We start from the raw sequence: 57,671 nt of genomic DNA, 5'->3' as shown, positions 1-57,671 counted from the left end.
CGAATGCATTGAGCGATCAGGACGAAAGCGAAAACATGTACGCTCGCTTGTTCAACAACTACAAGAACGGCCACTTCTACCGTAACGGTTATTCTGGCGTCACGGCCAAGAAGATGGAACTCGACCCCTTGATGATTATCGATCCGTCTGTGGGTCTTGCCTTGCCGCTCGGCCTTGCTACTCCGGACCGCAAGGGTATTACCGCTAAGGCCGATGTGAACTGGGCTGACAAGGTGTTCTTCAATGCTCGCTTTAACATGGTGACTGAAACCAATTCCATCGATTACACCACCATGGCTGTGTCTGAAAATAAGTATACGGAATTCGGAGCGGGCATCGGTGTTGATGCAGGTCGCTTCTTGAGTGACTACCAGCAGATTCTCATTCAGGGTTCTGTGGCCATGGGTTCTGAAAGCGCATTCCTCAAGCGTAAGACCTCTCGCTTTGTGGGTGGTATTACTGCTGATGTCTGGGGCCCGTTTGCTTTGCTCGGTGGCTTCCAGATGTACACGAAGGAATTTGGAAATGGTTTCGGTGTTGCCGCTGCTTCTGTTAGCAAGGCAACAGAAATGCTCGCTCTCGGTGGTGCCCGTGTGAAGCTTGCTCCGCTTTCTTACGTCTCCCTCCAGGGCGGTATGCTTAAGAACGAACTCGAATATACCATTCCGGGTCTTCCTACTAACAAAATTTCCATCAGCAAGCTCGTTCTCCTTGCCGATGTAACGGTGAATTTCTAAGAGGTGCTGAAAATGAAAAAACTTCACCAGTACATGATGATTCTCGTGGCAGGCGTTTTGAGCGCTTGCGGATCGATGAGTGTTAGTGACCCTTATGCAGAAGCTCTTCCGGCAGATTTCAATGCTCAAGAGTATATGGCTCTTCATCCGGAGTTGCGTGTTCGTCAAATTAAGGACTTTGTGGCTGATTCTAATAGCAAGATTAAGGTTAATCTTGGTAAAGATTACGATGCCACAAAGAAAGCTGATGACGAAGCCTTCCTCGCCAATATGGATGTGGTTATGGCTATTTACACGCATCCGCAAATTGGAGGCCATAATGCAGAACAGTGGGCAGATGTTATTAAGGATTTGTCTTTGCCCGATACGTCGCTTCTCTACAGGGAAACACGTAGTGGCTTGACTGAATTCAACTTTATCGGTGTTGCCGATGATGCTTCATTGTTGTTGACTGTTCCTGTGGACTATCAGGCTATTGCTCAGCAATTCAACATTTATGGTAGGGACCATGGTTGGGCATACCGTGCATGTCGCCCGGAAGAAGCTGCTAATCCGCCGCGTAACTCTCTGCCGATTTTCGCGCAACAATTGAATATTGCTGAAAAAGACGGAGCATTTATAGCAGATTCTGGTTATTACTGCCGTGACGCTCTTGGCGTTGATCGTCTGATTCAATAGGATAAGAGGTATTCAAAATGAACTTTAAAGTTATTACATTAGCTCTCGCCATGGGCGCTGCAATGGCCCAGGCTGCTGCTGACAAAGTGATTGGCTTCTATCCGTATTGGAGTCAGTATTCCCAGTTCTATGCAAAGGATATCCGCTACAATCTTGTGACAGACATCCATTACATGTCTATCACTCCGACTGCAGAAGGTACGGTTGCCTTTGCCGACGAATACGATGCCGACAACTTCAAGAACCTTGTAAGCATGTCGAAGGACAACGGCGTGAAGCTTATCGTGTCCGTTGGTGGCATGGAAGCTGAATCGAGCCTCAAGGCTATCGCTTCTTCTGACGAAACGCTTTCCACGTTCGTTTCGAACGTCAAGGAATGGCTCTCGACAAACGGTGGCGACGGTGTTGAACTCGACTGGCAGAACCTCACGACGGACGATTCCGAAGATTACGCCAAGATGCTGAATGCCTTGGTCGATGGTCTTTCGGGCTCTACGGTGACGGCCGTGATTTACCCGGCCGCAGGCATGGATGCCTACAAGGCCGAAGCCTTGAACCGTGCCGCTTACGTTGACGTGTTTATGGCTGACCTTATGAACGAAAGCGAAAGCAGCCTCGTTCCGAACCAGAGTGCAAACTCTGTGCAGGAAACGCTTGATGCTGTTGCTGCTGCCGGTGTGAACAAGGATCTCCTTGCTCCGGTCGTGTTCCTCTACGGTAAGTCCTTTGCTGGCGCCAAGGGCCTCGGCTCTAGCCACACGGGCGTGGGCAGTGGCAATGAAGGCTACCTCCCGTACGCAGAACTCATGAACCGTTTCGATACTCCGGATTACACGGTGACATTCGATGAAGCTTCCAAGTCCGAAGTGGCTGTGAGCGAATCCGAATCTATCGTGTTCATGGGCATCCCGTCTGTGAAGGCTGTTGCTCAGCACGTGAAGAGCGAAGGCATGGCTGGCGTTGCCGTGTATGATCTTTCTCAGGATCATTACGAACCGGTTGTGTCGCTCCTCGTGACTGTTGGTCTCGAACTCCGTCCGGGCATCAACTACAAGGGTGGCAAGAAAAAGTAATTCCCGAAGTTCGCGAGACTTACAAACGCTTTTAAAAATCCTCGACGCACCCGCGCCGAGGATTTTTTTAAAGGGGATGCCGGCACAGTGGCCGGCATGACAATGAATAGTCAATGCCTAATTGCGACACACTTGATACACTTGGTGTTACCTATGGTAAACATTAAAGTGAGTTGGCTCAATACAATTTCATAAAATTAAAGGTATCTTTATATCGTAATTACGGTTTATATATTACGATGTGAAGCCCGTGAATACGGGCGTCTTTTATAAAGTGAGGTTTCAAATGCGTAAACATTTGCTCGCTGCGTTAGCGATTGCAGTTCCGTCTTTTGCCATTCCCTTGGTGAACCAGCTTGGTTTTGCTCCTGAATCTGAAAAGATTGTTGTCATCCCCGGCAATGATGCAAATCCGCTTGAAGTTCGCGATATGGCGGGGAAGGTGGTGCTCACGCTCGAAGCCCCGATGGTCTATGACTGGGAATATAGCGGTGAAGAAGTCCAGACATACGATATTTCTGCAATCAAGAAACCTGGCACCTATCGTTTGTTCAGGGACGGCTATATCGGTAATCCGGTCGTGGTGGGCGAGAATGTTTATGTTGACGTGACAAAGGCTGCGCTCAAGTGGTTCTATTTCCAGCGTGCGGGCATGGCGCTCGATACGCGTTATGCGGGCAAGTGGGCACGTGCAATGGGCCATGCCGATGATAGCGTGATAGTTTATGGTACGGATTTGCCAACGGCAAAGACGGTTGCAAAGGCAAATGGCAAGCCCGAACCCAAGAAGGCCGATGCAAAGATTATCAAGTCGCAGCGCGGCTGGTATGATGCGGGCGACTATGGCAAGTATATTGTGAATTCCGGCATTACCGTGTTTACGCTTTTGGAAATGTACGAGCATTTCCCGACATTTGTAGATACGCTCCACTGGGACATTCCGCGTGAATTCCCGAAGATGCCGGAACTATTGGAAGAAATCCGCTGGAATCTTGACTGGATGCTTTCGATGCAAGACAAGGATGGCGGTGTTTATCACAAACTCACCTCGCTCAAGTTCGGTTCTAGCACAATGCCTGAACTTGATGGCGCCTTGCGTTATGCGATTGAAAAGAGTTTGACTGCAACGCTTGATTTTGCAGCGGTAATGGCTCAGGCTTCTCGCGTGTATGCTCCGTTTGACAGCGAATTTTCAAAGCGCATGCTGAAGGCTTCTGAAGTGGCCTACTATTGGGCTAAGCGTCATCCGAAGACTTTGTATAAACAACCGTCTGATGTTGAAACGGGTAACTATACGTATGGCGAAGAAAACGGCAAGGATGAATTTGCCTTTGCTGCGGCAGAACTTTATCGTGCTACGAAAAAGGCCGATTACCTCAAGGACTTGAAACAGTACAAGTTCCGTCCGGATGGTGCCTGGTGGGGCGACGTGAATATGCTTGCCGTTTACCGTGTGGCGCTTGATTCTGCGGAATATGGCGCAAAGCTTGGTAGCGATGCTCGCAAGGCCTTGCTCAAGGTCGCGAACGAACTCCGTGCTATTGGCGATACGAGCGCTTACAGGCTCCCGGCACTTCCGTCTAGCTGGAACTGGGGCAGTAACAGTGCCATGGCGAATAACGGAATTGTATTGTTGCACGCTTATTACCTCACGGGCGACAAGAGCTATTTGGATGGGGCACAGCAGTGCTTGGATTACTTGCTCGGCAAGAACCCGATGGAAATTTCTTACGTGACTGGATACGGCTTTAGAAGCCCGCGTTTCCCGCACCACCGCGTAAGCGAATCTGACTTTGTTGATGATCCGGTGCCGGGCATGCTTGTGGGCGGTCCGCACTTGGGCAAGCAAGATATTAATTTGGATGGTAAGGAACTTTGGAAGTGCCCGAACTACGCTTCGGCCGATAAGCCGGCACTTGCCTACATTGATAACCGTTGCAGTTACGCGACTAACGAAGTGGCAATTAACTGGAATGCTCCGCTTGCATACCTCGTTGGTTCCTTGCAGGCCATTTACAGCGGCCACGCCAACGCCGTCGTGAAGTAATTCTTTGTTTTCGTCAATCCCGTTTTCATTGTCACCCCGGACTCCGATTGAAAATTATTTTTACTCGGTAATTTTTGCTGGCCTTTAATTTATATTATAACATGGATTGTGGTGTCGTGGGAAAGGAGACTGTGGATGAAGAGAATATTCTTTTCTGTATTTCCCATTGTTATGGCGACCGCTTTTTCTGCGGCATCTGCCTACACCCTAAAAGGAACCGTTAAAGATAAAGACAATTCTTCGCCAATTGCGGCGACCGTGAAATTGCTCCAAAAGGGCAACGAAACTGAAACGGACCGATCTGGAAATTTTGTCATTTATGAAGAGGAAGTATCCTTGCACGGCTCGCGTGCCGCTGTTGGACATTTCAGCTTGATTAACGGAATCCTGAATTTTACGCAGGGTGGTAGCGCTCCTGTGCAGGTCAAGGTATTTGACATGACGGGTAACCAGGTACTTGCGAAAACGTTGCAAGGTTCTGGGACGGTTGATCTTGCAGCTTCGATCCAGGCGCCGGGGACATTTGTTGCAAAGGTGCAGATGGGATCCGCGCAAGAAACGGTTCGCTTTAGCACTTATGGCTATGCTTCTGGGTCTTTGGGTTCCGCAGAAAAGAAGGCGCTTCATAAGGAAGGCGATGTTATTGATACGCTGCGTGTCGTTGCAGAAGATTATGATACGTTGTTTGTTCCCCTGTCGAAACTTGATACGACTCTCGATTTGAAACTCAGCAAGGCTGCCACTAAGCAGACGTTTGCTTTTGGCTATGCCATGGGCAACGATCCTACACCGAGTAAGGGCTGCGGTAAGGACAATACGCTCAAGAGCTACTTCAAGTTCACGGGTGGCGGTATCGAGCACGAAGTCTATCTCGACGTGCCAGACAACTACGACAAGAACAAGCCGTATCGTTTGGTGTTCGGCATGCACTGCATGGGCGGTTCCGCACAGAACGTTGCTAAGAACGAACACTATTATGGTTACCGCGACCAGAAGGGCGCCAAGGAGAGCACCATTTTTGTGGCTCCGCACGGTTACACCGACCAAATGCCGTGGCGCTGTGGCGATAACAAAGACCACTTGTTCTTTGACGAACTTCTTACGCACTTGAACGAGAACCTCTGCGTGGATACGTCTCGTGTGTTCTCTTCCGGTTTCAGCTTTGGTGCTATGTATACAAACTCGCTCGCTCAGACGTTCCAGCATCGTCTCCGCGGTGTCGTGGTGTTCGCGACTGCCGACCAGGTGATTTACATTCCGAAGAATGTGGGCAAGCCTATTGCCTGGATGGGAACCGTGGGTTTAGGCGACGGTACCTGCCCGCCGAGCATGGGACGTAGCGCCCGTGACAGGATTCTGAAGAACAATGGCCCCGAAGGCCATACCGACTGCACTGGCGAAAAGGCTACCGAATACACCAGTGGCAATCACGTCTGCTACGACTATAAGACGGTCGATCCGCGCTTCCCTGTGAAGTGGTGCACCTTCAATGGCGGCCACCAGTGGGATATGCGCGAAAATGGCAAGCTTTGGGCCTCAGACATTGGCTGGGAATTTATTACGCAGTTCTAGTTTTTGAACGCGCCCAATTGTGATTGTAATGAAGCCTTTTGGGATTGTCATGCCGGCCTTAGTGCCGGCATCGCCATTTTATAGGGCAATTACTCACAAAGGGTCACTTCTATAACGCCGCGGACGGAATTGAAGCTTTGTGCGTATTCTTCTTTGGAAATACGTGGCTTTACGATGGTGCCAATCTTGTAGTCGGGTGTTTGCGGTTCGAACGGCTGGAAGGAGTCGAATGCTTCGAAATAAATGAGAGGTGCGCCGCCTGCTGAATTTTTAAGGTCGTATCTCATATAACCTATGAGATAATAGCCTTTCTTTTGTAAAGACTCGATTTTGTCTAGAACGGATTTGATTTCTTTGGGCTCGAAGATTTCAATTGTTTCTATGGGCGTGACAAATTTTTTGTTTGCGTAAATTTGCATAATCGTTGGCGGTTTTTTTACGGCGCAAATTTAATTATTGTCATAGATTGTTAATTTCCTGAAACATAAAACGTGCTGTGTAAACTTTACTTTGTAGTAAAATTGTAATATTTTGTGAATGTGTGGATTATGGACGAGTTTTCAGTATATATTACGGGCATGCAAAACTGGTATCTTATAATCGTTCTTTCTATAGTTTTTGTTTCTGCTCTTTTTGCTTCTACTGCATCGACACCGATGTAGCGGAAAATATTAGGGGGAATACAAAGGTTATATGAAAAAAAGGCCCCGTAAGGGACCTAATTTTTTTTGCGTGATTTTTATAGGAGTAAGAATAGATTGCTTCGCTAGGCTCGCAATGCCGTTTCTTCTTGCTCTCTACTTATTGTTGTCTACTAAGTTCACGAATTCGCGGCAGACGGCTTCTGGATCCGGCTTCCCGAAAATAGCGCTTCCGACAACGAAGATGTTTGCACCTGCTTCCTTGCAGGCGAGGATGTTATCGAGCTTTACACCGCCGTCGATTTGAATGTTGAGTTCCGGCTTGAGAGCACGGAGTTCGCGGATCTTGTCGAGGCAATACGGAATGAGGCTCTGGCCGCCGAATCCGGGGTTTACAGACATGATAAGCACCATGTCGACAATGTCAAGCACGTACTTGACATTGTCGAGCGGGGTTGCCGGATTGATGGCGACTGCCGGCTTTACACCGAGTTCTGCAATCTGGTGCAGCAAACGGTCAAGGTGGTTTGTAGTTTCGGCGTGCACGCTGATGATGCTTGCGCCTGCTTTTGCAAATTCGCCCACGTAGTTTTCTGGGTTTTCAATCATCAAATGGCAATCGAGCGGGAGCTTGGTGCCTTTTTTGACGCAAGCGGAAATTCCCGGACCAAAGCTGATGTTTGGGACAAAGTGCCCATCCATGATGTCCAAGTGAACGAGGCCTGCGCCTCCGTTTTCGATGGCCTTGAGACCATCGCCGAGAGAGAGGAAGTTTGCGTTCAAGACGCTAGGAGCGATGATTTGTTTAAGCATATTTCAAATATAGCAAAATAAAATTTTTTTTACTAAATTTTCAAGTACAAGAATAAGAGGAGATAATTATGTCTAAAAATTCAAAAACTGTGGTTGAAAAACCTGCTGCAAAGAAAACCGCTGCCGCTAAGGCTCCGAAGGCTCCTGCCAAGAAGGCTGAAGCAAAGGCTGCTCCTGCTAAGAAAGCTACAAAGACTGTCGCAGAAGCCCCGAAGGCTGAAAAGTCCCCTGCAAAGAAGGCTACGAAGTCTGTGAAGGCTGCCGCCCCGAAAAAAGTGGCTGTCGAATTTATCGCCGATTGCCCGCTTGCAACGACTGTTTCCATTGCTGGTACGTTCAATGACTGGGCTGTCGATGTCGATATGCTCAAGAAGGACAAGAAGACAGGCTTTTGGGTCGCAAAGATTTCCCTCGTTCCGGGCGATTACGAATACAAGTTTGTTTGTGATGGCAAGAACTGGGATGCCGGCGACAACAAGATTAAGCACGTGTAATTGCGTTGATTGAAAAATATTGAAAATGCACCGGGCAAAACGCTCGGTGTTTTTTTTTGAAGAAAGTATTGGCTAGTTTTTTTTGCTTGTTCTGAAGGACTATTGTTTAGGATGCATTGACTAAAAGAATGGTGCTGTAGTATAAATGAAGTTATTTCGTATTACAATTGGTTGACGTTTCGTTTGTAAATTAAAATGAATATTGTTTAATTGTTAAACTGTAACCTGAAAATTATTTTATATATAGGATTCCTATATAGAATTAATTGCGAAAGCTTTGATTCTGTTGTGAATAAATAATATTAAATAAAGGAAAAAAGTTATGAGAAAAATTCTTTCTTTAATTTTTTCATGTGCTACAATGGTGCTAGCGACAAATTTGTTCTCTATAAATTGGAGCCCAGTAACGGCGACGGTGGATTCGGTGACGGTAAGAAAGGTTAGTACACCATCTGAAGCTGATGGTTATGAATATGGGTCTACAACTGTTCGGTACAACGGAAAGTTTTATCGTTTTTACTGTTCTCATGGAGCGAATTCGGTTCCTTTTATAAAAAATAAAAGTAATTATGAAAATGGTTGGGATTATATTCGCATGAGAACTTCAAGAGATGGAGCGACTTGGTCTGCCCCTCGAGTCGTTCTTATTCCATCATCTGAAAATGATTCGTGTGCGTGTGATCCTACGATTATTAAGGGTGATGATAACTATTGGTATTTGTATTATACGGGATTCAAGAAATCATATAGTACAGTCACATTTGTGGCAAGGTCTGAAAAAATTGAGGGCCCTTACGAGCAACGTTATATAGGACGTGGGGGTGAAGAAAACTGGGCTGTTTATCCATCGGAACCTGCTCCTATATTTACAACTCAGAAGACAGTGGAGGGTCTTGAGGATTCAACTGGTCTTCCTTATGGAGCCGGTCAGGCTTCTGTTGTAAGAGATGACAAGTATTATCATTTTTGGTTTACGGATGTGTCTTATGCGCCGAAGGATTCAATTGGGGCTCGTAAATTCTGGAGATTTAGACATATCAAAGTGGATCGTGATAAACTTTATAAAAAGATTGTAATAAATAATACAATTAAAACAGTTTTTTATGGAAACATCCTTAAGAATTGGCCTAGGACTTCGATATCTTTTGATGGAGAATCTGAGCTTGTAACTGAGGATTTCATTGGTAAATCTGATATTCTAAAAGGGGAATCCGTAGTTGAATATAACGAATTTGGGGATGTTAAATGGAATTCCAAGACAAAGCAGTTTGAAATGTGGATGACATCTCGACATATGAACCTCGCCGCTTATGAAGGTTATGATTATAAGCAATGGATTAAGAGATATGTTTCTGATGATGGGGATAAATGGTTTCCTAAGGATTCCATAGGTCCTTTAAATTTAGTTAGTAATGTGGGAATATCGGGTGATTCTATTGGACATATTATAAATGGCCGCACAATAGTTTCTTTTGCTGGAAATAGTGATAGTATACAATTTAAGTCGGATTCAGGGTATTTTGTACGAGGTTGTAATCCAAAAGACAATTGCAGAGATGCTAGTATTTTCTCATGGGATAATACGAAGAATTCGCCTTGGAAATATCTAATTCGACTTACTTCGGATAAAGAATATCCTAAGGATGTTGATTCTTCTCTTCTTCTCGAACCGCTAGATTCTGCAAAAAAAATCAAATATCCAACATTATTTAAAATTTTTTGGGATACAAATCATGGCTTGGCTCCTGCAGCTGCTGGTAGACCTTGGTCCACTTATCAGTTTACAGTTGGTTCGAATATAGTTACGGGTCAAACCGTACTTAATTCCGCAAATACAAGTTATGCGAATGGTATGCTTTATTACCAGTTTCAGTTTCCTGATAGCCTTGAAAACAGGAATTTGGAATTTATTGCAGGTGACTTTGATGCTGATGGTATAACGGATATGGGCGTTGTGGACAGAAGTACTGCTCGATGGTATATTAGGTCAAGTTTGACAGGACTGAATGGTGCTGCTAAGATTGGTTGGGGGTGGCAATGGCCTGGAATAACTGAGCTCAGTGATGATTATAAAATTGTGGTAGGTGATTTTAATGGAGATGGTGCCGCAGATCCTGCAATTGTCCATAAGCCTAGTATGCTATGGTTTATCTATTCTAGTAAAAATGGTGAGGATATTGTTCGTAGAAATGTTGACGATTCGACTGTTTATATATGGGGAAAAAAGATTTTAGGTTTGAGTAAAAGTAAAATGACTCATGCTCTTACAGGTGATTATGATGGAGATGGTATAAACGATATTGGAGCTGTTGAATGTTTTGATGATGCAAAACCTTATCCCTATTGTATATGGAAATATCTTTCGAGCGAAGAGGGGAAGGTAAAAGGTATCCCGATAATGGAATCTAATGAAGGAATGTGGGGGAGGATGACATCTTATCAAACTGTAGTGGAAGGAGATCTTGATGCTGACGGGAAAAGTGATCCGACTATTTGGGATCCTACATTAGGATGGTTCTCTATTTCCAGTCGTACTGGAAAAGCGTTGTATGACCCAAATCTTGGTTCTCACGACTATATGGGCTATCAAGTTTTTGTAATGAAAAATTCCGATTGCGATCAAATAGGTAATTGCAGACTAGTTGCGTTAGAGGCAATGGAACAAGATACAATAGATAAGTATGTGAACGATGGGTGGATTTTTGAGCCTGTTGTAGGGGCAACAGTATTTGAATATCGTTGGGGTGATGCGCTACATAAACCTTTGGTTGGTGATTTTAATGGCGATGGAATGGGGGATATGAGCTTGGTTAATATGATGAATTTTAATTGGCAAGTTAATGTTTCACCACCTGCTTCTGTTGGTTATTTTCGCGATGTATTAACTTACTTCAAAAAAATTGCTAATCCCCAATTTTTTGTTGGCGATTTCGATGGTGATGGCGTTTCGGATTGTGCTATGGGTGATGCTCAAAATGCTAGAGTCTATTTCTATACCTCTTCATTTAAAGATAAACCTATTGAAAAGACGATAAGTCCTTTGTATAATCCGTTCATGGGGGCTTTGTATAAGGCTCAATTTGTTCCTACGCCATCTGTTGATGTAGAAAAACCTCAGATTGCACCTGTGTTGACGAAGTCGCCGATGTTCAAAACGCAGGGCTTGACTTTGACGATTTCCGATATGGAAATGGGCTCCGATGTTAGTGTTTTCAATATGATCGGTCAAAATATCATTAAGGAAAAGGCTGATTTTGCAGAAAAGAAAATTCAGCTGCCGACTAAAGGAATGTACATAGTCCGCGTAGGAAACCATTCTTCTGTGATTAATGTAAAGTGATTTAGAAACTCATTTCAACGAAAAACCGTTCTTTAGTAATAAAGAGCGGTTTTTTATAAAACTTTGCTAAAGTGTATTCGAAATGTTGAGTGCACAAAAAACGCTGGGCTTTTACCCAGCATTTTGCATTTTTAAAAGAGTGCTCCGCCTCCGCAGAGGCGGGCTAATAGCTTATTTCTTCAGTTCGATTTTGCCGTAGTAGGCACCGCGGGCTTTGTTGCCATTGCCTACGTTACGGCCCTTGAGGTCGAACGTGCGCTTGGTCTTGTTCCAGCGGAATTCGCCTGTGTGGGTGTTGAGCGTGCCGATAACAGTAGTTTGATTCTTGTCCTTGTCAACAATGACCATCTCGATTGTTTCGGGGTAGTCGTTATGGATAGAGGCTGTTGTGGTGACATTGTTTGCGGCTCTTACCTTTGCGGGCTTGGCCGGTGCTAACAGGTATGCGCGCATCGGGTTGATATAGGCGCCTGCGTCAACCTTCACGAATTCTCCTGCGTCGACTCCTTCTTTGGCCTGTCCGGCAAAGCCGTAAGCGCGTCCGAGTTCCGGATCGTCCGAAGTCCATTCCTTGTAAGAGTAGGTGCCTACGAATGTCCAGGAGCTATTAGGTACGGTTGCAATCGGTGTTTCTGTCTTCTTGAGGGTAACAGAACCTACAACTCCGAGCGTTGCGCTTGCCATCTTGATCAAGTACGGCTTGTTGGCTTGAATCTTTGTGTGAGCCTTTGTTTCGTCCCAAAGGGTGCTCATTTCGACTTGCTTGATGCCTTTGTCGTTTAAGCCCATGCCTGTAAATTCAAGAATCGAGGAGACTCCTGTGAGCTGGTTGGTATTTACTTCGAAGGGCAAGACCAAGGTGGAGTAGCCTTCACCGAATGTGAATTCACGCGTGAGCTCGACATCTTCGACTTCGACATCGTCCTTGATTTCGAAAGCCTTGTCGCTGGAAGCGTTTCCGTCGATAGTGACGTGCTTCTTGCCATCGACTTCGTTGATTTCGATAAATTCGTTCTTTGTGTAAGTTCCTTCGATTTTTACTTCAACAGAGCCCGTGACGCTGCTGTAGTTTTCAGTTTCTGCGACCTTGTAGTAAACGGTGTAATTCCCGGCGTTCACTGCGGTCGGAATTTCATCGCTATAGTTCGTTCCGTCAAGGCTGTAGAGCATGAACCCGACATTGGTGGAGCCTGCTGTTACAAGAGCTTGGGCTTTGCCATTGTATTTAAACTTGGTTGCTGTCGGAACTGTAATGGTCGGTTTTGCTTTTTTAATCTTGAAGTGCTTTGTGATGGAGCCGTCGTAATCGGGGTGTTTCTTGCTATCGATGGTGATTGTCACGGTAGCTTCGCCGACGTTGATGTTGTCGGAATAGCTAATAATGAAATCATCGGAAACATCAACTGCATCCTTGATGATAGTGACAGAAGGTTCGATGGCCTTTCCTGTATAATATTCATCATCAATATCGTAGAAATAGAAGTCGTTTGTGTAAGCGATATGTTTTTTCCATTGGGCGTAGAGCTGGACTGTTCCACCCAACGTTGTTGTGAGGTTTTGAACGCTTTGGCCGTCGGCATAGCTGGTGCCGGTTCCGTTAGCGTTGGTTGTCCATGCCGAAAATCCGCCTTTACCCTGGGGTGGGTTGAACGTATTTAGATCGAGATTCTTTGCGGTGCCGTAAGTAAACTGTTGGGTCGTTGATTCGTCTGTACCGTTGTTGGCGTTGAATTGGACTTTGTATGTATTAGGAGTCCACTTGGCAAAGAAATTCTTGTTGCCAGAGGAACCGCTAGAAATCGTGGTCACCTTGGTACCAGAGAATGTGCTAGTTGTGTACCAGCCCGCAAAGGAATAACCTGTCTGGGTTGGGGTCGGGAGTGTGATGGCCTCACTTTCTGCTGTGTAGCTTGTGGGTGCACCCGACGGGTTTGTACCGCCATTCAGATAGTATGTGATGGTGTAGGATGTTGCGGTCCATTTGGCATAGAACGTTTTGTTGCCGGAGGAGCCTTTTGCGATGGAAGTGAATTTGGAGCCATTAAAGTTAGAAGTTGTGTACCAGCCACTGAAGCTATATCCGTTTCTGGTCGGAGTTGGGAGCGTTTTTGCACTTTCTATTGTGTAGCTTGTAGGAGCGCTAGAGGGGTTTGAACCGCCATTCAGATAGTATGTGATGGTGTAGTTGATCGGCTTGTCTGCTCTAGCCACAGAAATGTCTTTGGCAGGCATGGTGAAAGTTCCGGATGAAGAGACGGTGATGTTGCCGTTATCCGCGGAGTAACCGATGGTATATCCGGTCTTGGGATTGTTTCCGCTTGTAGCCGATAAAGTGATGGTTGAATTATAAGCGTAGTATTTTACATCATACCTTGTGAAAGTTGTTGCTCCTGATACAGAGACGCCTGTGCCGGCTGTGATTTTATATACTGGGATCGCGCCGCTGCTGCTAGTAACATCGCCGCTGCCTGTGCCGATTCCCGTGCCGAGGTTGTAGTAGCCGTTCTGGGTGAGTGTTTTGTTGTTATATCCGGCAATGGCGCCTTTGCCTTTGCTTCCTGAATTTTTTTTGTAGCTGGAAACAAAGTTTTTAGTTGCGGTGCCAGCATTAAAACCAACAATACCTCCAATATAGGCATCGCCACCATTGTTTGTTATATAGGACTCTGTTGTGTTGGCTTCAATCGTTCCTGTGTTGTAGCCCGCGATTCCGCCGACATAATTGCTAGCTCCGCTTTTTAGGTTTGTTGTAAGGATATAACTGGATGTAGTATTCTTGATGGTGCCCTTGTTTGTACCGACAATACCGCCGACACTGTTGGTGGTGGCATCCACTTCTACTGTGAACGAATTATTGTCTGCCATACAGTCAATGATTTGTCCATTATTAATGCCTGCGATGCCACCGAAGTCAGCGCTAGACATTTGGAAGCCTGTTTGCGATTTTGTCGAAACTAGTGAATAAGAAGGCTGTTCAACGGTAAGGTTCTTTACAACAGCGCTACTGCCAAGTACACCAAAAACGCCTGCGGTAAGTTCGTATGAATAGCCTGTTCCCACGGTGACTTTTGTGGGGGTCGGGTCGTATTTATAGTAAACTCTAATGGATTTGCCGTTTCCATCGAATGTTCCGTTGAAGACGTGATTGGGGTTGCCGATGGGAATATAAGTCCCTGCTGCGGTTACGTTTGCTGTTAATTTGAATGTTACGCCTTTAGTGGTGTTACCCGCATTTACATAGGTCGCCAAATTATTCAGTTGATCGCCTGTTTTGATTAAGTAGGCGCCACCTGAGTATTCGAAATCGCTGAGTGAAACAGCCCATGCCGAAGCTGCAGATAGTAAGAGTACAAGCGATGTTGACACCGCTCGTGTGAAAGGTGTTTTTTGGTTGCTTTTCATTTGTTCATTCCTGGTCTTGTGTAATTAAAAAGCGTCGAACAAGGCGTTCGACGCAATAATTTTTTTCTAGCCGAGGGGGCCTTTGTACGGGTCTGGTTCGCTAGCTTTCAGCAGGTTGCTCTGGCGCTTGAGCTTGACGACCTTCAATTTGGGGGCCTGGTAATTCTTTTTTTGTTCCAACTCTTTTTTCATTTTTGTTTTCCTGGTTTTGGGCGTTTATGCCCAGTTTTATGAAAAATCGAATAATACAAATTGCTTATAATTTTGTCAACGAATTAAAGTAAGTTTGTAAGATTAAGTTTGTGATTAATGAATGGGCTATAAATTTCGACGATAGCTGGCTTTTACGTTTTACGGTTTTTGTAAAAACGGGAAGCCGTTTTTAGTTCTTTCGAATATGCTCGTTCAAACAAGTTTGACTCGCGCATCGCTCGCCTTTTGACGCTTTTAGCGTCCGTGGCTTCGGCTCAAAAATGCGAAAACAAGTTTTCACGCTTTGTTCGCCTTGCTCACTTTTGCTAAATTTGCGCCTGTATGAACAACTATTCCATTCCTCAAGAAGTTTTTGTGAAGGCTGCCGAACAGTATGGCACGCCTCTCTGGATTTATGACCGCGCTACGATCGAAAAGTGCGTGAAGGATGTTCAGGTTTTCGATACCGTGCGCTTTGCACAGAAGGCCTGCCCGAACCTTTCTGTCGTTTCGCTCATCCGTAAGCTCGGCTGTGTGGTCGATGCTGTGAGCGCTGGCGAAATTGTACGCGCTCTCAAGGCCGGTTTCAAAGGTGGACAGCAGAAGGGCAAGGTTCCTGAAATTGTCTACACAGCTGACATCTTCGACCGCGATGCTCTCGAGCTCGTGAAGAAGTACGACATCGCCGTGAACGTGGGCTCTCCGGACATGATTCAGCAACTCGCTGATTTCGGCGTGAAGTCTGAACTCACGATCCGCGTGAATCCGGGCTTTGGTCATGGTCACTCCCGCAAGACGAATACTGGTGGCGACCTCAGCAAGCACGGCATTTGGCACGAACAGATTAAGGATTGCATCAAGCTTGCCCAGAGCAACGGCATGTGGATTACCGGTTTGCATATGCACATCGGTTCCGGTACGGACTTCGAACACCTCGCACAGGTTTGCGATGCCATGGTCGACGCTAGCCGTCATCTCGGTTCTCACCTCCGCACGATTAGCGCTGGTGGTGGCCTCCCGATCCCGTATCACGAAGAAGAAAAGGGCAACCGCATTGATGTGAAGGCTTACTACGATTTGTGGGACAATGCCCGCAAGCGCATCCAGCAGAGCATTGGTCACGATGTCCACCTCGAAGTGGAACCGGGCCGTTACCTTGTTGCAGAAAGCGGCTACCTCGTTGCAGAAATTCGCGCCGTGAAGAAACAGGGAAATAATTTGTTCTACTTGCTCGACGCTGGCTTTACCGATCTCGTTCGCCCGAGTTTCTACGGTAGCTACCACGCTATTTCTGTGGTCGCTCGTGACGGTCGTGAACTCAACGAAACTGTTGATGCCGTTGTCGCAGGCCCGCTTTGCGAATCCGGTGACGTGTTCACGCAGGAAGAAGGCGGCTTTGTCGTGACGCGCAAGCTCCCGAAGGCTCAGGTCGGTGATTTGTTGATTCTCCATGATGCCGGTGCTTACGGTGCCGCCATGAGCAGCAACTACAACAGCCGTCGCTATGCAGCCGAAACGATGTACACGAAGGGCGAAATCAAGCTCGTTCGTGAACGCCAGACTTTCGAACAATTGCTGCAAAACGACAGAATTATTGAATTGTAGTTGATTTGATATAATCAAGATTAGCGGAGCTATTGCTCCGCTTTCTTTATATAGAGATAAAGTGGTAAAGTTGTGAAAAATGGTTGTTGTTGCGAGAATGGAGCGTCGGCCAAGGATGGGGAGGGTGCAGGGAGGGGCCCGTGCGGCCTTCGCAACTCCGAGCTGGGGCCCCGCCCGCATAATGTGTTTTCTTGATTTTCAAAAATCAAATTACTACCTTTGCTCTCGGAAATAAGACTATGGGAAATTTACGCGCGATTCTCATGCCCATCGCAATTCTTGCGGGCATCCTCATTCCTCAGGCGCACTTTTTGTCGCCGCTCTTGCCATTCACTATCGGCATCATGATGTTCCTTACGTTCGTGACGAAGATTCCGCCGCAGACGCATGGCTACACTTTCAAAATCGAGGCTCGTGCGTTTGTTGTAAGCCTTATCATGATTGCGATTCTCTGGGGCGTTGTCGAACTTTTCCATCTTCCGCGAGAGGTTCTTTTGGGTGGTGCTATTATTGCGCTTTGTCCGCCGGCGAACGCCGCTCCTGCAATGGCGAAAATGCTTGGCGGCAGTGCATCCCTTGCGCTCAAGATTTTCCTCAGCGGAAACTTGATTGCCTGCTTTAGCATTCCGATTGTCTTTGGGTATCTGACGGGGACCGAGGCAAATCTCTCCGAAATTGCGATGAAGATTTTCAATACAATCCAGCCGATTATCAGTATCCCGCTTGCATTTGCGTTTGGACTGCGCAACTTTTATCCGGAACTTGCCGACCGCGCTGCCAAATACCAGAAGTACACGATGTTCGTGTGGACGTTCTCGGTGTTCATTATTTTGTCGAAAGCGAGCTTTGATATCCGCGAGATGGGCTTTGCCGATTTGTGGAACAGCGGTAAGCTCCCGCTCATGGCTGGTGTTTCGCTGGTCCTTTGCATTGTGCAGTTCTGGCTTGGCTGGGTTTGCGAACGTGGTCGCCGTCCGATTGAAGGCTCGCAGAGCATGGGCCAAAAGAATACGACGCTTGTCATTTGGGTCTCTAGCCTTTACGCTGGCCCGGTGGTGGCGCTCGCTCCGACTTGCTATGTTGTATGGCAAAACCTTGTGCTCAGTTACATGACTGCTAAGATAAAGCCGAAAAAATAGTCCGGAATCAGGCGCCTTTTAATTTGGCGGCTTTGCTGCGGTTATTTTAATTCCACATTCTTTTGCTAAAAATTCATTTGCTTTTTTGGGGAGTTTCAGTCTATATTATATATATGGTGTATTCGAAGATAGTCTCTATTCTTGTTGCTATTGCCGCGGTCTTGTTTGTCGCGTTCTTTGGGCGCGACTGGTATGTGCTTTATCAATGCGGCGCCGTGCAATCTTGTCTTGACTCTTCGAGTGATTTTCAAAATATAACCAAGTTTATTGTAACAGCGATTGCAACGTTGATTGCGTTTATGATTGGGCGCCATGCCATAAGCAGGCGAGACCGCTTCTTTGTACAGGCTAGTTTTGCTTTGATTTTGTGTGCTGATTTTTGTTTTAAGATATTGTACAACTATTTTGGTTCTGCGGACAACCGCGAAAATTTCATCACGATTGGAATCGTATTTTTCTTTTTGTCACAGATGATTTTTATTTACCGCCATACGCGTACAAGTGATTCCGATTGGACGTTCCCGTGGATTTATTGTATTCCGCTAGCGGCAATTTTTTCGATGGTTTTCCTTGCGTATTTTCATGTGCTGGATTCGCTGATGCTCATGGCAGTTCTTGTCTATGCTCCGACGCTGAGTTGTTCGCTGTTTGCTGCATGCAGGGCATCAAAACAGAAATTATTCCCTAAAGGGAGTGCGTTCCGGATTATGCTTGGGATGATTTGCTTTGTTTGCTGCGACTTGCTAACAGGAATATCTTTGCTTACGGGCGCAGACCATTCGACCCGTGAAATCCTTGCAGTTGTGTCGAATAACTTTATTTGGCTGTTCTACGTCCCGGCCATTATTTTCCTTGCTTTGAGCGGATATCGCCGCAACGTTTAGCCTTATATGGTTGGCTCTCTTTCCCTAAAATTCTATTATTTCCTCGTTCAAAGAGGTCATAATGATTATTGATTTAAAAGGCATGGAGACGACCGTTCTCCCGAATTTTAAGGGTGGCGAAAAAGAATACAAGGCCAAGATGTATTTTGATGGAACAACGCGTATTATGCATGGTACGCTTGAACAGGGGGCTTCCATCGGCTACCACAAGCACGAAACCAACAGCGAAATTATGTTCTTTGTTTCGGGCAAGGGCAAGGTGCTTTTCGATGACGGAGTTGAATACGTCGAAGCAGGCCAGTGCCATTTCTGTCCGAAGGGCCATTCCCATAGCTTGATTAATGAAGGTCCGGAAGATTTAGTCTTTTATGCTACTGTTCCGGAACTTGGATAAGTTTAATTTATTGGAGAAAATATGTCTAAACTGATGCGTTCTATTTCTGGTATTCGCGGAATCGTTGGTGATACCCTTACTCCGCAGGTTTTGCAGAGCCATGTGCGTGCTTTCCTTGAAATCACGAAGGCTAAGCGCGTGGTGATTGGCCGCGATAGCCGCCCGACAGGTGATGCCATCGTGCAGTTTGTTGCTGGTATTTGCCGCCTTTCTGGCGTGGATGTGGTGGATGTGGGCCTTTCGACGACTCCGTCCGTGGAACTTTTGACGACGCATTTCAAGGCTGATGCGGGCATCATCATTACCGCTAGCCATAACCCGCTCGAATGGAACGCTCTCAAGTTCCTCAACAACAAGGGCCTTTTCCTCGGTCCGGATGATGTGAAGCAGCTCTTTGCTCTCGCTGATGCTAACCAGTTCAGCTATCCAGATTACCGCACGATGGGCAAGTACGAAGTTGCCCCGGATGCCGACGGTATTCACATTGATGGTACGCTCAAGATTCCGTTCGTGGATGTCGAAGCTATCAAGGCCAAACATTTCAAGGTTGCTGTCGATGCCGTGAATGGTGCCGGTAGCTTTATTGTGCCGCGCCTTTTGGAACAGCTCGGTTGCGAAGTTGTTCGCGTTCATTGCAGCCCGGATGGCACGTTCCCGCGCGGTGCAGAACCGATTCCTGAAAATCTTGGCGACTTGCGTAAGGCTGTTAAGGATAACGGCTGCGCTGTTGGTTTTGCCGTGGACCCGGATGCAGACCGCTGCGCTCTTGTCGATGGCCTTGGACAAAGTATCGGCGAAGAATACACGCTTGCAATTGCTACGGACGAAGTGCTTGCTCAAAAGAAGGGTAGCGTTTGCGTGAACCTCTCCACGAGCCGCATGAACGAAGATGTTGCTGCCAAGTACGGTTGCGAATTCAGCCGCGCGAAGGTCGGTGAAATCAATGTTAGCCTCCAGATGATCGAAAATGGTTGCGTTATCGGTGGTGAAGGCAACGGCGGCGTGATTCTTCCGGCTCTCCACTACGGTCGCGATAGCCTCGTGGCTGCAGCACTTGTGCTTAGCTGGATGGCTCACCACAATGGCGGTCCAGAAAAGTTTGTTGCTGAAAATCCAGCTTATGTGATGCCGAAGAAGAAGTTCGAACTCGGCGACAAGAAGGTTGCTGACATTCTCCCGAAGGTCAAGGCTGAATTTGCCGGCTGGAAGATGGATGAACGCGACGGTCTCTGGCTCGGTTCCGAAAAGTCCTGGGTGCATGTGCGCGCCAGCAATACGGAACCTGTAATCCGCGTGATTGCTGAAGCACCGACTGCTGAGGAAGCCGAATCGCTCTGCTCTAAGGTCGAAAAACTAATCTAGTAGAAGTAGACGGTGGATGTCATGCCGCACTTGTTGCGGCATCGCCTTTTTTACCTAGCTCGGTTGGCGGTAACGTCATCCCGGCCTTGTGCCGGGATCATTTTTTTAGAACTGCGTGATAAATTCCCAGCCGGTTTCGATTGTCCAAATCTTGCCGTCTTCACGGGGATTGTACGTGTGTTCACCCTTAAACGTACACCACTTCACAGGGAAGCGCGGATCAACCGTCTTGTAGTCGTAGCATACGTGGTTGCCGCTGCCGGAATATTCTTCGGCGGTTTCGCCACGAGCGTCGGTGAATTCTCCATTTTCATCGGGTATTCCGTTATTCTTGAGAATCCTGTCGCGGGCGCTGCGTCCAAGTTTAGGTGTGCAAAGATTGTCCTCCATGCCAACAGTACCCATCCATGCAATTGGCTTGCCCGCATTCTTAGGCATGTAAATCACCTGATCCATTGTCGAGAACACCACCACGCCACGCAAACGGTGCTGGAAATCTTGAGCAAGCGCATTACTGAACATGGCTCCAAAGCTAAAACCAATTGAGAACACGCGTGAAGTATCGATGCAGAGGTTTTCGTTCAGGTAGGTGAGGAACTCGTCAAAGAAGAGATGGTCTTTGTTGTCGTTGCAACGCCAAGGATTTTCTCTGCCATTTTCATCTGTATATCCATGCGGTGCGACAAAGATGGTGTTTTCCTTGGCGCCTGGCTGGTTTCTAAATCCGTAGTAGTTTTCCTTCTTTGCCACAACTTCGGCGGAACCGCCCATGTAATGCATGCCGAATACAAGGCGGTAGGGCTTGTTCTTGTCGTAATTTTCGGGCATGGTGAGGTAAATTTCGTGCTCAATGCCCCCGCCGGTAAACTTGAAGTAGTCCTTAAGCGTGTTGTCCTTGCCGCAGCCTTTACTCGGAGTAGGTTCATTGCCCATGGCATAGCCGAAGCTGTGAGTTTGTTCAATGACAGGCTTTTTCAGCGTGAGCTCGAGTGCAGTGTCTAGCTTGGAAAGGTAAACGCGGAGTGTATCGTAATCATTTGCTGTGACAATCAAGGTGTCTTTGGAATCGTCTTCGACTTTAAGGAGCGCTCCCCCTTGTTGTGCAGAATAGGAACGGTTGAAAGAGCCTTCGGTCGAGAACTTGATTGCCTGTTGTGCACTGCCGACGCGAATGCGAGCGATGTAACTTCCTTCTGCTTTTACGCCGTCACGCAAATGGACTTGTCCAGTGCCGTGCAACGTTTGACTCAGAACCTGGTGACCGGCCATGTCGAAGATGCTTACTTGTACGGGCGAATTCGAACTTTGTGCAAAATGAAGTGTTCCGTTCTCGTAGCTGATATAACCGGGTGTAAATCCGGCTTTGGAAATACTTATTGTGCTATCCTTTTTCTCAATTTTAAATTTGCCATCGTTATCGGTGGAGGTAGAATCTCCTGCGATAGCTAATCTTACGGAAGCACCTGAAATTGGTGAACCAGATTCACTTTTAACGGTTCCGCTTAAAGTATAGGCAGATGCCGCAGAGAATGATGATGCTAGGATAATAGAGAAAACAGAAAGTATTGCTTTCTTCATCGTGCACTCCTTTTCCACATCCCTTTAAAACAAATTTGGGTAATGTTTATTATAAAATAATTTAATAATAAAAATAACAACTTTGTCTTTGTAAACAAAATTTTTAGAATCATGTAGAAAGGGGGGCGGGATCTACAATAAAGAAAGGCTTCCCGTTCCGGGAAGCCCTTTGGGCGAGGAGAGTTAATTTATGAAGCTTTCTTAGAACTGTTCGAAGAACTTGTGGACTTCTTCGGGGACCCAGGTGCTTTCCCAGTTCCAACCGACACCCATGTTACCGGTGTCGTGTGCAGTCCACTGGTGGTCACCCGGCCAGGAGCACCACTTGACGGGGAAGCGTTCGTCGACATTCTTGAAGTCGTAGCAGACGTGTCCGGTGTTGCCCTGGACTTCTTCGGGCTTTTCACTGCTTGCATCGGTGAAGTTGCCATCGTCATCGGCCTTGCCGTTGCGCTTGAGGATTCTCGGGAGGGCGCTGTTTTTTGCGCGGTTGTAATCGCATCTGCCGTCGTTTTTACCGTGAACGTTCATCCAGGCAATCGGCAAGTTCTTCATGTTGTTGCCTTCGGGGAGCCAAATGTTATAGTCTGCGACAGCATAAGTTGCAGCGGCACGGACGCGGCTTTGCATGTCCTGCATGAGTGAGTAGCTGAACATGGCGCCAAAGCTAAATCCTGTAATGAACACGCGGCTAGTATCAATGCAGTAGTTTTCGTTCAAAGTCGTAAGCGTTTGGGCGAAGAAATCATGGTCGCCCTGTCCCTTAGTCCATACGCCGCCGATTGCATCCAGCGAAACAAAGATGTAGTCGCCATTCTTGTCGAGAACCTGCTGGCCATAGTACGGTGTCGGATGGTCATAATCTGCTTTGTGGTGTACAAAGTCTTCGCCACGGCTGCCGTAGCAGTGCAATGCAAAGAGAACCTTGTGCGGTTTCTTGTTGTCGTAATTCTTGGGCAAGGTAATAAAGTAGTCGCGGGTGTCGCTGCCGACCCTGATTTGGAACTGGTCGCCGTTTTCGACGCTCTTGACTTTTTTCAATGTGGAATTGGTGCCGCAGCCCTTACTCGGAGTCGGCTTGTTGCCAAGTGCGTAACCGAATTTGAATGTCGGTTCGGGAGGGACTGTCTTCGTGAGTTTTACATCGAGCGTTGTGTCGAGTGTGCCGAGCGGAACTGTCAGCGTGTCAAAACCTTCAGCCACAAAGCGGATGGCTTCTCCGGCTTGAGCGTCTTTCATGAGTGCGCTTGCGTTGGATCCGATGGCGCTATTGTAGTTGCCGTTCGTCGTGAATTTGAAGTTCTGTTTTGCGTTACCGACGGTTACTTGTGCTAAGTACGTGCCTTGTGCGCTGAGTCCCTTGCTCAAGTCGTACGTGCCGGCGCCTTGCAAAGTCTTGTTGAAAACTTGGTTGCCGAGGGAGTTGTAGATTTTCACCTGTACGGGAGAAGTGCTGCTCTGCGAATAAGAGAGAATGCCGTTATTGATGCTGATGTATCCGACGGAATTCCTGAATGCCGATTTGATGCCCACTTCTTCTTCGTGGATGGTGAATTTGCCCTTGTCATCGGTCGTTGCGGTTTTGTCTTCTTTGAGAAGGTTTACCAAGGCGCCTTTGATGGCCTTGCCCTGGTCATCGGAAACGGTGCCAGAGATTGTGTATGCCGATGCAAATCCGCAGAACGCCAATAGGCTTGCTGCCGTGAAAAGCTTGGGTGATTTGATACTCATGTTTACTCCTTTTACCAAGACTCCTAATTCAACACACCTAACTATAAACTAATCTAAATCCGGATGCGTCCAAAGTTGCGTGGCCAAGTGCTATGCTTATTGACTAATTGTCTATAAAAAGAATTTTACTGTAAAAAAAAACGACTTCCGGAGGAAGGAAGTCGTTTTTGGTAGAGAGCTGATTTATGAAACTTGATTAGAACTGTTCGAAGAATTTGTGGACTTCCTGAGGAACCCAGGTATTCTGCCAGTTGCCGTTGTCGTAGGCTGTCCACTGGTGCTGACCGTTCCAGCTGCAGAACTTGACCGGGAAGCGTTCGTCGACTGTTGTGAAGTCGTAGCAGAGGTGGCCGCTGCCGCCGACTTCCTTGGGCTTCTCGGCGCTGGCATCGGTGAAGTTGCCTTCTGCATCGGCCTTGCCGTTGTTTTTGAGAATGCGCTTGAGAGCACTGTCACGAGCGCGGTTGTACTGGCAGGTGCCGTCATTCTTGCCATGGACGGCCATCCAGGCGATAGGCAAGCCCTTGTTCTTCGGCAGGTAGATGTTATAGTCGGCGGTTGCATAGACTGCGACTGCACGGAGGCGGTCTTGCATATCCTGGGCCATGGAGTTCGTGACCATGGCGCCGAAGCTGAAGCCCGTCATGAACACGCGGCTGGTGTCAATGCAGTAGTTTTCTTCGAGAGTCGTAAGCAACTGGTTGATGAACTTGTGGTCCTTGTCGCTAGATACGCTCCACGGCATGCCGTCGGTATCGCCACGCGGAGAAACGAAGATATAGTTGCCTTCCGTATCCAGTTTCTGCTGGCCGTAGTACGGACTCGGATGGTCCTGGTCCGGAGAGTGGTGGACGAAGTCTTCGGCGTTAGAGCCCATGCAGTGCATGGCGAAGAGCAACTTGTAAGGTTTCTTGTTGTCGTAGTTCTTCGGTAGCGTGATGAAGTATTCGCGGTTGTCGCTACCGACTCTCATTTCGAAGCGGTCGCCGTTTTCGACGCTCTTGGTCTTCTGCAACTTTGATGTCGTGCCGCAGCCCTTACTCGGGGTCGGTTCGTTCTTCAATGCGTAACCGAATTTGAATGTCGGTGCCGGAGGCGCGGTCTTCGTGAGCTTCACGTTGAGAGTCGTGTCAAGCGTATTGAGCTTAATGGTGAGCGTGTCGTAGTCTGTTGCGACAAACTGGATGGCTTCGCCCTTCTGAGCGTCCTTCATGAGAGCGCTAGCCGTACCGAAAGAACTGCCGTAGTTGCCTTCGGTCGTGAACTTGAAATTCTGTTTTGCGTTGCCGACTGAGACCTGTGCAAAATAGGTTCCCTTGGCGTTGAGGCCCTTGCTCAAGTCATACGTGCCGGAACCCTGCAACTTCTTTTCGAAAACCTGGTTGCCGAGGGAGTTGTAAATCTTCACCTGGACTGGAGAAGTGCTGCTCTGGGAGTAAGAAAGGATCCCGTTGTTGATATTGACGTATCCGACGGAGTTCTTGTAAGCCGGGTGGATTGCCACCTCTTCTTCGTCTTCGTGGATGGTGAATTTGCCCTGGCTATCAGTTTTTGCAGTCTTGCCTTCTTTAAGCAGGCTGACATCGACATCCTTGATGGCCTGGCCATTATCGTCGGAAACCGTTCCGCTGATGGTGTAAGCAAATGATGTGGAACATAAAGCTGCAGCGCATGCTGCAGTAACGAACGAAAGACGTTTCGTTTTCATCGGACACTCCTTTTAAAAATCCAAAAAATTTGTCTTTGGACCTCTTAACCCAATTCAAATTTATTTTCCGATGAGATATAATTACAGAATGTAAATATTTTGTTATGGACAATTTGTCAACGCTTCTGGGCGGTTAATTGAGTTTGTAATAAATTTGTAATATTTTCGAGGGGCAAGCGTTGTACTTGTTGTCCCCTGGCTCGCACTTCGTTGCTCACCACCCCTTCTAGCGGGCACATCCCGCAACGCCCTGAATTCCATATTCTAATAACTATTGCCTAGTAACTAAATGCTATATATATACCCATGAACCACATTGCAATTTTTATCGACGCGGAAAACCTTACCAATTGGATCAAGCACGACGGCGTGCAGTCCCTCATGGACGAACTTTTGCCGTTGGGGCAGATTGTCGTGCGCAAGGCGTATGGCAAATGGTCTTCGCCGCAACTGATTCCAATGCAGTCGGCGCTCAACGAGAACGGATTTGAACTTGTGCATACATTCCATCCGGTGAGCGGTAAAAATTCGACGGACATCAAGATGACAGTCGATACCATGGAAGTGGCGCTCGATTCGCAGGTGCAGTGGATTGTTCTTGCAACGGGCGATTCCGATTTTTCGCCCCTGTTCCGCAAACTCCGCGAACAAGGTAAAGAAGTGATTGGTGTGGGCCCCAAGTCCCCGTTGAGCGAGTGCGTCAAGAATTCTTGCTCCAGATACATTTATACTGACGATGCGACTGTCGCCGATGAAGATTCCGGCGATGAAGTGTCCGATGCCAAGGAACGTGCAAATAGGCTTGTCTCCGAAAAGATTGATTCCATGGAAATGCTCCGGAGCGTTTTGCAAAAAGAAGATGGCCCGATTGCACTTGCGGCAATCAAGCCCAAGATGCTCGGGCTCGATAACGCGTTTAACGAAAAGCGCCTCGGTTTCAAGACATTCAAGGATTTCGTAAAGTCCGCGGACTTTGTGCAAATGACGGATGTGGGCGGCGGCTCTTACACGGTTGCCCTTGCAGAGCAGAAAGTCGCTGTTGAAGAAGATGCGCAGATGATTCTTGCAAAAGCGCTCAAGCGTAAGGGCTGGGATATGTTCCCGCGCAACATGCTCAAAAAGATTTATGCCGAAGCTTGTGACTTGACTTCGTTTGTTCCGATGAACAAGCAGGACTTGGTTCAGGAAATTGTTGCAAAGAATATTGCCGGTACGACAAGCAGCATCATCAACCGCGCTTTGGGAACTTTTTTCAAGGCGAAACTTGTGACCATTAGCGGTGGTGATGACAAGCTTTGGACCGTTGCCGAAACAAACCAGTATTGGAAAGAAATAGACAAGGCCATGCTCGACAGGCTTCGCGTAAGCCTCAAGGAAACCGGTCAGAAGGTTCCCAAGAAAGACATTGTCGCTATTTTGTACGGAAAGTACGCCGAAGGCGAAGCCGAAAAACTCGTGTAATAAAAATGCCCCGTCGGAGCGGGGCATGACACGTTTTGATTTGTCACCCCGGCCATGGTGCTCTTTGACCACTTGCGGTTGACGCTTCGCGTCAGCAATTTCGGCTCGATCATAAAATCAAGTATGCTTGATTTTGCGACACTCGCCTTGAATGCTATTCAGCTCTTACGTGGTCATGATCCGCGAATGGGGACGGGGTCGCCTTTTTTAGTCCAACTTTCCCTGATACAAGTCCAGCAGATTGCGGGCCAAGAGGCTTGTGTACTTGGCGTTCGTGAGCGTGGACTGTGCACTTTCGAGACGGTTTTTCTGAGAAAGGTAATCCGTATAAGTCAGGGAACCAACGTTACGTTGTTCTTCGGCAACCAGTAAGGCTTCGTTTTCTGCTTCGACTTGAAGAATGGCGGCCTTCCACTGCATGTCGGCGCTGAGGGCGTTCAGGTAAAGTTTTTCGATAGTATTTTCGAGGGACTTTGCCTGTTCCTTTAAGGCGACCGCGCTTTCAGTTTCGCTGAGTTGAGCTTGCAGCACCTTGTTTTCGGTAGCTCCGCCATCGATAATCGGGATGTTGATGTTCAACGAAATGCTATGCGAATAGCCGTTCTTGATTTGGGTACCGTATTTTTTGGATTCCCATGCCTGAAGGCCTGTGCTTGCGCTAGCTCCGAGCGAGACCTTGATGGACTTGCCCTTGCCTGCAATTTCAGTATTCTTCTGTGCAACTTGGATAGAAAGGCTGTCGGATTTCAGACTGGGGGAATTGTCTGTTGCGGTCTTTTGAAGTTCGTCGAGCGAGGGAATTGGCGTAAGTGCATCCGGTGTCTGGATTTCTGTTTCCGGAGCAGTAACCTCGAATGTTTCGCTTTCGGGAAGTTCCAAAAGCTGGCGAAGTGTAGTCTTCGAAGTGTTGACGCTCAATTGTGCCGCGAGTTGAGCTGCTTCTTTCTGCAGTACGTTTGCCTGCGACTGGGTCAAGTCTTTCTTGGTGATGGAACCGGCTTCGAACAGTGTGTTGTAGTGCTCGAATTCAGCCTTGGCAAGTTCAACAGATGCATCTGCGGTGTGCAGTTTTTCGATGGCGGCGAGCAAGTTCATGTATGCGTTCAGGACGCTTTCTTGCACGGAACGTTCGGTTTCTTTTGTCGAAAAGCGCGTGGCTTCTTTGTTCAGTTCGTTGGCCTTGATGGAAAGGCGCGTAGAACCGCCATCCCACAACGTGTAAGAAGCATTTATGCCTGCGCTGAGACGGTAATGGTCTTGCGGACCATCTCTGAACGGGGAATCGTAAAGGGAGTTGCCGATGCTGGCCGAAAGGGTGGGGTAGTTCCCGACTTTAGCCTGTTCGAGGCTTACATCTGCCTTTTGTTCACGGATTTTTGCAGATTCTAGCTTTAAGCTTTTTTCTTTTGCCTGCTTGAGACATGCGCTTAAAGTCCATGAACCATCAGCGAAAACAAGAGATGCTGACGCAAAAATACCGAGAACTATTGCTTTTTTGTAATTCATACCTTTTAGATGCCCCAGCTGTATATTTTGGTTGCGTGAAATTTAAGATAGAAAATTTGTACAAACACAAAAAGGCTTCCGTGTGGAAGCCTTTTCGAATGGACGGTACTGGATTTGAACCAGTGACCTCTGCCGTGTGAAAGCAGCGCTCTAAACCAACTGAGCTAACCGTCCGAAGTGAGAGCAAATATAGAAAAGGATTTATTTGCTGTCAAGGGTTATAAGTACTTGTCTTCGGCGGCGCGGAGGATGGTAAGGAACTCTGCCGGAGTTTTCGAGGCGATGAGGTCCTTGCGCACGTTTCCGTCTGCCAACAGGCGGCTCACGGAAGAAAGCGCCTTGAGGTGAGGGCCGACGGTGTTTCCCGGACTCACGATGAGGATGAGCAGGAATACCGGTTCGCCATCAAAAGACTGGAAATCCAGACCCTTTTCGATGGTGGCGGCGACCATGCACATGCGGTCCACGTAGTCAATCTTTGCATGCGGAACGGCAAGTCCGCAACCGATGCCGGTGGAGCGGCTTTGTTCGCGTGTCCAGATTGCTTCGAAAATCTCGTCACGATGATCGAGTTTGTATGCGCTGCAGAGAGTGTCAACCAATTCGTTAAGAATGGCTTCCTTTGTTTCACTGGAAGAATTTATCAAGATGCAATTATCTACAAATCTTTCAGATAGACGCATGGTGTAATTTTTTCCTTTTTATGAACCTATCAAACAACTATTTTAGAAAATAAAATGCTGTTTGGAGAGGGGTATATTTAAAATATGTTTAAAAAAGAAGATAATTCTATCTGTGAAGTGGTCGTTTCGAGCCTGTCGATGGCTTTTCTCATGAGTGCAACATCAATTTGACCTGGGGCGGCCGCTTTCCCGATGGAGCCGTAAGTGAGGTTTGCGCCCTCTTTCAGGGACCAGATTCGACTGATTTTTCCGGTTTCGCCCATGCCGAATGCGGCGATGAATTTGAACCCTTTTGCCTTTTTTGCAAACTTGTAGAGTCTGGTGCAGTCGTCGTCGGAGTTGCTCATGGCCGCAATTTTGATGCCGTCTGCCTTGACCCGTTTGACATCGGTGAGGTAGTTCTTGAGTTCGAGGTCGTTCGGGATTCGGGTAAAGTTATGCTCGGAAACGAGAATCTTTACGCCTTTGGGGGCGGCGATATCGCGGAGTTCGTCAAAGTCATGGAGGCAGTCGCGTTCGAGGTCTAGCCATTCTGGAACGTCTGCGGCTTCGAGAATCTTTTTCCATAAGGCAGGGCGTTCCGTTGCGCGTGCATTGGGGAATGTTCCGCCATCTCGCTTGAGTCGTATGGTGCCCAATTGTATCGTATTCGGTGCGATTTTGTGGACGCGAGATGCTAATGATGGCCAGTCGGATTCATCAAAAAAGTCGTAGCGGATTTCGAGGATGTCGCAGCTTTCGTAGTCAATGCGTGCCGGGTGGAGCTCTTCGCTCTCGGCGGCGGTAAGCGTTTCGGGGTCAACTAGCCCGACGAGATATTTCTGAGAATCTGTTGGCATGGTTTTAAATATAGCAATCGACTAACGACTATTGACGAACGATAATATATTGAATTTTCTAAATTATACTCGAACAAAAGGATGATTTATGGCTGATTGTAACGAGAATAAAGAAAAACAGACCCCGGACATGCTCAGAAAGGCTGAAGAATACCTCGCCTCCAAGCGCAGAATTTTCTTGTGGGGTGGTGTCGATGATGAAAGTGCCGAACGCATTGTGAAGCAGCTCCTGTATTTGGATTCCCTGAATCACGAAGACATTATTTTCTTCATCAACAGCCCGGGTGGCGTGATTTCCTCCGGTCTTGCCATTTACGACTGCATGAACGCAATCCAGAGCGATGTCGTGACGGTTTGCTGTGGACAGGCTGCCTCGATGGGTGCCGTGCTCCTCACTGCCGGTGCAAAGGGCAAGCGCTGTGCATGGCCGAACGCTCGTATCATGATTCACCAGCCGCTTATTCATGGTGAAATTGTTGCCCCTGCAAGTGATATTCAAATCCAGGCCGAAGAAATGCTTCGCATCCGTGGCATCACGGGCAAGATTCTTGCTGAAACGTCTGGCCACACAATTGAACAGATTGACCGCGACACCGAACGCGATAACTTCATGTCTGCCGAAGAAGCCAAGTCTTACGGTCTCGTGGATAAAGTCGAGAGCATCATCTAATGGGTTTATTTTCTGCAATTAAGAGCGGGCTTGCAAAGACCCGCGACGCCTTGCTTGGCGAATTGAAGGGCATTGTCGGTGCCGGAAAAATTACGGACGAGACGCTCGAAGAACTTGAAGAACATCTCATCAAGGCTGATGTTGGTGTCGAGGCTGCATTCCTTTTGACGGATGCACTTCGCGAAAACGCTTTGGGCAAGTCGCTTACGACAGAGCAGGTGCTCGACATCATGCGTAACGAAGCGGAACGCTTGCTCAAGGATCCTCCTCCGTTTGAACTCAAGGGCAAACCGCATGTGGTGCTCGTGATAGGCGTGAACGGTGCAGGCAAGACAACGACTATCGGTAAACTTGCTGCCCGCCTTAAGAACGAAGGCAAGAAGGTCATGATTGCCGCATGCGATACGTTCCGTGCTGCTGCAATTGACCAGCTTGAAACATGGGCCGAACGTTCCGGTGCCGAATTTGTGAAGCATCAGGAAGGTTCTGACCCGGCTGCGGTTGCGTTTGATGCTTGCAGTGCCGCTGTTGCGCGCGGCTGCGATGTGGTGCTGATTGATACTGCCGGACGATTGCACAATAAAGACTACTTGATGGAAGAACTCAAGAAGATTGTGCGTGTCATCAAGAAGGTGAGTCCGGACATGCCGCACGACATGTGGCTTGTGATTGACGGTAACACTGGACAGAACACTATCAACCAGACGAAGATCTTCAACCAGAGCTTCCCACTCACCGGTCTTGTCGTGACCAAGCTCGATGGAACCGCGCGTGGTGGCTCCGTGCTCTCGATTGCTAGTTCTTTGCAAATCCCGATCCGCTGGGTCGGCATGGGCGAACGCATCGACCAGCTTGTGGAATTCAATAAGCGCGACTACGTTGACGGTCTTTTCGAAAACGCTCTGGAAAATAGGGAGTAGTCTCTTGAGGCGTTTGTTTCTTTTCGGTGTAGTGGCGCTAGCTCTTTGTGCCTGTACGGATTCTGCTCCGAAAGCGGATAAACGCCTTGTTTCCGCGTATGTCGAAATGCGTGTTGCCGAACAGCTTTATGGTGGCGAATCTCCCATGGGGCGCCTTGTCCGCCGTGAGGTCTTGAAAAAGTACGGCTACACCCGCGAAGATTTTATCAAGGCTTGTGATAAAGTTCTTGATGACGAAAAACGATGGATGTCGTTCCAGTTGGCAGTCTCGGACCGGATTGATTCTTTGCTTGGAATCCCGAAAGTTGTACCTGTGCAAAAAAAGGATAAGAAGTGATGAAAGCGAGTGTATGGATTGTTGCTGTATTTTGCCTTGCTCTTTCTGCGTTTGCGGCGCCTCCTCCCAAGCCTAAGCTTGTGCATTGGCTGGACTACACCGAAGCTTTGGAAAAAGCGAAGAATTCCAAGAAACTGATTTTTGTAGATCTTTATGCGGACTGGTGTGTGCCGTGCCGAATTATGGATGCAAATACATATTCGGATCCGACGGTCGCATCGCTTTTGAATACAAGATTCATTTCTACAAAACTTGATGTGGATTCGCAAGACACGATTGTCTGTGATGGCAAGCGAAAGACTGTACAGCGTTGCTATTTTGACGTGTGGAACTTGACCGTGCTGCCCGCGTTTGTCTTGATTGCTCCGAAGGGGCTCTCGATCATGACAATCAAGGATTCCTTTACTGCCGAAGAAATGAAGTATTTGCTTTACCAGATTCTTGAAAAAGAGAAGGAGTGGATTTCGAAATGAGTGAAGACATTCTCTTTTATGCACAAATTGCTTTCTGGATTTTATTGTTCCTGATTGTACATTGCTATTTGCTGTTTCCGATGACGCTCCCGTTTGTGAGTGAAATTTTCAAGCGCAAAAAGAAGTCGATGGATGGTTGTGCCGAACTTCCATCGGTGTCGATTTTGATTTCGGCTTATAACGAAGAAGCCGTGATTGAACGCAAGATTCGCAATATTCTTGAGATTGATTATCCCAAGGAAAAATTGGAAGTCTTGATTGGCGATGACGGTTCTGCAGATAAGACCGCAGAGATTGTGGCGCGATATGCCGACCAGGGAATTACTTTGGTAAAGGCTCCGAAGAACGCAGGCAAGGCTGCAATGCTGAACCGCTTGCAGAAAATTGCAAAGAACGATATCTTGCTGTTCTGCGATGCAAATACGATGTTTTTCCCGAATGTTGTGCGTAAGCTTGTCGATCCGTTCAAGGACAAGAAAATCGGATGCGCTTGTGGCCACCTGATTCTTTCGGACAAGAGCGGAAGCGTGCTCGGTAAAGGCGAAAGTTCTTATTGGGACTTGGAAAGTGAAATCAAGAAGTTCGAAGGCGTGCTGGACCGCTTGATTGGTGGCAACGGCGCTCTTTATGCAATTCGCAAGAATCTTTATACTGAACTTCCTGTCAAGAAGAGCGTCATGGACGACTTCTTTGTAACGACGAAAATTTTGCAAAAGGGATTCTATTGCACGTTTGTTGCAAGTGCAATTGGTACGGAACAGACCTCGAAGGAATCGAGCGGTGAATACAGACGTAAAGTTCGTATTGGTCGCGCTAATTTTAATTACTTGTTCTCTTACTTGCCGCTTTTGAATCCGTTCCGTCCGCTGCTTGCTTACCTGTTCTTCTCGCATAAGATTGTACGCTGGTTCTCTCCGCACATCTTGATTCTTTTGTATGTCGCAAACGCATTGCTTTTGACGAAGGGCTTGTTCTACCAGATTTCGTTTGGCTGCATGACGCTTGCCTTGATTGTTGCGGTGACGAGAATCCTCCCGAGCGCTTACTACTTCTTGCTCATGAACCTTGCTATGCTTAAGGGATTCTTCCTTGCATTCAAGCGTGAACGCAGTGGCGGCTGGGCCCGTGAAGCTCGCAGCGACGAGTAGTATCAGACGAAAGACCGCTACGCTGGTAGACGAGAGACGAAAGTATTGTGTCATCCTGAGCGAAGTGTAACGGAGTCGAAGGATCTAGTCAAGTCTTGTTTCGCAGTGTCATCCCGCACTTGTTGCGGGATCGCCATCTCGTAAGTGAATAGAAATTATATATTAGAGTGTCGAGATATGAAGAAAATTTTGATAACATTACTTTTCGCGCTTGCATTTGTCGCTACTCCGGCGAGCGCTTTCACGTTGGATGCGCAGGGCGGTTTCTGCAATCGTGTGAGCCACATGGGATATTTCAACATGAGCTTCTATGGCCATCTGTGGTATCCGATTGACCAGATGGTTTTTGCTGGTGTTGGCATTGGCTATCAAGAATTAGATAATGTCGGCCTTATGCCGTTGTCCGGAAGTCTTTGGGTTCGCCTGCCGATTGGCCGAACTGTGCTGCCTATTGCAACAGGTGATTTTGGTTATCTGTTCGGCAAGGACGATCAAATGTTTTGGCGTGCAGGTGGTGGACTCGACATTAAGAATGGTGACAACTCGTCCATTATTTTTTCGACAGGCTATCAATTCTTGAATCACTCCGGTGAAGGCTACTGGTACTTGCAAGCCGGCATTCTCATCGAGATGTAAATTTGGCTTATCGCTCCAAGAGGCTCTTTTTAACGCAAAAAGAAAATCTTGCGGGCGGGGCCCCAGCTCGGAGTTGCGAAGGCCGCACGGGCCCCTCCCTGTACCCTCCCCATCCTTGGCCGACGCTTTTATTTTCTAAAGTATTGTATTAATCGTTTATTCTTAAAATGGTAAATTGACATCATCATCGTTGCCATTTTTGTAACCATATTTCTTGTTGATGTAATCAGAGTGTTTTTGTTTGATGTCTTGCGAAGCGTATGCGTATGGAAGAAGCTTTCGATATAGGGCTTCGATTTGCGCAATTGAAAGTCTGCTTTGTTCTCTTGCGATTCTTTCTGTTAGTTTTGATTGTAAATAATTTCGTTTTGTAATAATTCTTGATTGTGTGTTAGGGGGAATATCTTTTAATTCACATCGTTCACTAAAAACTATTATGGAACAGTAGGAATTATGATTTCCTAATATGCGTTTAAGAGCGTTAATGTGACCGTTGTTTTGAAAGATTGGATTGTAGAATTGTTTCTTTGTTCTGTTATTAAGTATTATGCACCATTGGTTACTGTTCTCGTCTCCGTATATTTGTCCAGAAATATTTTTGCTTTCGAAAACATATATCCCTGTTTCGTGAATCCATACAAGGTCTATTTCGCAATGAGTCCCTATATTGAGATTTCTTAAAATTTTGTAATTATAACTATGGCAACTTGACCATTTAACAATTTCTTTGAATGTAAGGAATTCGCCGTAATCTCCTAAATCAGATTTGTCTGGGCATATGTTGAATCTGTCATTGAAATTAAAGGAGCTGCTGTTAATGATTGATTCATAGTATTCTTGATTTTCCTGAGCATAGCTTTTTACTCTGTCTGAGATGGTAGAAGTGTTTTTATTTAAAGAATTGTCAGAACTTGAAGATTTCAAAGACTTAATTACTACTACAACAACAAGTACTATTGCAACCTTTATTAACAAAGCTATTAGAGAAGATATCATATTTAGCCTTTAAATATTTGGACTTGAAATCAATTATAATCTAATCAAAATTTTTAATGATTGCGTTTTTATAAAAATCATTTGTTGAAAAAACAAAAAAATGCCCGCTTGTGGCGGGCATAACATTCTACTGTTTACTGTCTACTTCCTACTTCCTACTGTCTACTGCGGCGAAGCCGTTACCCTTTCGCGATCATTTCCATGAGTTCTGTATCGAGGCGTTCGGGGTTGTTGTACTGCGGTAAATTGTTGTGCAGCGATTCGCCTTTAGAGACGAGACCGAAGTCCAAGTTCTTGTAGTTCCAGTAGCTGTAACCCACGTCGGCATCGCGAAGAATGTCAAGGAAGTCGCGCATCCAGGCAAGTTGATACTTGCGAGGAACTTGTACGTAAACACCGAATTCATTGCAGCTTACGGGCAAGTCGTACTTGGCGCGGAAATCAAGGGCGTTCTGGATGCTAGCCTGCAACTGAGCCTTGTCCCATCTGCCGTATTCCACGTGGAGTCGCGTTCTTCCGTCTGTTTCCGGTGCGGCGTAGTCGCCTGGCCACGGGCGTTCAATCTTGAAGAACGGGTCGTCAATCCAGGCTGCGCCTTGGTGTGTGAACGTCACCGGCGTGTAGGTGTGGAAACTGTAGATGGCGTTGTCGTCATCGAGCGGTGTCAAGAATTCAAATTCCCTTGCGCTGTTCCATTTGTTGGCACCTACGACAATCGTGTTCTTCGGAGCGTGCTTGCGGATTTCCCAGAAGATTTCGTCTTTGACTTTGTCCCAAACCTTGGAATCGCTTGCGGCCGGTTCATTCAAAAGTTCCATCATCACGCGCGGCATAGAGCTGTAACGTTCAGCCATGAATGCCCAAATCTTGCGTGTGTCCTTGCGGGCGTTCGCATCGGCAAAGAAAGCTTGTTCGTGATTGCTGGCGAGGTGGAAGTCGTGACCCGGGCACTTGTGCAAATCGAGAATCACATCGAGGTCGGCATCCTGGATGTCCTTGAGAGCCTTGTCCAAGAGCGCAAAGATTTCTTCGTCCGGCTTGAGTTCGTCTCCTTTAAATAAATTAAAGTAGTCCACCGGCAAGCGTACGTGGTTGAACCCCGCATCGTGGATGCGCTTGAAATCGCTTGTTCCTAGGAACGTCTTGATGTGTCCGACCACTCCCGGAAAACCGACAGGGTCCTTTTCTTCGATGCAGTCAACTTGACTGAACCATCCGCCCAAATTCACTCCGCGCAATCTTTCTTTATTCATGCGTGTATCCCATACTTTGGCTGCCGGAGCAGCCGGTGAATGAATAGGTTATTCGTTTACGATGTTCAAATCTTCGTCGGCGATGTTTAGGTCCATGATGACTTCCATATCGTCGGGAAGATTATAAAAATCTACAACAAGGCCCACCTTCTTGTCTTCGTCCTTTTGTTTGTCGAACTGGACAATGTCGTAAATCTTCATTTTGACGACGGCTTCCTGCGTTACAGGAATTTCAATAGTCATGCCCTTGCTGATGGGACCTTCTACAATCTTGCCCTTGAAAACGAGACTAGTCTGGTCTTCGCCGAGCGAGGTTTTCTTCACGTGAAATACAGCCATTATTCTTTAGCCATTAACTTTTGAATTAATCGAATTGTTTTTGACGTGGCATACAATTTAGCCACACACAAAAATTTAACTTTTTTACATGACTCTCTGTGTTGGTCGAATCCCTTTTTTAGTCTGTGCGCCGTTTTTCTTTAATTCTGTCGGTCGCGAAAACGAATTTCCCGAGGTGGCCTTTGTCGATGGTCCGCCGAGCGCTCACAGTGCGGGCCTTAAAGATGGTTCTATTCATCTTTCTCCGGCCTCTTCCATTACCTTTGCACAAAAACCGGGCGCCTTTGTGCTGTCACCTTCGCTTTGTACGTCCTGTTCCTTTGAGGTGCGGTCGGTCAAGCTTTTTTCGCGTTATCCCATTGAGCAACTTTCGGGTAAGCGTATCCGCATGACTTCGCAGAGCAAAACGTCTGTTACGTTATTGAGGATACTTCTTGAAAATCGATATGGGTTGCGGCCTGAATACGTATCGGGATTTGCAGCAGAAGCGACAGATGATGCATGCCTTTTGATAGGCGACTTGGCGCTTGAAGAAAATGAACGCCATCGTTTTGCGTACAGCTATGATTTGGGTGCTCTTTGGCAAGAGTGGCAAGGGCTCCCCTTTGTCTTTGGCGCATGGCTGATTTCGAAGGATGCTCTGCAGCCGCGTTTGAAACCGGTGTTGGTCGATTACATGGCTCGGCTTGAAACGGGTATTCGGGAGTTCCGGAAAAATCCATCGCAGGCGTTGGATTTGTGGCTTGAAAAATATCCGGTAAATTTACCTCGTCCCCTTATCGAAGACTATTTTAGCGTCTTGGACTACCATTTTACGGATGAACGCAAGCTGTCGTTAGCTCTTTTTTTCAAATTAGCGTCTCAAATGGGGCTTGTTGAATCGAATCCGCCGATAGAGTACCTCGAGTAATTTTATTTTGTAGTCCGGAATGAGTGTTAGGATGGTAAGGAGACAAAATGGTAGAGGAAAAGATTCTTATCGTCGATGATGACGATGCTGAGTTGAAAAGAGACTCGGACGTTCTCAAAGGAGTAGGTTACGAAGTTATCGGTTGTAAATCCGGTGCCGAGGCTTTGGAATATTTGCTCAATAATCCTGTAGAGCTAGTGTTGCTCGACGTCAATATGCCTGAAATGAATGGCTATGATGTTTGCTTGAATATCCGTAAGCATTTCCCGTTGGACGATTTGCCCGTTATATTCCTCACAAATCAGGAAAATGAAGAAAGTGTAGCGCAGGGTTTCCAGTCGGGCGCATCGGACTTTGTATGTAAGTCTGCCGCGCCAGATATTTTGCTTGCTCGAATTGGTGTGCATTTGCGCTTGGCTCGTTCGTTACGCAACCTGCGCGAAATCTCCTTGACGGATGACTTGACTGGCGCGTACAACCGCCGTCATGCGATTTGTTCTCTTCGTGAGTTGTTTGCTCGTAGCAAACGTTACGGAACGAATTTCTCGATAGTTTATTTTGACTTGAATGGACTGAAAAAGATTAACGACCAGCATGGACATTTGGCTGGCGATTTGCTTCTCCGTTCTGTAGTGACTTCGTGCAACAAGTTGCTCCGTGAATCGGATATGCTGTTCCGCATGGGCGGTGACGAATTCTTAGTCATTTGCCCGGATACAGATGTGAAGGGTGCTTTTGTCTGTGCCGAAAGAATGCAGGAATCTGTAAAGTCGCTTACGATTGTGGACCAGACGGTTGCCTTTGCGTATGGCATTGCAAGTTCTGCTGAAGACTATAAGGATATGGACGAAATGCTTCGCAGTGCGGATGCATCCATGTACGAGTGCAAACGCAAGATGCGTGCGGAACGTAGTTAGGATTGTGTCATCCTGAAGCCGAAGGCGATAGGACAACCTCAAAAGGCGAGAGTTGCAAAAATGAGTGTGCTCATTTTTATAACCGAGCCTAAGAGGTTGGGGCTTGCCCCATCCATTATTTCTTGGAATTAAAAGAGAAGCCGCGGAATTTTCCGCGGCTTTTTCGCAATTGTTATACCGGACTGTTATGCAATCGCAGCCTTGACTGCATCCAACAGCTTCTGGAGCTTGGCTTCGATGGTTGCCCAGTCGCCCGCCTTCATCAGTTCTGCGTTGAAGATGCTTCCGCCGAACGAAAGCAAGTTTGCGCTAGCCTTCAAGTAGCTTGCTGCATTCTCGGCATTCACTCCGCCGCATGCCATTAAAGGAATGTCGCGGAACGGGCCGCGCAATGCCTTGATGTATTCCGGACCGCCAACGCAATTCACAGGGAAAATCTTGATAGCGGTTGCACCGAGATCGTAAGCCTTCTGTACTTCGGTCGGGGTGAGTGCGCCCGGAATAATCGGAATGCCTGCGGTGTTCGAAAGTCGAATAACTTCGTGACGCGTGTTCGGCGTGACGATGAATTCGGCACCTGCAGAAATTGCTTTTTCCACATCGCTTCCGTGACGTACTGTGCCTGCACCCACCTTAATGCCAAGAGGCTTGGCGTAGGATTTAAGCTTTGCGATAATTTCAGTTGCGGCAGCGGTGTTCATCGTTACTTCAATTGCCTTGAGTCCGCATTTGGCAGACGCGTTCACGCACGCTTCTTCGGCGCCTTGAGGAATGTCGCGGAGAATGCCCACGACCGGCATCGGCTGTAAAAATTCAAGAAAATTCATGACTTTAAAATAGCTTCTGAATAGGGAATGTGACAAGAAAAAATGAAAAAAAGCCGACTGGCGAGTCGGCTTCTATACGAAATATGTAAAAGGCTTATCGAACTTTAAACGCTTTTGTCGAGAGGGCCTTGTTGTTTTGCATGACTCTTGCAACTAGTGTTCCGCGGTGCGGGATATTTGCGAGGTTTACTTCTGCGCGAGTGCCATCGAAGGATTTCTCCAACAGCTGGTTTCCGAGCATGTCGAAGATCTTCAAGGTCTTTGTTCCTTGCGCAGTCGCTAAGACAAAGAGCCTGTTGTCGCTCAACAGCATGTGGGCTTTGCTGACTTTAGCAACGTTTACGATGCCAACGCGGTCGCTGGTGGTTTTGCCCGGGCCGTAGCCCCACAGAAGTTTTCCCTTGTCGCGAATGACGATGTAAGGATCTTTCGGGGCATCTTGGATATCGCCGTAGTCCTTTTCCCAGTCGGGGGCACCGTCGTATGCGGGAGCATCCTTGGTCTCGGCGTGGCTTGCGAAGCTCCAACCGTCGGTAATCTTGGTTTTGGCGGGCTGGGCTAGTGTTTCGCATTTTCCTCCAGATTTCATTCCCGAAGAAGTTGTAACGTCTAATCTGATTTTATTGCCGATGTTAATAGATCCTACAGGAATTGCTTGCGCCCATGTGTATGTTTTCTTGTCCTTGTTTTCCGTTCCTTCCACTTTTTGTGGGCCGTTTTCTTTAAAATAATTGCGGAATTCGCTGCTCTTGGTTGCGCACGTTTGTGAGAATCCTGCAATATCATATAGTGTGCATATATCGACATCGAACATAAGGCCGCAAGATTCTATATCGTCTTCGGTTGCATCGAAGTATATATACGCGGTAATGCTATCCAGTTTTTCAAGGGATTCGTTGACAATGCGGATGCTGAAGTTGTCGGCCTCTTTCCATGTGTAATGGTATGCTGTTGCGTATGCTCCTTCTAAAGCTGGAGTCGCTTCAGTTTTGCAGTTGTCGCATTTCTTTTCATAATAGTCGTCACCGCCATTGCTAAGGATGGTAAGAGCTGACAAAAGAACGGTAGAGGCGTCAAGGCAAGTTTCTGAGAAGAAATAGTATTCCCAGCTCATTCCGTTGGGCTCCCAGGTATTTTTTTCAGTGGGGGTGGGGCCTCCGAAAAGTGCTCCGACCGGGCAATTGTATTTATAGCTGATGCCCGGGGTGTTTCTTCCTTCGGGGTTTGATGCCCTGTGGTGGGGGTGGGCGTCGTTTTTATCGCCAATGCCATATACAAAGGAAATATCCCAGGGGTTCATGCCGAGCATGTAATTCAGCTGGTTGATGCCGAGTTGCTTCATTTCGTTAGCTTTTAAATCGGTCTGAGCCATCTTGGGGAACGTGATGCCTTGCTTTTCGATATCGGCTGCTACATCGGAGTATGCCAGCACTTCGAAAACATTGCCCATTTGATAGCGGTTGAAATTCCAAAGCTGGTCCGTCATCATGTTGTACCAAATGGGATCGTATGAGACTTTGTTTTGCTTGAAGCTGATATCTCCAGCAGGGAGTGTTACTGAACCACCATTATTATTGCCTATATCGCCTAGGTTTGCAATCATGTTCGCAAGGCAATCTTCGATAGCGGCGAGTCGTTCGTCTTCGGTAAGTCCGTATTCGGTTGTGGCCTTGGTCTTGTCAGCAAGAATTAATTTGTACAAAGCGTATAGGGCGTAAGTGTATGAATTGGCCCAGCTAGTGTTCTTCGTGTTTTTCAGGAAAGCCTTGTTGTCTGTGACGAACCATCCACCTTCAAAGAAACCTGCTCCGTTGCCATATTGCTGGCCGGGCACAAGACTCTTGGTGCGGAACATGTCATCGGCATATTGTTTTTTGCCGGTGGCGTACAGGAGCGCTACCGAGGCGAGTGCCATGTCGTCATAGAATTCGTTATTGCCGATGTAGGCGAGAGAGCCCCAGTCTGTGGCTTTCTTGTTGTTCTTGAACTTTTTGTCGCCGTCGTAGCTCGATTTGCCTTGAGCAAGAGCCTTAGCAAAGTCGTACATCTTTTCGGCAACTGTCAAGCAACTGTCCGCAAATTTCTTGTCATATTTTGCGTAATCCTTGCTCAAGATGGCAAGGCCTGCCGCGATTTCGCCTGCGATGTTGGATCCGAGTTCTCCAAGGCGGACCGTTCTAGAGGCTGGACCGCCTCGGTCTGTTGCTATAGAAGAGTTGTCGGTGGGTAAATAATCTTGGGCTTCCGGGCGCGTCCATAAAGCGTGGTCGCTGCCAAAATTGCCAACGGAAACGGGCATGTCATCGATAACGCCCTTGGCAAAATTGTAAGCTTTCAAGAAAAAGTCTGCACCATGCTTTGCTTCGCGTAATACGTCGGGCACTTTATCGGTGTTTACAAAATCAGCTTGGTTGTAAGCGTAATGGTCAACATCCTTTGATGGGTTAGTGGCTGACATTACGGCCAAGGCCATAAAGGCAAATGCCTGTGTTTGCGATTCCTTGAGGTAATCGCCGCAGTCATACCAACCGCCTGCAAGAGACCCTGCACGCGATTCGTCGAATTTCCCGCCGGCTTCATCTGCGTTTGTCACGATGGCGCCACCGCCGTCTTTCATGTGGCTCGGGCCATGGAACCAAGACTCAGAATTGCCGCTGCGCTGGATGCCGAAGAATTTGAGGCTTGCATCTTTGGCCATGGAATAAACATTGTCGCTTACAATGAACGTGCTTGAAATTTCGTTGCCGACTTTGATTCTGAGTCGCTTGTTGGTAGGGACTGTTTGCGGAATTTTTCCGATAAAGACTTTGCCAGAAGGTCCTGTGAGTTCCACCTTGTAGCGTTGTTGGTCGGGGGTGGTTGCGCTTGTGCCCGCGACAATTATCCAGTTGCTTTCTGTTTCGGCTTCGCTTTTGGTGAATGTCCCAGTCACCTTTTTGCTGAGCGATTTACCGTAGGCATCGACGACTTCGAATTCCTCGGCGGAGGAACCGACAAAGTAGAACTGTCGTTCGTTGTCGCTTTCAAGGTAGCCTGCCTGGTTCACGCGGATAGGCGAAATCTTGGTGTTGATTGCATCGAAATAGGCCTGGTCCAACGTGTCGGGCATGAGCTCGCCGGCTTTGAAACTCTCGGGAATTGTTGCTTTGGGGAGCATGCCGGTTTTCTTGGTGACCGAAGTATCGAATTTTTCGAATACCTTTTCATCCCAGCTTAACGGCCATGTGGGCCTAATCAAGTCGTATGGGGATGTTGCTGCAAAAGCGGCAGAAACGGAAATGGCTCCCAATGTTGTAAAGGATGCTAGTAACCTAGCTTTTTTGTTGTGAATCATATTTCCTCCTTGTCACAATAACTTAATAATACAAAAATTCCCGCTTTCGCGGGAATTGTGTATGGCATTGCAGCCAAAGTATTTGTTAGTCTGTTGTTATTCGAATCTCAATGCTTCAATCGGGTCAAGCCTGCTTGCCTTGCGTGCCGGGTACCATCCGAAGAATACGCCTGTTGCAAAGCACACGCCAAAGCTTACGACAACGCTAGTCATGGAAACGCTCATGGGCCAGTTCATGGCGAGCTTTACAGTTTCTGAAGCGGCAATGCCGAGTGCAATTCCGATAGCGCCGCCCAACAGACTGATGATGACAGATTCGAACAAAAACTGTAAAAGAATGTCGCGACCGCGTGCGCCGATAGCCATGCGGAGTCCGATTTCCTTGGTACGTTCGGTCACGGACACGTACATGATGTTCATGATGCCGATACCGCCAACAAACAAACTAATTCCCGCAATGGCGGTGAGCACGAGCGAAAGCATATCGGAGGTACTTGTGACCATTTGGATCATTTCTTCTTGTGTAAATACTCGGAACGGATCTGTCGGTTTTGTCCAGTTGCGGCGTTCCTTCAAGATGTTCATGATTTCTTCGGTTGCCTTTTGGGCATAGCCTTCGCCTATAGAATTTGCATATATCTGACGGATGTTCGTTGTTGCAGAAAAACGCCTCATTACAGTCTGGTATGGAGTGAATATCACGTCGTCCTGGTCTTGCCCGAAATCACCGGAGCCTTTTGCTTTGAGCGTTCCGATGACTTTTAGCGGGATGCTCTTATAGCGAATCGTTTTTCCGATGGGGTTTTCATCTGCAAAGAGGTTCTTCACTACGGTCTGTCCGATGACGCAGACTTTTGCCATGCGGTCTGCTTCGTCGTCAAACATCACGCCGTCTTCTATTTCGTAGTTGCGGATTTTGAGGTAGTCTGCAGAAACGCCGGAAAGTGTGGTGGGGGAGTTGTTGTTCCCGACAATGGCTTGCCCGCCAATGGTAACCATGGGAGAAACGCCGTTGATGTAAGTCGCGTTTTCGCGGATGGCTATGACATCTTCTTCTTCAAGCGATTCGGAAGATTCGGTCTGCACGCCGCCGCGACGGCTTTGGTTCGGCATGATAGTGATAGCGTTTGTGCCCATCGCGGTCATCTGTTCCTTGATGGATTTTTTGGAGCCTTCGCCCATGGCGACCATGGTGATGACGGCTGCAACACCGATGACGATACCGAGTACAGAAAGAAATGTGCGCATGCGATTGCGGAACAATGCGCGGAGTGCGATCTTAGCTAATGTAAACGGATTCATTCCACTTCTCCTTCATCATCGTCTTCAAAAGTTTCTGGTGGTGGCAGTGCTTCGAATGCGGCTTTGGCGTCTTGCACTTTTTCGTTGATGACATCTTTTTTCAGTAAACCATCGCGAAGTGTGATAGTTCTGCCGCTGAACGTCGCTATGTCCGGTTCGTGTGTGACGAAGGCAATGGTCTTGCCCTGCCGGTGTAGCTCCTGGAATATCATCATGATTTCGTAACTGGTGCGTGTGTCGAGGTTGCCGGTCGCTTCGTCGGCCAAGATAATCACCGGGTCGTTTACGAGCGCGCGAGCAATGGCGACGCGTTGCTGCTGGCCGCCTGAGAGCTGGTTTGGCAAGTGATTCATGCGGCTTTCGAGCCCGACCATCTTGAAAGCTTCGATGGCGCGGTGGTGACGTTCCTCGGCAGAAACTTTCGAGTTATATAATAGTGGGAGTTCCACATTCTCGATAGCGGTCGTACGGCTGAGCAAGTTGTAGCTTTGGAAAACGAACCCGAGCTTCTGGCTGCGGATGCGGGCGAGCGCATCTCGTTTTAAAGTTTCTGTATGTTGACCATCTAATATATAATGGCCGGATGTCGGTCGATCCATGCACCCTAGAATGTTCAGCATGGTGGACTTGCCGGAGCCGGATGTGCCCATGATCGTTACAAATTCGCCGGGGAATATGTCGAAGCTCACACCGCGTAAGGCGTGTACTATTTCATCGCCCATCTTAAAGTCGCGACGTAAGTTTTGAACGGAAAGTATTGGTTGTACGGTTTGCATAAGGACCTTTTTCTTGTCTCTTTGGATGCCTTAACCCCTTGATTGGGTTGCTTTTACACGGAAAGAAAGTGTAATTTGGTTGATTTGGTAGGCTATCCACTCTAAATACACCAAAAAATTACATGAATATTATGTTTCAATGTATAAACAATAAAATTTTTTTTATTTTATATTCCGAATTGGACCACGCTCGGTGGTTGGTTCTGTGTCCTTGGAGATTTTTTTAGATGAACAAGAAAATGACTCAAAATGCTTCGAATACGTCTGCCGATGGCGAAATCGACATTCTTGAGATACTGTTGTATCTAAAAAGCAAGTTTCATTTCTTGCTCATTTCCTTGTTGACTGCCACCGATGGTCTGACCTGTTTATTTAATGATATTGCTAATTTGAGCACTGCATTTGTAAGCTTTTTGAAGAACTTGATGTGTGTTTCGAATCACACAACTCAAACAACTGAAAGCATCCAAGATGCCTTGAATACTTTTGACCGCAGCACGGAAGCGCCTTTGCAGAAGGCCGTTGCCTTCAACATGTGCGGATGTTTTGCGGGGACTGGCTATGGTAGCACTTTTGGCTATTATGGCTGTCACAAGAATATTAACCAATAACAAGGAGAATAGATGAAAAAAATAGTCGCAATGTCTCTCTTGGCCGGTAGCTTCGCTTTTGCGCAGTCTGGCCTGATGGGCGGAGCCGATGGTCTCAACCAGAAAACCGCTAATACCCTCGGTGAAGGTGGCTTTGCTGCCGGATTCGGTGGTCAGGTTTCTTATGATGCTTGGTCCCTCTCTCGTGGTGGCCAGTATACTAAGGGTGGTAAGACTGGCTCGTTCTACGAAAATGCTGGTAGCGTCACTGCAAATATCAACTTTGCTGCTGGTGTTACGGACTTCATTGACGTAGGTCTTGCTCTTCCGCTTTACTACGATCATGCTAACTCTCGTTTGAACGACGAAGGTGACATGTGGAAGGCTAGCCGTGGTGACCTCGAACTCTGGGCCAAGGCAAAGCTTCCGTTCGATGAAATGACCGATGGCATGTTCAATGCTGCCATTGCTGCTCAGTTCTACTTCCCGACTGGCGACAAGGCTGTCGGTGTTCGTCCGCGTCATGCTTGGTTCTTGCATGCCAACGGTGGTGAAACCCATCCGTACGGTCTCCGCAACATGGCTTTCGGCGGTGAATTGATCCTCACTCTCGACCTCCAGAAGGTTGGCGCTCCGCTCCGTTTCAACGGTAACGTCGGTTTCGTCGGCACCGTGACGAAGGGTTCTAACACCTTGGTCTATGGTGGTGGCATCAACGTCCTCCCGACCGATTGGATGGACATCTTCGTTGAAGCTAACGGTGAATTCCGTGTAGAAAAGGGTACATACCATCGTGAACCGGGTTACGATCCGTTCACTCTTACCCCGGGTCTCCGTTTCCACCTCCCGGCAAACATCGACATCGCTCTCGGTCTCGATGTGGGCATCCGCGCTCTCTCCAACTTCACTTGGAAGTATAAGGACGAAATGAAGGATGCTGCTGAATACCAGCTCTACTACACTGACAAGAATGGCAAGAAGGTTCAGTACGGCTATACCCCGACTCCGCGTTATGCAGGTACTGCTTCTCTCGTCTGGCGCTTCGGTAACGTCCGCGGTGCTGATGAAGACAATGATGGCGTAGCAAACAACATCGACCAGTGCGCAGGCACTCCGGCTGGTGCTGTTGTTGACGCTAACGGTTGCCCGGTTGACGGTGACAACGATGGCGTGTTTGATGGTCTCGACCAGTGCGCTGAAACTCCGGCTGGTGCTGTTGTTGACGCTGCTGGCTGCCCGGTTGACTCCGACAATGACGGTGTTGCTGATGGCATCGACCAGTGCGCTGAAACTCCGGCTGGCGTAGTTGTTGACGCTGCTGGCTGCCCGGTTGACTCTGATAAGGACGGCGTTGCTGACTACCTCGACAAGTGCCCGAACACTGCTTCTGGTGCTACTATCGACGCTGCTGGCTGCCCGATCGACTCTGATAAGGACGGCGTTGCTGACTACCTCGACCAGTGCCCGAATACTCAGTCTGGCATTGCTGTTGACGGCAAGGGCTGCCCGGTTGACTCTGACAACGATGGCGTTGCTGACTACCTCGACAAGTGCCCGAGCACTCCGGCTGGTCTCCCGGTTAACGCTGATGGTTGCAGCCCGGATGGCGATAAGGACGGTATTGTTGACGCTCTCGACAAGTGCCCGAATACTCCGGCTGGCGTCTCTGTTGACGAAGTTGGTTGCCCGGTTGACTCCGACAAGGATGGCGTTGCCGATCACCTCGACAAGTGCCCGAACACCCTCGTTGGCGTTGCAGTTGATAAGAACGGCTGCCCGAACAAGAACCAGGACCTCGACAAGCTCAAGAAGGGTATCCAGTTCAAGACCGGTTCTGCTAAGCTCACTGCAAGCAGCAACAAGACCTTGAACAATATCGCTAAGTTGCTCAAGAAGCTCCCGGCTGTCAACCTCGAAGTCCAGGGTCACACCGATGACACTGGTTCTGAAGAAAAGAACAAGGTTATGTCTGAAAAGCGTGCTCAGGCTGTTGTCAAGTACCTCGTCAAGAAGGGCATTGACAGCGAACGTCTCCGCGCTGTTGGTTACGGTTCTGACAAGCCGATCGCAGATAACAAGACGAAGAAGGGCCGCAAGCTCAACCGCCGTGTTGAACTTGTCCCGTTCGAAAAGTAATCTTCGAATCTGAATGAGAACTAAAAAGGGGCGTCCGCAAGGACGCCCTTTTGTATATGATGAATGGAGTTAATCGCAATGAACGTACTGCGCAATGTCGTAATACACTGCGCAGTTCCTAATGCAGTGCAATAACGCTGAAAGAAAAAAAGGCGCACGGTTAGTTGACTCGTGCGCCTTTATAATTTCTAACCGCTAATATTGCCTACAGCAATAGCCTAGTTGTATGTTCACTTCGTTCAAGTGCCAATAGTGTGCAAGGTTATGACGCAACTGAATACTTGTATTCAGATATGGCATAACCGCAGCCACGAACGCCAACGGCGTTAAATGCTCGGCTCGGAACTAGGCTTGCAAGCAATCCTGCTTCGCTCGCCTTACGCATTTGTCTTAAACACCCATTTCTTATAGAGCGTAAAGCTTACGAGCACGTATACTACGTTTGCGATGAGGTTTGCGAACGTGGTCGGCTTCATGAACTGAGAGATGAATTCGGTAAAGCTTGCGCACCAAGAAGCTGTTGTAAGTACGTGCGTTGCTCCTTTAAGTACAAGGTAATTAACTCCGTACGAGCAGAGGAAAACGATGATGAAGCGGATGACTTCTGTGCGTTTTTTGTTCGTGCTCTTGAAGTTCCAGATGCGGTTCATGATGTAGCTGTTGAGGCCTCCAACAACGAAACCGAGAAAATTTGCGAGTCTGTAATCCCAGTTCAGGTTTTCGTGGAGAATCCAGAAAGTTACAAGCGTAATTAATGTGTTCATTACGCCGATGGCGTTGTATTTGATAAAGTGTTTCACGGCGGTAAAAATACTATTTTTGCGGCATGACCTGGATTACAACTAAGAAATGCAGCGCCGCAGACGCTGCAGAAATGATTCGTAATGGTGATGTTTTGGGCGTTTCGGGATTTACTTTGGCTGGATACCCGAAAGCCGTGCCCTTGGCAATTGCAGCTCGTGCAGATAAACTCCATGAATCGGGCGAAGAATTTAAAGTAACGCTTTTTGCGGGCGCCTCGACGGGCGATTCCTGTGACGGTGCGCTTGCTCGTGCCAATGCGTTAAACCTCCGTATGCCGTACCAGTCTAATCCGAGCTTGCGCAAGGCTATTAACGACGGCAGTATTCGCTACATTGACGCACACTTAGGCAAGATGGGTTATCTTGTGCGTACTGGTGCTGTCCCTGCGCCTACGGTTGCGATTGTCGAGGTCTCTGCAATTTTCCCAGATGGTCGTGTTTGCCTTTCGACTTCGGGCGGAAACTCCGTTTGCTATTTGGAAATGGCGCCAAAGATTATCTTGGAATTGAATACGCGTTTGGGCGATAGCTGCATTGGTATGCACGACAATGCACTTCCGGAACTCCCGCCGCATGCAAAGCCGCTTGCTATCTATAGCGCTGGAGATCGCGTTGGTGACGAGTTTGTGCGTATTGATCCGAATAAGGTTATTGCTATTGTCGAAAACGAAGCTTATGATGAAGTGACTCCGTTTGTAGAACCGGATGAAATTTCGAAGAATATCGGTGAACGCATCTTGGACTTTATCCGCTTTGAAGAATCCCATGGCAGGCTCCCTAAGGGACTTGCTTACCAGAGCGGTGTAGGCAAGGTCGCGAATGCTGTGCTTTGCGCTATGGCCGATGATGATCGCTTGGGACAAATTGATCTTTATACCGAAGTTATTCAGGAGGCTGTTCTTCCGCTTCTCAAGAAAGGGAAACTAGGAATTGCATCGGGTACGGCGCTTACGCTTTCGCAGGCTGCCCAGAAAGAATTTGTTGAAAATAGCGCCGAATGGAAAAAGCATTTTGTTATCCGTCAGCAAGAAGTGAGCAACAGTCCCGACGTAATCCGTCGCCTTGGCGTGATTTCCATGAATACGGCGCTTGAAGTCGATATCTTTGGTAATGTGAACAGTTCGCTTGTTTGCGGTTCTGCCATGATGAATGGTATTGGCGGTTCTGCCGATTTTGCTCGCCATTGCGCTCTCGGATTTTTCTTGACGCCGTCTGTTGCAAAGGGTGGCGCGATTTCGAGCGTTGTGCCTTACGTGAGCCATGTTGACCATACCGATCATGATACGCAGATTTTTGTAACGGAACAGGGACTTGCGGATCTTCGCGGTTTGCCGGTAGAAGAACGTGCCCGCTTGATTATCAAGAACTGTGCCCATCCCGATTATCGTGCTGAGCTTACGGATGTCTTGGAATATGGCATCAAGCATGCGAAGGGTATCCATCTGCCGCTTGCGCTTTCACGCGCCTTTGAAATGCACACCCGTTTCCTTGAAACGGGTAAGATGCTTTAGCGAAACGCTGTGTTCTATTTGCGAAGCACCTTATTTAAGGTGCTTTGTTCGTTTTTTGTTGTTGCTATTTTTTTGTAAAAATTATAATTTTATTATGGGGTGTTTAAATGGCAAAGAACTTGAATAGGAGAGGGCTTTTCTATGAGAATTTTTTCTCGGAAAGTTTTTCAGGGCCGTGCTTTATGCACCCATATTTTACTTTTTGTTTTATGCGCATCGCTTTTAGCGGCATGCGGTGATGACCCTGTTAGCCACTTTGACGACAAAACAAGCGAGCTGTCTAGCAAAAAAGAAGATAGTTCTTCTTCAAGAGTTATCTCTCAAAAAACATCATCGAGTAGCGTTAATAAAGGGAAGGTCTCGTCTTCTAGTGCTATAACAATCGAGTTGCCTCCGACAGAAGATGGCTTGGATGTTGTCTATGTCTTTGTCGATGGAACTGTTTCGGGGATGATAGCCCTGGACTATTTTGTGATGGATGCAAAAATAGGCATGGTGCAGCTAGATGCTGACTCTGCGTATAAAGAAACAAAAACATTCTATGTGAGTAATGTTGCCAAAAATGGTGCGTACGAAATAAATAAAATTAATTTGACACAGCCTTATGTAAAGTTCACCGTTGATGGCTCCATCAAAAAAGTTGCAGATGGCAAGTACGCAAGTCTTTCGTTTATGACGTTGGGTGATGTGACTTCCGGTGAAATTTTCAACTTGAATATGCTGACGACGCTTGAGGCTCATCGAGTTCTTGAGCTCTTGAAAGGGAACAAACTTTCTTTTGATGAAGCAAAGAAAAAAGCGGCCGAAGAAGTATGGAACATGTTCCATCTAGAATCTTTTGATTACGATGTGAGCGAGATGATTCATGTTTCTGATATTAGCGAATCGGGTGCGGCGCTATTGGCTGCAACAGTCTTGTTGCAAGGCGGGAGTGATGATTTTGCGAAGTTCTTCAAGGAAGTTGTTGACGATATTGCAAAAGATGGCAAATGGGATGACTCAAATGCTCGCTTGTCAATTGCAGACTGGGCTTTGACGAACGACTTGAAGGATGGTTATGCCTCCGTTCGTAAGACACTTGTGACGCAATTGGGCAAGGCTGCTGAATTTGAACCGTACCTCAAGAGTTTTTATTTGACAGAACTTGAGTTCCCCACATGCGATGCTGAAAATGCGGGCGAAATCTTCTTTGTGAAAAACAAGTCCAGCAAATTTTACGCTGCGACATATGATGATGTGTCGAAGTCCACAGCTCGTTTTGTTTGCGATGAGCAGAAAGGCTGGTTGTCGATTCCGGATAGCTTGAAGGACTTCATGGGGGAAACGGCTACGGCTGAAGACGGCGATGTGCGTCGCGGTGCATTCTCGGGCGAGTTCTATACCTATGATGGTACCAAAAAGGAATGGCGCAAGTCTACGGCTATTGAAAAGGACCGTTATTTTGTCCTTGCTTCGAATGTAAAGGAATTTGTCGATATCCAGGATGTTTACGAAAACGTCAAGGATGATGAGCGTGTAATTTTTGTGTTGCGTCATGCGGAACGTGGTGACGATACGAGTAAGGGTGGAACGCTTACGGACAATGGTAAAAAGCAATCCGAAGAAGTCGGTGCTAGACTCACGAAGTTCAAGGAAGACTTTGTCCTTGGGGCATCGGAATTCTTGCGTGCTCACCAGACGGTGATGTCGATTGCAAAAGGCCGCGGACAATCTTACGACACGCGCGATACGCTTCCGCAGTTGAACGATGACTGGTATGCCAAGAACAGTGAAGCTGTCGAAAAGGCAAAGAGCGAATGTGGCGGTGGCTGGGAAGTGACTTCCAAGTATGCCTACACAGGAGCTTACTCGACGGGTGCTGACGCTGCGTACTATGATCTTGCGGAACGTTCCGTGGAACTCATCGAGGATGTTCTTTTGAAGAAGTACACCAAGGAAAAGTTTGTGCTCCTGAGTTCCCATGATAAGTTGATGGTTCCGCTGGTAGCCTATTGCTCAAATTTGCAGATTAATTTGAGAAAATATGATGGAGGCAAGTGGATTAACTACCTTGCGGGTGTCGCAATTATCGTTGACAAGGCCGGAAACCGTCGTTATATCGCGATTCGGGGCCTCAAGTCTGGGTTCGCTGACTAGAAATTTCTAATATTCACCTTATGCGGGTTTGGATATTATTTATATTGGCGCTTCTTTTGTCGTCTTGCGATTCCGTCAAGTACGGGGCTATTCCGTGCGATGGCGACGATTGCGAGACTATATCGGAAATCGATAGCTCAGATTCGAAGGGTAGCTCCTCGAATGAAAAACCGCCAAAAGATAATAAGAGCAGTTCTTCGTTGAACAGCTCTTCTTCGCAAAGGGGTCACCATCATTTTTACTCCAGTTCTAGCAAAGGTTCTGGCAAAGATACTTCGGTCGTTCAAAAACCTATTAACGATACGACGATAACTGGAACCTTCACATGTCACGATGGTGTTCTTGTTCCCGCAGAATCTATTGTAGAAATGGGAGATGATGCGACGGATTTCCGCAGAGCGGGCGTTGCTATTTCGGGCTTTGCGGAGAAGGGGCCTTTCCGTTATGGAACTTCGGTTAAGATTGTCGAATTGGACAGCCTCAAGCGCTTGGCGGATTCCGAACGAGCGCACGAAACCTGCATTGTTACATCGAATGGTTCGTTTAATTTCCCGAGTGTCAATCTTGTATCTCCTTACGTGCGCGTTGAGGCAAATGGCTTTTACATGGATGAACTCACGGGCGAACTTTCTTCGTCGCTTGTGACGCTCCGTGCGGTTGTAGATTTATCGAAGCGCGATTCTTTCAATGTGAACATGCTTACGCATATGGCAGCTCCGCGTGTGATGAAACTCGTGGAAGATTCCGGCAATAACCAGCCGATCGGGAGCCAGAGCGGGCGTGCGTTGACGGATGTGCTTTCGTCTTTCGGAATTAGCCTTGGCAGCTCTGGTGGCGGTGGAGGCTATGGTGGCTTTGGCGGTTGGAACCGTGGTGGTCAGACATCTACGACGTCGAGCAAGTCCGCAGAAGATATAAGTTTATTCGGTTCTGATGATTACAGTGCCGCTCTCCTTGCGGTTTCTGTGATGATGCAGAGCTATGGCTCTGTGAATGATATGCTTAAGTTTGCAGACTTTATTGCTGATGACATTCGTGGCGATGGCAACTGGGGCGACAATTCATCGAAGGCAAAACTTGCAGATAAACTTTTGATGCTCGATGCTGAAGGTGGCCTTGAAAAAATCCGCACGAATATGGAATATTGGGGACTCGGTGACGTTCCTGATTTTGAAAAGCATGTACGTAATTTCTGGACGAAAACTCACGGCTTTGAATCTTGCGGCACGATGACTGCAGGCCAGGTAAAGCATGTGGGTAACAGCCAGAGCGAATATTTTGTCTCTTATTACGAACAACCGGATGGCCCGAAGATCCGTTTTATTTGCGACAGGACGACTAAGAATTGGCGCGTGGCGACAGACCTTGAAAAAGATACGTATGGCTTGGGTGCTGGTGATTATGATGGGCAAATTAAGAGCGGAAAAATCAATCAGGACAAGTCCTACATTTATGACCAGAGTAAAAAGACCTGGCGTGAACCCGAGCCGGGCGAGATTCTTGAATTTGAAGATGTTGGCGATGTTTTGAAGACCGTTGCCGCCGGTGAAAAAGTCATCTTTATTTTGCGCCATGCGGAGCGTTCAGATGATACTGGTAAGAATGGTCACCTGACGAGTAATGGAAAGAAACAATCGCAAACCGTGGGCGAAAAGTTCAAGGGTGAAAATATTTACTTTGCAAACTCGACTTACACGCGCAGCTACGAGACTTGCGAAAACGTGGCTCTGGGTGCCGGAATTACTGAAATGGGGAACGATACGATTCCGCAGCTGGACGGCGAATGGTTCGTAAAGGACAATGACAAGTTTGAAAATTACAAGAACAGCAATGGCGGCGGCTGGGTCGTGACTTCGGAATATGCATACAAAGGAAGTTATAGCGATGCGTACTATCCGCTGAAGTCTCGTGGTGAAGAATTTATGACCGAAGTGGTGGTGCCGCGTTTTGAAAAGGTTTCTAAAATGGCGGTCTGGATTTCTCATGATATGCTCGTGGTGCCGCTGACAGCGTTCTGCACAGAGGGAAAGGTGAATTTGCGCTATTTCGACACGAAACAGTGGATCAATTACCTTGCCGGTGTGGCAATTATCATGGGTGTTGACGGAACGCTTCGCTATGTGCCTGTGAAGGGCCTTCCTTCCGGCACAATGACGATGTAATTTCGTCAAAATTGCTATATTCACGCGCGTTGATTTTTATCAAACAGTTCACTTAATTAAACATGGACGCATTCCGATATGAATGATACACTAAAGAAAGCTATGGTCTTTGCCGCAGTGACAACGGTTTCCGCTGCCTTTGCGTCTGAAATCGTAGCTCAACCTGCTGCTTCCAAGGCTGCAAAGGTTGGCCGTTTTGACGAGCAGATTGCTCTGATGCCGGACTCCATTGCTGCCCCGATCAAGGAACAGCTCAAGTGGATGGATGAATCTACTGTTTTCCAGATTGTGGAAACTCACGGTGGTGGCTATTCCATTCTTTATAAGACATACGAACAGTCCGTTCGCGCCCGCGATATTCGCGATTCCGTTGAAAATGCCAACGGTACGGCCGTGCTTCCGATTGCAAAGGCTAAGCTCGGTAGCGAATACTGCCATGGCAAGATGGAAGCTGGCAAGTGCCATGGTGAAGTCCAGAAGTTCACCATCGGCAAGCTCGTCGAATTCCAGGCAACAGGCCTCATCGTCGTGATGTCTGTGATCATTGGCCTCCTCGTCCTCTGCACTATCATGAGCGCAATCATGAAGAAGCTCGGCTTGGACAAGGTCAAGGCTCCGGCTCCTGCTAAGAAGGCTGCTCCGGCCGCTGCTGCTGCCGCTCCGGCTCCTGCGGTTCGTGCTCCGGCACACTGCGACTGGGATCCGAATGCAAAGAGCATCCATCCGGGATTCACCAACAAGCAGCTCCAGGCGTTCCTCGGCATTGCCGCTGTCGCCGCCCTCGAAGAACATCCGGGACTTACAAACGAACAGTTCCTCGTGATTGCTACCGCTGCTGCAACGCAGGCTCTTGGTCAGCCCTGCCGCGTGACCGCTTACAGAAACATTAACTCCCCTGCTTGGACGATCGTCAAGTAAGGTTCAACTTTTAAAAACTTAACAGGCTTATAAGCCAGGAAAAATAAAAATGAAGAAAACAGTCCGTATCAGTTTCGAAGGCAAGACCTACGACGTCGAAGTAGAAGTTCTTGATTCCGCAGTTGCAGCAGCTCCTGCTGCTCCGGTTGCCGCTCCGGCACCGGCTCCTGCTGCTGCTCCGGCTCCGGCCGTCGCTGGTGGCACCGAAGTCAAGAGCCCGCTCGCTGGCTCTGTGTTCAAGCTCAAGGTTAACGTTGGCGACACTGTTGCTGCCAACCAGGAAGTGGCTGTTATCGAAGCCCTCAAGATGGAAAACCCGGTCGTCGCTCCGTGCGCAGGCAAGGTCACTTCTATCTCCGTCAAGGAAACCGACACTGTTACTGATGGCCAGGTCTTGATGACCATTGCCTAATGAGGTAAAAGTCAATGAGTGGAATTATTAACTCAGTCGCGGACTTCGCCTCGAGCACAGGATTCGCGCAGATTACCGTTCCGATGGTAATCATGTGGATCGTGAGCTTCGTGTTGATGTTCCTTGCGATTGTCAAAAAATACGAACCGCTTCTGCTCTTGCCGATTGCTATCGGTGCACTTGCGGTGAACATCCCGTCCGTCGCGTTCTACGACGGTGGCTGGAGCATCGAAGGTATGTTCAGCCCGACTGGCGGTCTCTACTACTACATCAGCCAGGGTATCCATCTGGAACTCTTCCCTCCCATCATCTTCTTGGGCGTGGGTGCCATGACGGACTTTGGACCGCTTATCGCTAATCCGCGTACGCTCATCCTCGGTGGTGGCGCACAGTTTGGCGTGTTCATGACCATGTTTGCAGCTGTCGCTCTCGGTGGCTTTACGCTCGGTGAAGCAGCTTCCATCGGTATCATCGGTGGTGCTGACGGTCCGACGTCCATCTTCACTGCGAACAAGCTTGCTAAGCACCTCATCGGCCCCATCGCCGTTGCTGCTTACACCTACATGGCTCTCGTGCCGCTCATCCAGCCGCCTATCATGCGCGCTATGACGAACGACGCTGAACGCAAGATTCGCATGAAGGCTCTCCGCCAGGTTTCCAAGGCCGAACGCATCGTGTTTGCCGTGATGGTGATGATCGTTTGCGTGCTCGTCGTGCCGGATGCCTCTGCCCTTATCATCATGCTTATGATGGGCAACATCTTCAAGGAAGCTGGTGTCGTTGAACGCCTCGTGAAGACTTCTTCGAACGAGCTCATGAACATTGTGACGATCTTCCTCGGCACGTCCGTGGGTCTCACCATGTCTGCTGACATCTTCCTCAAGCCGCAGACTCTCATGATCATCGCTATGGGTGTGGTTGCCTTTGGCTTCTCCACTTTCGGCGGTTTGCTCCTCGCAAAGATTATGAACAAGTGCTCTCCGAAGAATCCGGTGAACCCGCTTATCGGTTCCGCAGGCGTTTCTGCTGTGCCGATGGCTGCCCGTGTTTCTCAGGTTGAAGGTGCCAAGTATGACCCGCAGAACTTCCTCCTCATGCACGCTATGGGCCCGAACGTGTCCGGCGTGATTGGTACGGCAGTTTGCGCTGGTTATATGATCAGCCGCTTGAGCTAAGATAAACGCGAGTATTGTCATTCCCGCCTCCGAGCGGGAATCTCCATCGCTTTTAATTCCCTCGGTTCACTGCGCCGGGGGATTTTTTATATATGGCTGGATAAAAGTAATTCTTTATAATAAGTTAAAGACGATAATTTATACTTTGGTTGCAAAGGCTCGCGCTTTAATCCTTCAATAAAAGCATCAATGTATTTTTGAAATTTTTCAACGATAAAATCGTATCGTTTCAAAATTTCTGTATGTTCTTTTGAATCGATATGCGCTGGCATGCCAATTTCGTCATCTTGAAAAATAATCACGCTTTTGCTGAAATCAAGACCAGAAGATTGTCTTTTTTTAGAGTTTCCTTGAAATTTATATGCATGAGTGTGTTGAATGTTGGATCTAAATGGAATGGCAAAACGTAGCCCCCTGTATTCAACTAATAGGACTAAGTAGGGGCGGTTTTTTTTGGATAGAATTTCTGAATTGTTGGAATATCGTTCGTAAAAAAGAGTGGATAACAGTCTTATCAGAGGTTCTTTTGCTGTGCTCATGGTGAATCCTTTTTTAAACAAAAAAAAGACCGTTTTTTATGATATATAAAAAACGGTCTCATCTAATGAGCTTTCTTTTTTATCTCAGGTGGTCGCTCTACCACCCTGTCATCCATTTGGGCTTTCTTTTTTATCTCAGGTGGACACCCTTCCACCCTATCTATGGATAAATATATGAAATTCTATGCAGAAAAGCAACCCCTCGCTTGATGTGAACCCCGAAAGTTGGACACAACTTTCGGGGTTTTCATGTATAAGAAACACACTAAAGAAGAATGGGCTAAGGCCTATGAACTCTACAAGGATGGTTATGACTCGCCGTCGATTTCAAGGATGACAGGTCTTGAACTATCTGAAATCAAGCGTCACATTCGACTTTTTCGACAAACGGGCTTTTGGCAGACGGATAGGAAACCGAATGTTCGTGCAACTTCGGCCTTGAAAAAGGCTGTCATTGACGAGGTCATCAAGAAATCTCTATCTTATGCGGAAACCGTCGCCAAGTACGACTTGAGTTTCTGCTGTCTGAAAAAATGGTTGCGGAAATACCGTCACGGCGGATACGAGGAACT

Annotated in this window: 51 protein-coding genes and 1 tRNA gene (1 of these 52 running past the window's edge); 30 read left to right on the top strand and 22 right to left on the bottom strand. The window is 47.7% G+C overall.

Going from position 1 to position 57,671, the window contains the following annotated elements; genetic code table 11:
- From BUA34_RS14430 to BUA34_RS14410, 5 genes are all read left to right on the top strand, one after another.
- Positions 1-737 carry the end of a hypothetical protein gene (locus BUA34_RS14430; RefSeq protein ID WP_072830792.1) on the top strand. 1,384 nt of this gene lie to the left of the window's left edge, so only the last 737 of its 2,121 coding nucleotides appear in the window; its start codon lies beyond the left edge, outside the window; it ends in the stop codon at positions 735-737.
- 12 nt (positions 738-749) lie between these two features.
- A complete protein-coding gene (locus tag BUA34_RS14425) occupies positions 750-1,415 on the top strand; it encodes a hypothetical protein (RefSeq protein ID WP_072830790.1) in 666 nt (221 codons plus the stop codon).
- A 17-nt stretch (positions 1,416-1,432) separates the two neighbouring features.
- Complete coding sequence (locus BUA34_RS14420) at positions 1,433-2,488, top strand: glycoside hydrolase family 18 protein (RefSeq protein WP_072830788.1); 1,056 nt, start codon at positions 1,433-1,435, stop codon at positions 2,486-2,488.
- Between the two features lie 286 nt (positions 2,489-2,774).
- Positions 2,775-4,535, top strand: a complete 1,761-nt coding sequence (locus BUA34_RS14415) for a glycoside hydrolase family 9 protein (RefSeq protein WP_072830786.1) — start codon at positions 2,775-2,777, stop codon at positions 4,533-4,535.
- Between the two features lie 135 nt (positions 4,536-4,670).
- Positions 4,671-6,107 carry a hypothetical protein gene (locus BUA34_RS14410; RefSeq protein WP_083579808.1) on the top strand — a complete coding sequence of 479 codons (1,437 nt, stop codon included), beginning with the start codon at positions 4,671-4,673 and terminating at the stop codon, positions 6,105-6,107.
- An 89-nt stretch (positions 6,108-6,196) separates the two neighbouring features.
- Here the strand turns inward: BUA34_RS14410 and BUA34_RS16130 are convergent, their stop codons facing one another.
- Together BUA34_RS16130 and rpe are read right to left on the bottom strand one after the other, a co-directional pair.
- The gene (locus BUA34_RS16130) at positions 6,197-6,394 is read right to left on the bottom strand and encodes a hypothetical protein (RefSeq protein ID WP_254794502.1); all 198 of its coding nucleotides are present in this window, start codon (positions 6,392-6,394) and stop codon (positions 6,197-6,199) included.
- 510 nt (positions 6,395-6,904) lie between these two features.
- Entirely contained in the window at positions 6,905-7,561 is a 657-nt protein-coding gene (gene rpe / locus BUA34_RS14400; protein ID WP_072830784.1) for a ribulose-phosphate 3-epimerase, read from the bottom strand.
- Positions 7,562-7,629: 68 nt separating this feature from the next.
- Here rpe and BUA34_RS14395 point away from each other — a divergent pair, with 68 nt between their 5' ends.
- Entirely contained in the window at positions 7,630-8,055 is a 426-nt protein-coding gene (locus tag BUA34_RS14395; RefSeq protein ID WP_072830782.1) for a glycogen-binding domain-containing protein, read from the top strand.
- A gap of 1,987 nt (positions 8,056-10,042) precedes the next feature.
- Here the strand turns inward: BUA34_RS14395 and BUA34_RS16310 are convergent.
- A complete protein-coding gene (locus BUA34_RS16310; protein ID WP_371556254.1) occupies positions 10,043-10,183 on the bottom strand; it encodes a hypothetical protein in 141 nt (46 codons plus the stop codon).
- 9 nt (positions 10,184-10,192) lie between these two features.
- On the opposite strand from BUA34_RS16310, the gene BUA34_RS16305 reads away from it, so the two are divergent.
- Positions 10,193-11,395, top strand: coding sequence for a T9SS type A sorting domain-containing protein (locus tag BUA34_RS16305; protein WP_371556251.1), 1,203 nt, complete (start codon positions 10,193-10,195; stop codon positions 11,393-11,395).
- A 171-nt stretch (positions 11,396-11,566) separates the two neighbouring features.
- Here BUA34_RS16305 and BUA34_RS14385 read toward each other — a convergent pair whose 3' ends face one another.
- Together BUA34_RS14385 and BUA34_RS16205 are read right to left on the bottom strand one after the other, a co-directional pair.
- Positions 11,567-14,797, bottom strand: coding sequence for an InlB B-repeat-containing protein (locus BUA34_RS14385; RefSeq protein ID WP_072830778.1), 3,231 nt, complete (start codon positions 14,795-14,797; stop codon positions 11,567-11,569).
- A 66-nt stretch (positions 14,798-14,863) separates the two neighbouring features.
- Positions 14,864-14,989, bottom strand: a complete 126-nt coding sequence (locus BUA34_RS16205) for a hypothetical protein (RefSeq protein WP_256375033.1) — start codon at positions 14,987-14,989, stop codon at positions 14,864-14,866.
- A 342-nt stretch (positions 14,990-15,331) separates the two neighbouring features.
- On the opposite strand from BUA34_RS16205, the gene lysA reads away from it, so the two are divergent.
- From lysA to glmM, 5 genes are all read left to right on the top strand, one after another.
- Positions 15,332-16,594, top strand: a complete 1,263-nt coding sequence (gene lysA, locus BUA34_RS14380; protein WP_072830776.1) for a diaminopimelate decarboxylase — start codon at positions 15,332-15,334, stop codon at positions 16,592-16,594.
- A 239-nt stretch (positions 16,595-16,833) separates the two neighbouring features.
- Positions 16,834-17,733, top strand: coding sequence for a bile acid:sodium symporter (locus BUA34_RS14375; RefSeq protein ID WP_072830774.1), 900 nt, complete (start codon positions 16,834-16,836; stop codon positions 17,731-17,733).
- A gap of 113 nt (positions 17,734-17,846) precedes the next feature.
- Complete coding sequence (locus BUA34_RS14370) at positions 17,847-18,617, top strand: lysoplasmalogenase family protein (RefSeq protein WP_072830772.1); 771 nt, start codon at positions 17,847-17,849, stop codon at positions 18,615-18,617.
- A gap of 61 nt (positions 18,618-18,678) precedes the next feature.
- Positions 18,679-19,011: a cupin domain-containing protein gene (locus BUA34_RS14365; RefSeq protein ID WP_072830770.1), complete on the top strand. Its 333-nt coding sequence runs from the start codon at positions 18,679-18,681 to the stop codon at positions 19,009-19,011.
- A gap of 21 nt (positions 19,012-19,032) precedes the next feature.
- The gene (glmM, locus tag BUA34_RS14360; protein WP_072830768.1) at positions 19,033-20,373 is read left to right on the top strand and encodes a phosphoglucosamine mutase; all 1,341 of its coding nucleotides are present in this window, start codon (positions 19,033-19,035) and stop codon (positions 20,371-20,373) included.
- A gap of 105 nt (positions 20,374-20,478) precedes the next feature.
- Here glmM and BUA34_RS14355 read toward each other — a convergent pair whose 3' ends face one another.
- The 3 genes from BUA34_RS14355 to BUA34_RS14345 all read right to left on the bottom strand — a co-directional run bounded on the left by BUA34_RS14355 (position 20,479) and on the right by BUA34_RS14345 (position 25,390).
- Positions 20,479-21,951, bottom strand: a complete 1,473-nt coding sequence (locus BUA34_RS14355; RefSeq protein ID WP_072830766.1) for a carboxypeptidase regulatory-like domain-containing protein — start codon at positions 21,949-21,951, stop codon at positions 20,479-20,481.
- 201 nt (positions 21,952-22,152) lie between these two features.
- Positions 22,153-23,682: a T9SS type A sorting domain-containing protein gene (locus BUA34_RS14350; RefSeq protein ID WP_072830764.1), complete on the bottom strand. Its 1,530-nt coding sequence runs from the start codon at positions 23,680-23,682 to the stop codon at positions 22,153-22,155.
- Between the two features lie 196 nt (positions 23,683-23,878).
- Positions 23,879-25,390 carry a T9SS type A sorting domain-containing protein gene (locus BUA34_RS14345; protein WP_072830762.1) on the bottom strand — a complete coding sequence of 504 codons (1,512 nt, stop codon included), beginning with the start codon at positions 25,388-25,390 and terminating at the stop codon, positions 23,879-23,881.
- 306 nt (positions 25,391-25,696) lie between these two features.
- Between BUA34_RS14345 and BUA34_RS14340 the strand changes: the two genes are divergently transcribed.
- Complete coding sequence (locus BUA34_RS14340; RefSeq protein WP_072830761.1) at positions 25,697-26,851, top strand: NYN domain-containing protein; 1,155 nt, start codon at positions 25,697-25,699, stop codon at positions 26,849-26,851.
- A 207-nt stretch (positions 26,852-27,058) separates the two neighbouring features.
- Here the strand turns inward: BUA34_RS14340 and BUA34_RS14335 are convergent, their stop codons facing one another.
- From BUA34_RS14335 to BUA34_RS14320, 4 genes are all read right to left on the bottom strand, one after another.
- A complete protein-coding gene (locus tag BUA34_RS14335) occupies positions 27,059-28,357 on the bottom strand; it encodes a TolC family protein (protein ID WP_072830759.1) in 1,299 nt (432 codons plus the stop codon).
- 99 nt (positions 28,358-28,456) lie between these two features.
- Positions 28,457-28,531, bottom strand: a tRNA-Val gene (locus tag BUA34_RS14330).
- Positions 28,532-28,575: 44 nt separating this feature from the next.
- Positions 28,576-29,040 (bottom strand): PTS sugar transporter subunit IIA, encoded by a 465-nt coding sequence (locus BUA34_RS14325; RefSeq protein ID WP_072830757.1) that lies wholly within the window; start codon positions 29,038-29,040, stop codon positions 28,576-28,578.
- Positions 29,041-29,117: 77 nt separating this feature from the next.
- Complete coding sequence (locus BUA34_RS14320; RefSeq protein ID WP_072830755.1) at positions 29,118-29,879, bottom strand: type I 3-dehydroquinate dehydratase; 762 nt, start codon at positions 29,877-29,879, stop codon at positions 29,118-29,120.
- Positions 29,880-29,967: 88 nt separating this feature from the next.
- Between BUA34_RS14320 and BUA34_RS14315 the strand changes: the two genes are divergently transcribed.
- From BUA34_RS14315 to BUA34_RS14290, 6 genes are all read left to right on the top strand, one after another.
- On the top strand, positions 29,968-30,549 hold the full coding sequence (locus tag BUA34_RS14315) for an ATP-dependent Clp protease proteolytic subunit (RefSeq protein ID WP_072830753.1): 582 nt from the start codon (positions 29,968-29,970) through the stop codon (positions 30,547-30,549).
- The gene (ftsY, locus tag BUA34_RS14310; RefSeq protein ID WP_072830751.1) at positions 30,549-31,469 is read left to right on the top strand and encodes a signal recognition particle-docking protein FtsY; all 921 of its coding nucleotides are present in this window, start codon (positions 30,549-30,551) and stop codon (positions 31,467-31,469) included. Before BUA34_RS14315 ends, ftsY begins: the two co-directional genes overlap by 1 nt.
- 13 nt (positions 31,470-31,482) lie before the next feature.
- Positions 31,483-31,806 (top strand): hypothetical protein, encoded by a 324-nt coding sequence (locus tag BUA34_RS14305; protein WP_254794501.1) that lies wholly within the window; start codon positions 31,483-31,485, stop codon positions 31,804-31,806.
- The gene (locus BUA34_RS14300) at positions 31,806-32,279 is read left to right on the top strand and encodes a thioredoxin family protein (RefSeq protein WP_254794500.1); all 474 of its coding nucleotides are present in this window, start codon (positions 31,806-31,808) and stop codon (positions 32,277-32,279) included. The genes BUA34_RS14305 and BUA34_RS14300 overlap by 1 nt, the downstream gene beginning before the upstream one ends.
- The gene (locus BUA34_RS14295) at positions 32,276-33,427 is read left to right on the top strand and encodes a glycosyltransferase family 2 protein (RefSeq protein ID WP_072830745.1); all 1,152 of its coding nucleotides are present in this window, start codon (positions 32,276-32,278) and stop codon (positions 33,425-33,427) included. The genes BUA34_RS14300 and BUA34_RS14295 overlap by 4 nt, the downstream gene beginning before the upstream one ends.
- 177 nt (positions 33,428-33,604) lie before the next feature.
- Entirely contained in the window at positions 33,605-34,063 is a 459-nt protein-coding gene (locus BUA34_RS14290; RefSeq protein WP_072830743.1) for a hypothetical protein, read from the top strand.
- A 162-nt stretch (positions 34,064-34,225) separates the two neighbouring features.
- Here BUA34_RS14290 and BUA34_RS14285 read toward each other — a convergent pair whose 3' ends face one another.
- The 3 genes from BUA34_RS14285 to BUA34_RS14275 form a co-directional block, all read right to left on the bottom strand.
- Entirely contained in the window at positions 34,226-35,059 is an 834-nt protein-coding gene (locus BUA34_RS14285; protein ID WP_072830741.1) for a nuclease-related domain-containing protein, read from the bottom strand.
- 179 nt (positions 35,060-35,238) lie between these two features.
- Positions 35,239-36,312: a glycoside hydrolase family 5 protein gene (locus tag BUA34_RS14280; RefSeq protein WP_072830738.1), complete on the bottom strand. Its 1,074-nt coding sequence runs from the start codon at positions 36,310-36,312 to the stop codon at positions 35,239-35,241.
- Positions 36,313-36,360: 48 nt separating this feature from the next.
- Positions 36,361-36,651 (bottom strand): hypothetical protein, encoded by a 291-nt coding sequence (locus tag BUA34_RS14275; RefSeq protein WP_072830736.1) that lies wholly within the window; start codon positions 36,649-36,651, stop codon positions 36,361-36,363.
- Positions 36,652-36,739: 88 nt separating this feature from the next.
- Between BUA34_RS14275 and BUA34_RS14270 the strand changes: the two genes are divergently transcribed.
- Both BUA34_RS14270 and BUA34_RS14265 read left to right on the top strand, forming a co-directional pair.
- Positions 36,740-37,561 carry a menaquinone biosynthetic enzyme MqnA/MqnD family protein gene (locus BUA34_RS14270; RefSeq protein ID WP_072830734.1) on the top strand — a complete coding sequence of 274 codons (822 nt, stop codon included), beginning with the start codon at positions 36,740-36,742 and terminating at the stop codon, positions 37,559-37,561.
- 47 nt (positions 37,562-37,608) lie between these two features.
- Positions 37,609-38,478 carry a GGDEF domain-containing response regulator gene (locus BUA34_RS14265; RefSeq protein WP_072830732.1) on the top strand — a complete coding sequence of 290 codons (870 nt, stop codon included), beginning with the start codon at positions 37,609-37,611 and terminating at the stop codon, positions 38,476-38,478.
- Positions 38,479-38,663: 185 nt separating this feature from the next.
- On the opposite strand, the gene BUA34_RS14260 is transcribed toward BUA34_RS14265, so the two are convergent.
- From BUA34_RS14260 to BUA34_RS14245, 4 genes are all read right to left on the bottom strand, one after another.
- On the bottom strand, positions 38,664-39,305 hold the full coding sequence (locus tag BUA34_RS14260) for a bifunctional 4-hydroxy-2-oxoglutarate aldolase/2-dehydro-3-deoxy-phosphogluconate aldolase (protein ID WP_072830730.1): 642 nt from the start codon (positions 39,303-39,305) through the stop codon (positions 38,664-38,666).
- Between the two features lie 94 nt (positions 39,306-39,399).
- Positions 39,400-42,639 carry a glycoside hydrolase family 9 protein gene (locus tag BUA34_RS14255; RefSeq protein ID WP_072830728.1) on the bottom strand — a complete coding sequence of 1,080 codons (3,240 nt, stop codon included), beginning with the start codon at positions 42,637-42,639 and terminating at the stop codon, positions 39,400-39,402.
- Between the two features lie 96 nt (positions 42,640-42,735).
- Positions 42,736-43,941, bottom strand: coding sequence for an ABC transporter permease (locus BUA34_RS14250; protein WP_072830726.1), 1,206 nt, complete (start codon positions 43,939-43,941; stop codon positions 42,736-42,738).
- The gene (locus tag BUA34_RS14245) at positions 43,938-44,717 is read right to left on the bottom strand and encodes an ABC transporter ATP-binding protein (RefSeq protein ID WP_072830724.1); all 780 of its coding nucleotides are present in this window, start codon (positions 44,715-44,717) and stop codon (positions 43,938-43,940) included. The genes BUA34_RS14250 and BUA34_RS14245 overlap by 4 nt, the downstream gene beginning before the upstream one ends.
- Before the next feature lie 227 nt (positions 44,718-44,944).
- On the opposite strand from BUA34_RS14245, the gene BUA34_RS14240 reads away from it, so the two are divergent.
- Together BUA34_RS14240 and BUA34_RS14235 are read left to right on the top strand one after the other, a co-directional pair.
- Positions 44,945-45,328 (top strand): hypothetical protein, encoded by a 384-nt coding sequence (locus BUA34_RS14240; protein WP_072830722.1) that lies wholly within the window; start codon positions 44,945-44,947, stop codon positions 45,326-45,328.
- Between the two features lie 12 nt (positions 45,329-45,340).
- Complete coding sequence (locus BUA34_RS14235) at positions 45,341-47,443, top strand: OmpA family protein (protein WP_072830720.1); 2,103 nt, start codon at positions 45,341-45,343, stop codon at positions 47,441-47,443.
- A gap of 262 nt (positions 47,444-47,705) precedes the next feature.
- Here BUA34_RS14235 and BUA34_RS16200 read toward each other — a convergent pair whose 3' ends face one another.
- A complete protein-coding gene (locus BUA34_RS16200; protein WP_256375032.1) occupies positions 47,706-47,828 on the bottom strand; it encodes a hypothetical protein in 123 nt (40 codons plus the stop codon).
- Positions 47,821-48,243, bottom strand: a complete 423-nt coding sequence (locus BUA34_RS14230; protein WP_072830718.1) for a GtrA family protein — start codon at positions 48,241-48,243, stop codon at positions 47,821-47,823. The genes BUA34_RS16200 and BUA34_RS14230 overlap by 8 nt, the downstream gene beginning before the upstream one ends.
- Before the next feature lie 26 nt (positions 48,244-48,269).
- Here BUA34_RS14230 and BUA34_RS14225 point away from each other — a divergent pair, with 26 nt between their 5' ends.
- From BUA34_RS14225 to BUA34_RS14200, 6 genes are all read left to right on the top strand, one after another.
- Complete coding sequence (locus BUA34_RS14225) at positions 48,270-49,757, top strand: acetyl-CoA hydrolase/transferase C-terminal domain-containing protein (protein WP_072830716.1); 1,488 nt, start codon at positions 48,270-48,272, stop codon at positions 49,755-49,757.
- 141 nt (positions 49,758-49,898) lie between these two features.
- Complete coding sequence (locus tag BUA34_RS14220) at positions 49,899-51,893, top strand: histidine phosphatase family protein (protein ID WP_072830714.1); 1,995 nt, start codon at positions 49,899-49,901, stop codon at positions 51,891-51,893.
- Between the two features lie 56 nt (positions 51,894-51,949).
- Entirely contained in the window at positions 51,950-54,055 is a 2,106-nt protein-coding gene (locus BUA34_RS14215) for a histidine phosphatase family protein (RefSeq protein ID WP_254794499.1), read from the top strand.
- 78 nt (positions 54,056-54,133) lie between these two features.
- Positions 54,134-54,973, top strand: coding sequence for a hypothetical protein (locus tag BUA34_RS14210; protein WP_072830710.1), 840 nt, complete (start codon positions 54,134-54,136; stop codon positions 54,971-54,973).
- Positions 54,974-55,022: 49 nt separating this feature from the next.
- Positions 55,023-55,385, top strand: a complete 363-nt coding sequence (locus tag BUA34_RS14205) for an acyl-CoA carboxylase biotin carboxyl carrier protein subunit (protein WP_014546277.1) — start codon at positions 55,023-55,025, stop codon at positions 55,383-55,385.
- Positions 55,386-55,399: 14 nt separating this feature from the next.
- On the top strand, positions 55,400-56,560 hold the full coding sequence (locus BUA34_RS14200; protein WP_014546278.1) for a sodium ion-translocating decarboxylase subunit beta: 1,161 nt from the start codon (positions 55,400-55,402) through the stop codon (positions 56,558-56,560).
- An 86-nt stretch (positions 56,561-56,646) separates the two neighbouring features.
- On the opposite strand, the gene tenpIN is transcribed toward BUA34_RS14200, so the two are convergent.
- Entirely contained in the window at positions 56,647-57,099 is a 453-nt protein-coding gene (gene tenpIN, locus BUA34_RS14195) for a type III toxin-antitoxin system TenpIN family toxin (RefSeq protein ID WP_072830708.1), read from the bottom strand.
- A gap of 249 nt (positions 57,100-57,348) precedes the next feature.
- Between tenpIN and BUA34_RS14190 the strand changes: the two genes are divergently transcribed.
- Positions 57,349-57,671: helix-turn-helix domain-containing protein (locus tag BUA34_RS14190; RefSeq protein WP_072830706.1), on the top strand; the 323-nt coding region annotated here is incomplete at its 3' end.

It is taken from the genome of Fibrobacter sp. UWB12 (assembly GCF_900142485.1).
Lineage (GTDB): Bacteria > Fibrobacterota > Fibrobacteria > Fibrobacterales > Fibrobacteraceae > Fibrobacter.
Note: the sequence above shows the minus strand (reverse complement) of the source record. Positions and strands in the feature narration are given on the sequence as shown.

Coding starts and splice junctions, on each gene's coding strand:
- BUA34_RS14425 (WP_072830790.1), top strand. CDS start 750: ATGAAAAAACTTCACCAGTACATGATGATTCTCGTGGCAGGCGTTTTG.
- BUA34_RS14420 (WP_072830788.1), top strand. CDS start 1,433: ATGAACTTTAAAGTTATTACATTAGCTCTCGCCATGGGCGCTGCAATG.
- BUA34_RS14415 (WP_072830786.1), top strand. CDS start 2,775: ATGCGTAAACATTTGCTCGCTGCGTTAGCGATTGCAGTTCCGTCTTTT.
- BUA34_RS14410 (WP_083579808.1), top strand. CDS start 4,671: ATGAAGAGAATATTCTTTTCTGTATTTCCCATTGTTATGGCGACCGCT.
- BUA34_RS16130 (WP_254794502.1), bottom strand. CDS start 6,394: ATGAGATACGACCTTAAAAATTCAGCAGGCGGCGCACCTCTCATTTAT.
- rpe (WP_072830784.1), bottom strand. CDS start 7,561: ATGCTTAAACAAATCATCGCTCCTAGCGTCTTGAACGCAAACTTCCTC.
- BUA34_RS14395 (WP_072830782.1), top strand. CDS start 7,630: ATGTCTAAAAATTCAAAAACTGTGGTTGAAAAACCTGCTGCAAAGAAA.
- BUA34_RS16310 (WP_371556254.1), bottom strand. CDS start 10,183: ATGGACAATTGCAGGATCTGCGGCACCATCTCCATTAAAATCACCTAC.
- BUA34_RS16305 (WP_371556251.1), top strand. CDS start 10,193: ATGCTATGGTTTATCTATTCTAGTAAAAATGGTGAGGATATTGTTCGT.
- BUA34_RS14385 (WP_072830778.1), bottom strand. CDS start 14,797: ATGAAAAGCAACCAAAAAACACCTTTCACACGAGCGGTGTCAACATCG.
- BUA34_RS16205 (WP_256375033.1), bottom strand. CDS start 14,989: ATGAAAAAAGAGTTGGAACAAAAAAAGAATTACCAGGCCCCCAAATTG.
- lysA (WP_072830776.1), top strand. CDS start 15,332: ATGAACAACTATTCCATTCCTCAAGAAGTTTTTGTGAAGGCTGCCGAA.
- BUA34_RS14375 (WP_072830774.1), top strand. CDS start 16,834: ATGGGAAATTTACGCGCGATTCTCATGCCCATCGCAATTCTTGCGGGC.
- BUA34_RS14370 (WP_072830772.1), top strand. CDS start 17,847: ATGGTGTATTCGAAGATAGTCTCTATTCTTGTTGCTATTGCCGCGGTC.
- BUA34_RS14365 (WP_072830770.1), top strand. CDS start 18,679: ATGATTATTGATTTAAAAGGCATGGAGACGACCGTTCTCCCGAATTTT.
- glmM (WP_072830768.1), top strand. CDS start 19,033: ATGTCTAAACTGATGCGTTCTATTTCTGGTATTCGCGGAATCGTTGGT.
- BUA34_RS14355 (WP_072830766.1), bottom strand. CDS start 21,951: ATGAAGAAAGCAATACTTTCTGTTTTCTCTATTATCCTAGCATCATCA.
- BUA34_RS14350 (WP_072830764.1), bottom strand. CDS start 23,682: ATGAGTATCAAATCACCCAAGCTTTTCACGGCAGCAAGCCTATTGGCG.
- BUA34_RS14345 (WP_072830762.1), bottom strand. CDS start 25,390: ATGAAAACGAAACGTCTTTCGTTCGTTACTGCAGCATGCGCTGCAGCT.
- BUA34_RS14340 (WP_072830761.1), top strand. CDS start 25,697: ATGAACCACATTGCAATTTTTATCGACGCGGAAAACCTTACCAATTGG.
- BUA34_RS14335 (WP_072830759.1), bottom strand. CDS start 28,357: ATGAATTACAAAAAAGCAATAGTTCTCGGTATTTTTGCGTCAGCATCT.
- BUA34_RS14325 (WP_072830757.1), bottom strand. CDS start 29,040: ATGCGTCTATCTGAAAGATTTGTAGATAATTGCATCTTGATAAATTCT.
- BUA34_RS14320 (WP_072830755.1), bottom strand. CDS start 29,879: ATGCCAACAGATTCTCAGAAATATCTCGTCGGGCTAGTTGACCCCGAA.
- BUA34_RS14315 (WP_072830753.1), top strand. CDS start 29,968: ATGGCTGATTGTAACGAGAATAAAGAAAAACAGACCCCGGACATGCTC.
- ftsY (WP_072830751.1), top strand. CDS start 30,549: ATGGGTTTATTTTCTGCAATTAAGAGCGGGCTTGCAAAGACCCGCGAC.
- BUA34_RS14300 (WP_254794500.1), top strand. CDS start 31,806: ATGAAAGCGAGTGTATGGATTGTTGCTGTATTTTGCCTTGCTCTTTCT.
- BUA34_RS14295 (WP_072830745.1), top strand. CDS start 32,276: ATGAGTGAAGACATTCTCTTTTATGCACAAATTGCTTTCTGGATTTTA.
- BUA34_RS14290 (WP_072830743.1), top strand. CDS start 33,605: ATGAAGAAAATTTTGATAACATTACTTTTCGCGCTTGCATTTGTCGCT.
- BUA34_RS14285 (WP_072830741.1), bottom strand. CDS start 35,059: ATGATATCTTCTCTAATAGCTTTGTTAATAAAGGTTGCAATAGTACTT.
- BUA34_RS14280 (WP_072830738.1), bottom strand. CDS start 36,312: ATGAATAAAGAAAGATTGCGCGGAGTGAATTTGGGCGGATGGTTCAGT.
- BUA34_RS14275 (WP_072830736.1), bottom strand. CDS start 36,651: ATGGCTGTATTTCACGTGAAGAAAACCTCGCTCGGCGAAGACCAGACT.
- BUA34_RS14270 (WP_072830734.1), top strand. CDS start 36,740: ATGACTCTCTGTGTTGGTCGAATCCCTTTTTTAGTCTGTGCGCCGTTT.
- BUA34_RS14265 (WP_072830732.1), top strand. CDS start 37,609: ATGGTAGAGGAAAAGATTCTTATCGTCGATGATGACGATGCTGAGTTG.
- BUA34_RS14260 (WP_072830730.1), bottom strand. CDS start 39,305: ATGAATTTTCTTGAATTTTTACAGCCGATGCCGGTCGTGGGCATTCTC.
- BUA34_RS14255 (WP_072830728.1), bottom strand. CDS start 42,639: ATGATTCACAACAAAAAAGCTAGGTTACTAGCATCCTTTACAACATTG.
- BUA34_RS14250 (WP_072830726.1), bottom strand. CDS start 43,941: ATGAATCCGTTTACATTAGCTAAGATCGCACTCCGCGCATTGTTCCGC.
- BUA34_RS14245 (WP_072830724.1), bottom strand. CDS start 44,717: ATGCAAACCGTACAACCAATACTTTCCGTTCAAAACTTACGTCGCGAC.
- BUA34_RS14240 (WP_072830722.1), top strand. CDS start 44,945: ATGAACAAGAAAATGACTCAAAATGCTTCGAATACGTCTGCCGATGGC.
- BUA34_RS14235 (WP_072830720.1), top strand. CDS start 45,341: ATGAAAAAAATAGTCGCAATGTCTCTCTTGGCCGGTAGCTTCGCTTTT.
- BUA34_RS16200 (WP_256375032.1), bottom strand. CDS start 47,828: ATGCGTAAGGCGAGCGAAGCAGGATTGCTTGCAAGCCTAGTTCCGAGC.
- BUA34_RS14225 (WP_072830716.1), top strand. CDS start 48,270: ATGACCTGGATTACAACTAAGAAATGCAGCGCCGCAGACGCTGCAGAA.
- BUA34_RS14220 (WP_072830714.1), top strand. CDS start 49,899: ATGAGAATTTTTTCTCGGAAAGTTTTTCAGGGCCGTGCTTTATGCACC.
- BUA34_RS14210 (WP_072830710.1), top strand. CDS start 54,134: ATGAATGATACACTAAAGAAAGCTATGGTCTTTGCCGCAGTGACAACG.
- BUA34_RS14205 (WP_014546277.1), top strand. CDS start 55,023: ATGAAGAAAACAGTCCGTATCAGTTTCGAAGGCAAGACCTACGACGTC.
- BUA34_RS14200 (WP_014546278.1), top strand. CDS start 55,400: ATGAGTGGAATTATTAACTCAGTCGCGGACTTCGCCTCGAGCACAGGA.
- tenpIN (WP_072830708.1), bottom strand. CDS start 57,099: ATGAGCACAGCAAAAGAACCTCTGATAAGACTGTTATCCACTCTTTTT.